The following is a 57,671-nucleotide window of genomic DNA, read 5'->3' as shown; positions in this document are numbered from 1 at the left end:
ATCGGAGAACTGGAATTTGACCGCACCGCGCGGCAGGTCAGCGTAAAGGGACAGGTGCTTGACGTGCCACGCCGAGAAATGGCTGTGCTTGAATGCCTGCTGGAACGGCGCGGCAGAATTGTCCCCAAGGGCCAACTGACTGACTATGTCTATGGCGTGGGTGCGGATGTCGAAGACTCTGCCGTTGAACCTCATGTATCGCGATTGCGCAAACGCCTTCAGAACCTTGGCATTAGGATCAAAACCGCCCGCGGTCTTGGGTATCTGCTTGAGGTGCAGAAGTGATCAGGCATGGTTCGCTCCGGCTTAGGCTGTTCATTCTGATCCTGACACCCTTGGTGTTGCTCGCGATTCTGCTTGGATATTGGCGCTACACGGTTGCCCGGGAAACGGCGCAAGAGCTTTTTGACGACAGCCTGTTATCTGCTGGTCTGGCGATCTCGCGCGATGTGGCGGTGTCAGACGGCGATGCTTTATCGCCCACCACCCGCAGCTTAATCCGCGATGCATCGGGGGGAGAGATTTTTTACCACGTGAACGGACCCGGCGGTATCTACGTAACCGGTTACGCATATCCACCTGCCTCGGCAAACCCGACAGAACAGGACGTTTACCAACCCCAGTTTTTCGAAGCTTTCTATCGTAACGAGCCGGTGCGCGTATTGAAAATGACCGAACGGGTCACACTGGATAACCTGGTAGGAGATGCGACGGTCACCGCATGGCAACGCATCGCGGATCGCAACGCGTTTGCCAACGAATTGTCGATCCGAGCAGCTATACTTATGGGCATCCTAATGGCCACCCTTGGCTTTGTCGTCTGGTTCGGCGTAGCGCGTGGCCTGCGACCGTTGCTGGATTTGCAGGACGCCATTGACCTGCGTTCGCCCGACGACCTCAGCAAGATAAAACGCCCGGTCCCGACCGAAGTCCGTGGCATTGTTCAGACCCTGAACCGGCTGTTTGGGCAGGTCGAAGACAGTATTAACGCCCATCAAGTGTTTATCTCAGAAGCTGCGCATCAACTGCGAAATCCAGCAGCCGCAGTCCAGTCCATGGCCGAGGCGCTGCGAGATGCAAAAACGGATGAAGACAGGGACAAACGCATTGTCGAGCTTGTGGCAGCAGCAAAGAACTCGGCCACTGTGGCGGAACAGCTGTTATCACTGGAACGGCTGCGGCAACCTACGCATCAGGATCAGATGGAAAAGATTGATTTCCGCTTGGTCGTGGAAGAAGCTAGTGCAGAGATGGGCGTACACATTCTGGCAAATGGGATCGATTTTGAGGTCACGATGCCGGAGTCTGCAATCATGGTAACAGGGGATCGGGTATTTTTGACTGAGGCCATCAAAAACCTGCTGGACAATGCAGTTAAGCATGGTGGCGCTAAATTGAGCCGAATTTCAATTGTGCTCTTCTGTGACGGAGGAAATGTCAATCTTACTGTGGCCGATGACGGAACTGGTCTTTCACCCGCCCAAAGCGAAGCAGCATTCAGTCGGTTTTCGCAGCTAGAGTACTCGGAAGGCAGCGGCCTTGGATTGTCAATTGTCTCAGCGGTGGCAAAACGCCACGGAGGAGTGGTTGCAATCAACCAAGTCGAAAAAGGAGCAAGCGTTACACTTGAGCTTCCCATAGCCCTGTAAGTCGTTTCCAGCATTTAGAATGCCCTAAACTCTTCAATATCAAAGGGTACTCTTTGCGGTTGCAGCGAACTGTTGCTTCGTTGCGCATTGCGGTTGTTTCCGGACTATGTTCTGAACGGCTGGCCTCGCAACCATCGGCTAATTTTCCGCGTCATAACAAACCGCCAACGTCGATAAAACCGATGTTGGGTCAAGCGATCTATGGTTGAGTTGTGGCCGTTCGGTGGAACGAGTACGAAAGGCTGCCTGGCGGAACAAAGCTAGCGCTCTTCTGAGACGCCGGTGTTATGCTTTCAGACATAAACCCGTTCCTGACGACCACCAGAGTCTCACACCCGTTTTTTTCATGTATGTCCCCCGTCAGTGCTGATCAATGATGTCGCGCAGGCCGTTCAACGACCACATATAACGCCAGCAAGGTGTTTGATCCTGTACCAGTTGGCCCAACTTATCGAATGTTGTCCGCGATGCGGATACCTGCAAATCTATCTATGTTGCCAGCCGGAGACATTCATTGCCTTTGAGATACGCTGATATCTATCCGTCAGAACCGCTTTTGAACAGCGATGCGATGCAGCGCCCTTCGGCGGCTGGTTTGATGTCAGTGCGGTATTTTCGGGCCGAACCTGATCGGATGCCCGAGGAAGTTTTTGCAGAACATCATGTCCTTCTGAACCTTCAGGAAAATGGGCATCGTGTTCAAAACTGGCGAGATGGGACACTGCGTGATTTCACCTTTTGCAAGGACGAAGTCATTGTGACCCCGGCAGGCATGCGGTCAGGTTGGCGGTGGTACGGACAGTCCGACGTGATCGTGATCACCTTGCATCCGGAAAAAGTCCAGCGCTTTGCACAGTCGGAACTCGGTATGCTGTTGGCGCCGGAGCAGTTTCACGATCAGCCGCAGTTTTACGACCCTGACCTATGTGCTGCAGGCGTCATTTTGCGCGACGCGCTTGAAGCCGACGATATGCCCTCGGCCGTGATGTTCGAAGCCATGAGCCGGGTATTTCTAGCTAAACTGCTGCAGAAATATGGAAAACGCCGCGCTGAAGAGGTCGAGCTGTCCGCGCGCTTTACCTCTCAGCACTATCAACGGGTGCTGGCCTACGTTCAGGACCGTTTGGATCAGACGATCACCGTCGATCAGATGGCGTCCGAGGCGGGCATAAGCCCCTCGCATTTCGCGCGGGTTTTCAAGGAGACGCTGGGCTCGACCCCCATGCAATATGTCATGGCCTACCGGGTTGAACAGGCGATGAAGATGATGGATGACCCGGCGCGCCCTCTGGGGGATATCGCCATGGCCTGCGGGTTCTCAGATCAGGCGCATTTCACGCGCAGTTTCAAACAGGTAGTAGGGCAGACCCCCCGCGCATTCCGCGCGGCGAATGCCGTCTGAAGCAGAATCTTTCAAAAACGCGGCAGTCCGGTGCAAGTATCCCTGCCGTCGACAGCGTATCTCAGGTGTCATCGGGCTTGTGCCCATCCAGACAGATTTTGGGAGATACGCCATGAACACCCTTGAGCCTCCCCAACTGAACGGGTCCACCGTTATGTTTAGGAAACGGAGGACTACGAATGGCAAACAAGCGACCGAGGCCCGAAGAGATTGTCTCGAAGTTACGGCAGGTTGAAGTTCTGATGGGGCAAGGGATGTCCCGTCTTGATGCGATCAGGCAGATCGGCGTTGTTGAACAAACCTACTACCGCTGGCGAAAGAAGTACGGCGGAATGGGTGTGGATCAGTTGAAGGAACTGAAGCGGCTTCAGAAAGAGAACGAGCGGCTGCGACGCGCGGTGTCTGACCTGACGTTGGACAAACTGATCCTCACGGAGGCGGCCAAGGGAAACTATTGAGCCCCGCTCGTCGTCGTGCCTGCATTGATCATGTCCGCAGCCAGCTCAAAGTATCTGAGCGACGCGCCTGCCGCGTGCTTGGACAACACCGGTCCACGCAACGGCGTGTACCACAAGGTCGCGCAGACGAAGACCGGCTGGTGGCCGACATGATCGAGCTGACCCGTCAATACGGCCGATATGGCTATCGCAGGATCGCTGCACTGCTGAGAGAGGCTGGCTGGTCTGTCAGCGATGGGCGGATTGAACGGCTCTGGCGACGAGAGGGGCTGAAAGTACCAGTGAAACAACCAAAGAAAGGACGGCTCTGGCTGAACGATGGGTCGTGTGTTCGGCTGAGGCCGGAGTATCGCAACCACGTGTGGTCCTATGATTTCGTCCATTGCCGAACCGATGATGGCAAAGCTTTCCGGACGCTGAACATCCTTGATGAGTACAGTCGGGAATGTTTGGCGATTAGAGTGAAGCGCAAGCTGAACTCGGTCGACGTGATCGATGCCCTGACAGACCTGTTCATACTTCGCGGCGCGCCCAGTTTCATACGTTCTGACAATGGGCCGGAATTTGTCGCCCAGGCTGTCCGAGACTGGATCACCGCCGTCGGCGCCCAGGCGGCTTACATCGAACCTGGCAGCCCGTGGGAGAACGGATACTGTGAAAGCTTCAATGGCAGGTTCAGGGACGAGTTGCTCAACGGTGAGATCTTCTACAGCCTGCGCGAAGCTCAAATTCTGATCGAACAATGGAGGAGACACTACAACACAAAACGCCCACACAGTGCACTGGGCTATCGCCCGCCAGCACCCGAAACCATCATATCAATGGATCGCAGGCCGACGATGCACTAACAATCAATTTGGACCAGTCAGATGAGGCTGCTCAAAAGCTCTTCTGCTTCGCCGATTTCGCATCAACCCGTCTCTGGCTCAGCCATTAGTCAACATGAGCTAAATAATATGAGAGATGGCTAAGGAGTAAACCCTTTCGGCACACCGAATATCGGCGAGTCTACGCTGCGACCTGTCAACGAATTCAGAAAAGCAATCAGGTTTTCTATTTCTAATCCCGTGAGTTGGATCGGATCGATATCAATTTTCTTGCGTTGACGTTCCATTTCATATTGGTCCTGCCAAACCAGGAAATCCGTTTCTTGCAACCATGGCACCTGGGGTAAGGCAGCCATTTGAGGGGTCCATGTGTCCAGGCTTGCCTGCGGGTCCAAATGATGGCGAATGACGCTTTCAAGATCGGGGAAGGCGCCGTTGTGCCCGTAAGGCGCGGTCAGGGCAACGTTTCGGAGCATCGGGGTGCGGAACCTGTAGGCATCCTCAAGGCGGTCGCTTTCACCCATGCGGCCCACATCACGGACGAAGGGATCCCACTGCCGGGTGCGACCCGGCCCAAAGGGAGGCAAGCCCAGTGCATGGAACTTCTGATCTGACATGAGCGGTCCGCTGTGGCAGGCGGAGCAGCGGGCTTTGTCGTAGAACAGCTTCATCCCCTCGATCTGCGCCGGTGAAAGGGCCTTCGTGTCGCCCGCAAGATAGTGGTCAAACGGGCTGTCGGTGCTGCGCCACTCGATCGCCATGAAAGCGGCCAGAGCGTTGGCGACTTGCGTGATCGTGATGTCCTCGGTCGTCTCGACCTCATCAAAGGCGGCGACCATGGCCGGACCATAGCGCGGATCGGTGCGGACGCGTTTCGCCAGAATAGGCCAGCCCCTGTCGATACGATCATGCACCGCGCCTGTGACTTCATTTTCGGCCACATTGCCCGCCATCTCGAATTGTGAAGTCAGGGGAAACAGAGCCTGTGCCGCCAGCAGGGAATTCAGGCCCTCGGGCAGCCACTCCTGCGCAGGGGAATTGAAGCCGTTGCCGTAGACGTCGGAAATGCTCAGCCTGCCGTCGTGAAAGACGGTGTGTATGTCCTTGGCCCCAAGATTCCATAGGCCCGGAGAGTTGCGAGGGATGCGTTTGCGTATTCTGTCGGCCCCGGTGCCGGGTGTGCGGTCCGGCCCCAGCCCCTTTCCGCCTTCTCCTATGCCCAGCGACAACCCGTCCGAAGTGCCGAAATCCGGGTGGTGACAATGGGCGCAGGCGATGTTGCGGTTGCCTGACAGGATCGGGTCGTAAAACAGTTGATGACCGATGGCGGCCTGTTCCATATCAAAGGGGATAAAGTCATCATCGGTCAGCGGGCGCGGCAAATCCTGTGCCACAGCGGCCCCGACCCAGAAGAAGGCAACCATCCCATGCGCCAGCTTTTTTTTGCCCTTTGCGTATTTGCGTCTCCGGCTCTGGCTGAACTGGAGCAAGCCCGCGACTTGATGGAAGCCGGTCAGTTTGCGGCCGCGCGCGAGGAACTTCTTCCAGCCGCGCGCTCGGGCAACGCCGAGGCAGAAGAACTGATCGGCGTGATGTACGGGCTGGGTTTGGGGGTCGAGCAGGATTACGAACGGGCCTTTGAATGGTATCTGCGCGCCTCGATGAAGGGACATCCGGGGGCGCAATCGGGCGTTGGCTGGTACTATGAATTGGGTCTGGGCATGCCCGCGCCCGATCTGGTGCGCGCGTATATGTGGTACACGCTCAGCGCCATTGGCGGCGACCCCGACGCGGCGATCAGCCTTGAGGAAGTGGTCAAGAAAATGTCGCCGGAGCAGATCGAAAAGGCGCATGTTCTGGTCAACGACTACAAAGGGTGGATGTACCCTTTTCGGTGAGGGCCAGGCCGCAAAGCCCGGCCCAACCGTTCACTTCAGATCCGCATCGCGAGCGGCGTTGACGTCGGCCTCAGCCGCCGCGACCGCCTCGGTCAGTGCAGCAAAAATCTCGTCGCCACGCGCAACGTTGGACTGGAACCAATCATAGACTGGCGTTGCGGCCTCTTTGAACGCAGCCTTCTGATCGGGTGTCAGCACATAGAGGTCTCCGCCACCGGCCACGAAATCCTCATAGGCTTGGATCGACTTGCGCTTGGGGGAGGCGAAAGTGGCCTGTTGCAGGGCATAGAACCCGTCGACCACGACGCGGCGCAGGTCCTCGGGCATCTCCTGGAACTTGGCGTTGTTCATCCACCACAGCGCGCCCATATAGGCGTGGCCGTCCAGCGTGACGTATTGCAGGCCCGCATCCGGGAATTTCATGCCCATGATGTCGGTGATGCCGTTCTTGGATCCTTCAACGACACCGGTCTGGAAGCTGGTGAACAGTTCCGGCCACGGGATCGGGGTGGGCGACGCACCCAGCGCCTTGACCAGTTCCTGCGGCAGGTCGGCGACGACGGTGCGGATTTTCAGACCTTCCATATCCGCAGGCTCGGCAATGCGGCGCTGTGTGTTGGCAAAGTTGCGCCAGCCGCCGGTGTTGCCGATGGTCATCAGACGGATCGCGCCGCCCGAGTCCTCAAGCGCCATGTCGCGCATTGTGCGGGTGAAATCGCCCGACAGGACATGCTCGGCAATGCGGTCATCGGCCATCAGATAGGGCAGGTCCAGAACCTGCACGTAAGGAAAGATGCCTGAGGCCCCGCCCGAGGTCGAGATGTAGATGTCGATGGTTCCGTCTGCCACGCCCTGCAAGCATTCGGCCCCGTTCGAGCAGAGCTGAGTGCCGATGAACAGTTCGACCTCGATCGCGCCGTTCGAGGCAGATTCGACATAGTTCTTGAAGACGATCAGCCCGTCATAATCCTCATCATTTTCGTTCGAATTTGCGGTTGCGCGCAGCGTATAATCGGCAGCTGTCGCAGCCATGGCGGACGCCGCCACCAGCGATGTGGCCACCGCTGCGGTTTTGATGAATTCTCTGAGCATGCGTTTCCTCCCTGTGGAACTCAGTTAGTTGGCAAATCCCGTTATCCTCGGGATCGTCATGGATAGTGCGGGTATGTAAGTGATCAGGAAAATCACGATGATTTCGACCGCCAGGAACGGCAGAATCGCCTTGGCGATGGTTTCAACCCGTTCGCGCGATACGGCGGCGGCCACGAACAGCACCAGGCCCATTGGCGGGGTGGCGAGGCCGACGGTCAGGTTGACGCTCATGATGATGGCGAAATGGATCGGGTCGACGCCCAGGCTGGTGAAAATCGGTCCAAGGATTGGTCCAAGGATGATGATCGCAGGGCCTGCGTCCAGAAACATGCCGACGATGAACAGCAGCAGGTTGATCAGGAACAGCAGGATCAGCGGGTTTTCCGACAGGCTGAGGATCAGCGAGGCCAGTTGTTCCGGCGCATGGCTGAGGCTGACGACCGTCTTGAACGCCATCGCAGCACCAACCAGCAGCAGAACAACGGCTGAAGTCATGCCTGCATTGCTGAGCACCTCGGGGACCTCTTTCCATGTCAATGTCCGCAGGATGAAGAACCCGATGATGAAGGCATAGCCCACGGCGACTGCCGCAGCCTCGGTCGGTGTGAAGATACCACCCAGAATACCGCCCAGAATGATGCCCGGTGTCATCAATGGGAAAAAGGCCTTCAAACTGGCCTGACGCCGCTCGGGCCATGTGTATTTGCGGCTGGCGACGGGGAAGTCATAGCGGTCGGCCATCAGTTTGATCATCAGCATCAGACCGACACCGACCATCACGCCCGGAACGATCCCCGCCAGAAACAACGCGGCCACGCTTTCGCCCATCACATAGGCATAGATGATCATGATGCCCGAGGGCGGAATGATCGGCCCGATCACCGAACTCGCCGCCGTGATCGCGGCGGCGAATTTACGGGTATAGCCCTGTTTCTCCATCGCCGGGATCAGCATCGACCCTAGCGCCGAGGTGTCCGCCACGGCGGACCCCGAGAGGCCCGCGAACAGAATCGAACTCAGCACGTTCACATGCGCCAGACCACCGCGCAGATGACCCATCAGAGCCTGCGAAAACTCGACAAGGCGGATGGTGATGCCGCCTCGGTTCATAAGCTCTCCGGCCAGCATGAAGAAGGGGATCGCCATCAGAGGGAAGCTGTCCATGCCGTTATAGACGTTGCGATAGAGCAGCGTGATGTCGTTTGTCTGGCCGTTCAGCCACAGCAGGATTCCGGGCGCCGCGAGCAAAGCGAAAAAGACCGGCAGGCCGATCAGCAGGAAAATCAGGAAGGTGGGCAGGAACCAGATCAGCATTTATTCGGCCCCCACTGCCGCATCGGGAATTTCGGGCAACAGGTGGCCGCCGCCCAGCAGAATAATGAAGGACCTCAGGATCAGCTCGATATTCACCGAGATCAGCAGGATGATCCCCACCAGCAGCGATGCCATCATCCAACTGCGCGGAATGCGATACCATTCGTCGAACCCGAAAGAGGTGGGTAGATACAGCGCGGCGGTGGCGAATCTGCCGCCAAAGCCGGTAACCTCGGACCAGCCGATGTTGACCGCGACCAGCAGGACGACGAGCGCGATCAAAAGCAGGAACAGATTCAGCGTTTGACCGATGATACGGGGAAGGAAGCGTTCCAGCATGTCTATGGCCACAAAGCCGCCGCGCCGAAAGGCGGTGGGCGCCATAAGACCGGTCATCCACAACATGCAGAACCGCGCGGCCTCATCCGGCCACGGCAGCGCATTGCCCAGAACGTATCGGAAAAACACCTGGATCAGGATTGCGATCACCATGAGCGCAATCGCAACAACACCAACCGCGCGGCCCAGACGCAGCACGGTTTCGTTCACGAATGCAATCGGCGCAAGCACCGATGCCAGTCCGCCCATGCGGATCCTCCCTTGTTCAGCCGCGGGTGTCCCCCACGGTCATCAAATCGCGCTTAGGTTTTCGCGAATTGGCCGAGTTTCCCGGCATAAAAGGTCAGCGCGTCTCCATCCGACATGCTGGCCCTGAGAACCTTTCCAACTACAATAACGTGATCGCCTGCATCGTGATACGCGTGCTGTTCGCATTCGAATCGCGCCAGGCAGTCCGCCAACACCGGTGTCCCGTTCTCACAGCGCTCGTGGCGGATGTCCCGCAGTGCAAAGGCGTCTTTCGAGCAGCCGAAACACAGCTCGGCCTGTTCCGCGGACAGCACGTGGACGCTGAAATGGCGCGCCTTGTGGAAATAGGGGAAGCGGCGCGAGTTGCGGTCTCCGGCCCACATGATCAGCGGTGGGTCGAGCGATAGGGACGAAAAGCTATTCGCGGTGATGCAGACCGGCCCGTCCGCGCTGTCGCAAGTCACGATCGTGACGCCGGTTGCAAAGCGGCCGAAGGCGTCGCGCAGGGTGCGTGTGTCGTCCTTATGCGGAATGAAGGTGCGGGTCATGTCCTTTGAGATTGCGTTCATCATGGTACCTCATGCCCCAGTGCCGCCTCGTACAGGCGGAACCAGCTTTCGCGATCCAGTTTGACTTTCAATGCGTCCGAGGCGCGTTTGATCCGGTCCAGATTGTTGGTGCCCAGAACCGGCAGGATGTTGGCCGGATGGGCCAGCAGGAACGCCACTGCGACGGCCGCGCGATCCACGCCGAACCCGGCTGCGATTTCGTCGGCGACGACCCCAACCGGTGGGTTTCCGGCCATCAACAGGCCTCCACCCAGCGGCGACCATGCCATCACCGGATGGCCATGCTGTTGGTGAAACGCTAGGTCCCCGTTGGTGAAGGGGCTGATCTCACCCAGAGAAATTTCGATCTGGTTGGTGACCAACTGCGTTTTCATCGCCGATTGCAGCAACGACCAATCCCACGGGCGGAAGTTGGACACGCCCACCGCGCCGACCTTGCCGCTGGCGACAACCTCATCCAGGGCGGCTCCGGTTTCATGGTGGTCCATCATCGGATCCGGGCGGTGGATCAACAGCAGATCGATGTGGTCAATCGCCATTTCCGACAGCGACGTTTCGACCGATTTCAGTATGTGGGCGCGCGAGGTGTCGTAGTATTTTACCTTCGCATCCGCGTAACGGCCAACCGGTGCGACGATGTCGCATTTGGTGACGATCTCCATCTTCTGACGCAGGTTTGGATTGGCGCGCAGGGCGGCACCCAGCACGGCCTCGGCCTGGTAGCCGCCATAGATGTCGGCCTGATCGAAGGTGGTGATGCCCTGATCCAGACAGGCCTGAATCTTGGCCTCGACATGGGCCGCGGAGGTGTCACTGTCATCGCCCAACCGCCACATGCCATAGACAAGGCGGCTCATCTCCAGCGAGTCAGATAGTTTCACACGTTGCATCAGCGGCGTTCTCCGTTGCCCAGCGGTGTGGCCGGGGTCGTTTTGGGAACCCTTCCGTAAGCTTCGGGAAGGGAGCAGGTTTTCAGGTTCGGCAACACGCGGGCGCCGAAATGGCGGGCTTCGTCCAGATGCGGGTAGCCCGAGAAGATGAAAGCGCGGATGCCCATCTTCTGGTATTCCTCGATCTTCGACATAACCTGATCCGTCGATCCGACCAGCGCCGCCCCACAGCCCGAACGCGCGCGGCCAACACCGGTCCAGAGACCGGGCTCGACATAGCCGTATTCATCCGCCAGATCGCGGTTCCTGGCCTGATGCGCCACCCCCAGCGAGGTCGAATCCAGCGCCCGTTCGCGGATGGCGCGACCGTATTCGTCGTCCAGCTTCGAAACGATGTAATCCGCGTATTCCTGTGCCTCAGCCTCGGTATCGCGAACGATCATATGGACACGCAACCCGTAATCCAGCGTGCGGTCGTAGTTTTCAGCGACGGCGTGAACGGCCTTCATCCGTTCGGCCAGTTGATCCCTGGTTTCAGGCCACATCAGGTAGACGTCACAATGTTCGCCGCACAGATCCAAAGCAGAGGGAGAATAGCCGCCGAAATAAAGCAGCGGCCCACCGGTCTGATATGGCTTGGCCGGGTCGGTGGTCAGGCCCGAGAAGTTATAGACCTCGCCTGCATGATTGATCTCGTCCTGCGTCCAGGCCTGTTTCAGAATCTCCACCACTTCGCGCGAACGCTGATAACGGAACGCGCTGTCGGCCTTCTCACCTGGAAAGTCGGATGAGATGATGTTGACCGTCAAACGCCCCTTCAGCATGTGGTCCAGCGTTGCGATGGTGCGGGCCAGCATGATCGGTTGCATCTCGCCGCAGCGCACGGCGGCCAGCAGGTTGATCCGGTCGGTGATCGGAGCGCAGCCGGCGACAAAGCTCAACGTGTCTTGACCGACCTGATAGGAGGACGGGCAGAGGATGTTGCGGAATCCCTGCGCTTCGGTCTCTTTCACAATGCTCGAGCAATGCTCCCAACTCGACCGCAGGTCGCCATCAGGGACGCCAAGGAACTGGTAATCATCGGAACACAGCGCAGCGAACCACGAAACTTCGGCCGCATCCAGATCGGGGGATGTGATGGGGACGATGCTCATTTGATTCACGCTCCGTACATCTTTGACTTTCCTCTTGCGTAGCAATCGCTTTGATGTAGATCAATAGTGTATCAATTTTTCCTGCGACCGAGTGAAGCGTCTGCCGTGCCTGCATCCAACCGAAACCCCAATGCCCTGCCGGTATATATTCAGATCGCGGAACTTCTGATCCGTGACATCGCGGCTGGCCGCCTTATTGATGGTGAACGATTGCCGCCCGAGCGCGAGATGGCCGCAGAGCTGAATGTCTCGGTTGGAACGCTGCGAAAATCGCTCTCTGAGCTAGAAAAAAAGGGAATGTTGGAGCGTATCCAAGGCTCGGGCAACTACATCCGCGAGACCGGTACGCAAAACAGCGTCTATGCAATGTTCAGGCTGGAACTGCCCGAAGGGGGTGGCCTGCCTCGTGCGGATATCCTGTCGGTTGACCATCTGAAAAAGCCGGCCGATCTGCCGAAATTCGGTGCTTCTGACGCCGGTTCACGTGTCCGGCGGATGCGCTACCTGAATGACACAATCATCGCTGTCGAAGAAATCTGGCTGGACGAATCAGCGGGCCTGATCGACCAGAGCCTGCTGTCCGACTCGCTCTATCGCTATTATCAGCGCCAGTTGGGCTTTTGGATTGCAAGAGCCGAAGACAGGGTTTCGGTCCGGCCTCTTCCGGACTGGACGCCTTCTGACTTCACCAAACCAGCGGGCCAATCGGTCGGTTACATCGAGCGGTTCAGCTGGTCGGAAAACGCCGAACCCGTCGAATTCTCAAAAACTTGGTTCGACCCGGATCGGGCCAACTACGTACAACGTCTGAAGTAAAAGGAATCGCACATGACCCGGACCATCAATTACGGGCTGATTGGATGCGGAATGATGGGGCAAGAGCACCTGCACAATATCGGATTGCTGGAAGGTACCAGTGTGGCTGCGATCTTTGAACCCGATCAGGAGATGGCAAAAGCCGCCAAGGCAATTGCACCAACTGCAACCATGGTGGGTTCCGTGCAAGAGCTACTGGCAGTAGAGGAACTGGACTGCGTCGTCATTGTCAGCCCGAACCATCTTCATGTGAACCAGATCTGCGAAATCGCTGAGACACGTCCTCTGCCGCTTCTGGTAGAAAAACCATTGTTCACCGACCCGCAGGACGCGCCCCGGCTCGAACAGTTGCAGCGCGACTACCCCTGCCCGATTTGGGTTGCGATGGAATACCGGTACATGCCACCTATCGCTGCTTTGATCGACAAGGCCGAGGCGACAGGTGGGGTGAAAATGCTGTCGATCCGCGAGCATCGTTTTCCCTTCCTCGACAAGGTCGGCCACTGGAACCGGTTCAGCCGAAATACTGGTGGTACTTTCGTCGAGAAATGCTGCCACTTCTTCGACCTGATGCGTCTGATATTGCAATCCGATCCGGTGCGCATCACGGCAAGCGGCGGGCAGGCGGTGAACCATCTGGACGAAAGTTACGACGGTCAAACCCCGGATATTCTGGATCACGGCTATGTTCTGGTCGACTTTGCCTCGGGTGCGCGCGCGATGTTGGAACTTTGCATGTTTGCCGAAGGCGCACGCTATCAAGAAGAAATCTCGGCCGTCGGACCGGACGCCAAGATCGAGGCGTTTGTTCCCGGACCCGGACGATTCTGGCCCGACCATTTGGGAGCCCCGCCGCTGCCGCAGGTGATCCTGAGCCCGCGCAATCCCAAAGGTCCGGTATCAATGGACGTTCCGGTGGACCCCACCCTTTTGGCGGCTGGGGATCACAATGGGTCGACCTACTATCAGCACAAAGGGTTCCTGTCCGTGCTTCGTGGCGAAACAGCAAAACCGGATGTAAGTTTGAAGGATGGCCTCTGGGCTGTCAGGATGGGGCAAGCGGCACAACAGGCAATGGAAACCGGTGAAACGGTTTACTTGGCCGACTGATCGGGGCCGGAGTCCCGGGTGCGTTATGCGATCGCTAAAAGACCCCTTAGACTGTTGTCGGCAATGTCTGTCATCCTATGACTAGGACCACGATCGCTTGATTGGTTTAAGAGGGTCAAGCTCGCTGAAACTTCAATCTGCACTGCGCTGTGCTCATGCAGAACGCGGCGGTTCTGGAATGTCTGGTCTTTGCTTTTCTGTCTGGTCAAGCGCGTCACGGGGTTCTGAGCTTAGTCACTGTCGAAGATTCGCATTCTAAACTAAGTTGAGTTACAGATTATTGTGCCAACTCAAGTGCCGACAGGTAAAAAGGAACACATAAACTAAATAACATCAGTATCTTATGCGCTTAGTAACGAAACTTCTCTCACTGCTTTGTATTCTGGCCATCTTCTTGGTGACCTCAAGACCTTTGCAAGCTTGCTCAGTCTGCGTGACTTTGCCTGAGGCTTCGTCGGCTGATCACATTATTTCCGCGGATATTATCGTTCTGGCCGGTCCCACACCGGACAACCCGTTCCGGTTTTCTCCGGTTCACATTCTGAGAGGGACAGAACAGAAAATCTCAACGCTGCCGGAAATACCGTTTCTGATCGACAGCAAGACCCGCGCAGCTTTCCGGTCCAATCCAGAAAAGACGGTTCTCTTCACCTATGGCGCAACCGACAAGGATGGTGCAGGGCGTAGCATTTCACGAAGCTGGAAGCGCTTATTCATGATGACGCCAGATAGATCTCGGTTTGTTGAGGATTTGACAGCTGTTGGAGGGTCGTGGGCGTACGGCGACAATGACGGCTCGGAGCGTGTTATGTTCTTTGCGGGCTATCTAAGCCACGAAGATCATGTGCTGAGAAACATCGCTATGGTTGAAATCTACCGTGCCCCATATGAATTTGTTCATCCACTTCGGAACACGGTGCCTACTGAGCAGCTCCTGCAAGAATTTCGTAGTCTGAACAGGATCAGTTACATACCCGTCGCGGTGCGTCTGCTTGGCTTGCAATCTGATGAACAGGCAGCCTCTGTTGTGCGTTCGCGATTTGAACAGGTTTTGAAAAGCAATGGTCAAAACCTTTATGAATGGGCTCTCGCAGGTATTGAAATCGACGGCGCCCTTGCAGTCACTGCAATTGAGCGAGCGCTGCAGCGCCCCGGCTGGCTACTGCCCGAAAAGCAATCCCTGATCCGGGCTTTGACCGAAGGCGGCACGGTTTTGCCTGAACTTCGCGCTCAGATTATTGGCATTTTCTCGAGTGAACTCGAAAAGGACCGAAATCTCGCGCCGCGGATCGCAGTTGCCATGCGGAATTGGGGCGAGACCGCCCTGAATCACCAATTTCAAGCGCTTATCGTGAGGGGTGAAATTGATCCCGCGACACAATTTGTTCTCGGAACAATAGTCGGCGCGGGGCAGGTCACCGATTGAAAGTGAGCTGTGCGCTGTTCTTTGGCACAAGTAATACGAGATGGATCTCGACCGCCCGTTTTCAGAGTTTTTTGGCGTTGGTCTCTTTGTAACGGAGGCTCTGGTTCGGTTTACGTTTAAGTCAAAGTGGCAGCGGCTTGGTTCTGAATCCTACGGTTTCTGATTGTTTGCTTCTTGATCTCCACTCTTATGTTCAGGATTTCGGCGCCTCGGCCATGGTAGACGTCGGCGGGTGTCAAGTTGGCTAGGCTCTCGGGGTAACAGTAGTTGTTGTTGTGATCGACAGAGGTGCCGATCTGTCGCTCAAAACCTCCGGGTAAGAAGTAAATTTCCAAGAGAACTCGGTTCTTCAAGGTTTGGTACCAACGCTCGAACTGGTGTGGGGTTTGCGGGTGGTGTGGGGGACCGCCAACGTGATCCGAGACAGTCCACCAGATAGCCCGCGGCGTATGTCGAGCCGTTTTCGCTGAGCAGCCTTGGCTCGTGTGCGACCATGACGTGATCTCAGTCCGAGGCCTCAGGGGCAGTCACCTGCCGAGCCGCGCCGCCCGCAAGACGGGCTCTCCCGGCTTCCGGGAACTCCTTCGACCAGAAGTAATAAAAGCTTTCGGTAATGCCCTCGCGGAGACACAGCGCCGCAATGCTATCCTCATCGCGCAGTCCGGCCGGGACATTACCGACATTCTATTCGGCCCAGTAATGTTTGCGGGTCTTGCGTTTGATGTTCCTGACCAGCTTTTAATCTGCGTCTTTCTAAGTTCCGGATTTCTTGTTCATCTTAGCTTGCTAGTAGGTTCAATGAACTCGAACCCCTCCGCTACACAGATCCCTAAATCTACCCGGTGGGTGCTTAAGTCAGACAGCCAAAATTGGAAGATCCTTCGTCGCAGTTCGAGGCGAAAGATAAGCTTGAGTCGCTGCAATGCACGTTGCGCTTCGCGCCTGATTCAGCCTTGAGTTGGTCGTCGATTTTACTTGTCTGGCCGCACTGTCTACCGTTGAGAAAGAACAGAAGGGAGTTGGCGACATGGTCGAGGGCGGCGGGCCGGACAGAACAACCGAACTGAGAATCGCTGTAACACCATTTTTCAACCTGGCGGCCACGATGTCATTTATCGATCCCTTTCGTGCCGCCAACTATCTCGAGGGAACAACACTATTCCGATGGCAACTTGTGTCCGAGGCGGGCGGAATGGTGACGGCCAGCAATGGCGTTGAAGTCAACACCACCCGGTTCTCAGAGGCTGGAATGAACAAAGCGGACATGCTTTTCGTCTCGTCAAGTTGGGAGCCGGAGCGCCATGTTTCTGCTGCGTTGCGCGCGAACCTCAGAAATGCCGCGAAACGTCAGGCAATCTTGGGCGGGCTAGATACAGGTGCCTTTGTTCTGGCCCATGCCGGGTTGCTGGAAAACTATACGGCAACAGTCCATTACGAACATATTGATGCGTTTCAAGAATTGTTCCCCAAGACGGGCATCAGTGAAGCGCTTTGGGTTATTGATCGCCGTCGTGTGACTTGCAGTGGTGGTGCAGCTTCGCTCGATCTTGCCCTGCATCTGATCCAGCAGTCTCATGGTAGCGCTCTTGCAAATGCCGCTGCACGCTATGTGTTTGCCCCCCCGATACGCGCCCACGGGGCATTGCAGTGCCCCGAGAATACCGAGCCTTTGGGCAACTCTGTTCCAACAAATGTGCGTGCCGCAATTCGTGTCATGGAGGCAAACCTTGAAACGCCACTCTCCATTGCGGAGGTTTGCAGGCATGTCGGGTTATCACATAGGCAACTTGATCGGCTCTTTGCGCAATGCGTGCGAAAAACACCAGCACTTTACTACCGCGATATCCGCCTCGACCGGGCCCGCGGCCTTGTGACTCAAACTGACCTGACCATGTCGGAGATTGCCTTTGCGAGCGGATTTTCAAGCCAGGTCCACTTTAGTCGGGCCTACAAGGACCGCTTCGGTCTCCCGCCGAGCAAGGATCGTGTGCAGGGACGCATTCCATTCGAGTTCCGAGCATGGCCAATGCACCGTGTACCAAAGCCTAAGGCGAAAAAAGTTAAGTAGTCGGCGATTCATGGTAAGTTCTGTGGTTTGATCCGCGAAATGCTGGTGCAGTGAGTTCCTGATTCCAGTCGTGAGGACAGCCATGACGCAGTTTCCAGATCAAAACGCGTTCGAAGCAATAAAGTCTGGCTTCGACCCAGATCCAAATCGTGCGCTTTCGTTGCGTAAAGAGGCTTACATTGACGCAAACTGGTTTGAGGTCGACCGTACGGAGATCCTTGCCAAGTCTTGGCAATGGGTTTGCCACGTCGAAAAGCTGCGTACGCCGGGGTCATACGTCGCCACACATATCGCGGGGCACCCAATCGCTGTCGTCAGGGATAGGGAAGGGGTCTTGCGCGCCTTCTACAACGTCTGCAAACACCGCGCCCATGAGCTGTTGAGTGGCGAAGGTGAGACGACCCGTATCATGTGTCCCTACCATGCTTGGGTCTACAAGCTTGACGGTCAACTTGTCCGCGCACCTGAAACAGATCACCTGGAGGACTTCACGCCACGCGATATCTGCCTGGATGCCGTTCAAGTGGAAGAGTTTGCCGGTTTCGTTTTCGTCAACCTCGACACGCAAGCTGCCTCGCTGTCGGATCAATCCGGCAATCTGGAGACCGAAATCCGCCACTGGGCCCCTGATATCGAACAACTCACTTTCGGGAAAAGACTGACATACGATATCAAGTCGAACTGGAAGAATGTCGTCGACAATTTCCTTGAATGCTACCATTGCCCGACCGCCCACAAGGACTTTTGTGATCTTGTGGACATGGACACGTACAAGGTCACGACCTACGGTATTTATTCCAGCCACATGGCAGAGGCGGGGCAGAACGCCAATTCCGCCTACGACGTCTCCAACGCGACTGTAAAGACCCATGCGGTCTGGTGGCTGTGGCCAACGACTTGTCTGATGCGATACCCGGGCCGGTCCAGCATGATCGTGCTGAATGTCATTCCGGTCGGACCAGATCGCACGTTGGAGACCTATGACTTTTTTCTTGAGACGCCCGAGCCTGATCCGATGGAAATCGACGCGATGCGCTATCTGGATGAAGTGCTTCAGGTTGAAGACATCAATCTGGTCGAAAGTGTACAGCGAGGAATGAAAACGCCGGCCTTTACGCAAGGTCGAATCGTGTCGGACCCTTCAGGATCCGGCAAATCCGAACATGCCGTTCATCACTTCCACGGGCTGGTACTTGATGCTTACGCAAAGGCCGCTCCATGACGCAGCCGAATATTGTTGTGGTGATGGCCGATCAGTTGGCACCACATTTCATTGGTGCTTATGGGCACAAGGGCGCCAAAACCCCGCACATGGACAAACTCGCGGCACGCGGGATGCGATTTGACGCCGCTTATTGCAACTCGCCGCTCTGCGCGCCGTCGCGATTTGCTTTCATGTCCGGGCAATATGTCAGCCGAATTGCGGCTTATGACAACGCGTCGGAATTCCGTGCAAGCGTGCCTACCTTTGCACACTACCTCAAGGCTCTGGGATATCGCACGTGCTTGTCAGGCAAGATGCACTTCGTCGGACCTGACCAGATGCATGGGTTTCAAGATCGGATTACGACCGATATCTATCCCGCCGATTTCGCTTGGACGCCGGACTGGGAAGCCCATGATGAGCGGATCGACAAGTGGTACCACAACATGCAGACCGTCAAGGAAAGCGGTGTGGCAATCGCGACATTCCAAACGGATTACGATGACGAGGTAGAGTTCGCAGCGCGCCGTTGGCTGATTGAGCGCGGACGGGATCACGCAGCCTGCGACGTCTCTCCGTTCTGCTTGGTGGCGAGTTTCATCCATCCTCACGATCCATATGTGGCGAAGCCAGAATTCTGGGACCTCTACGCCGATTATGAAATCGACTTGCCGCAAGGCCTCTCTCTGGATGAGCACGACCCGTTCTCACGCCGTGTGATGGATGGGATCGAAGCCTCCACTGTGCCGCTTTCGGATGAAGAAATCGGCCGCGCACGGCGCGCTTATCTGGCAAATGTGAGCTATTTCGACAGTAAAGTCGGCGCGATCGTCAAGGCGCTGGAAGAAACGGGTCAGATTGACAACACATTGATCATTGTGACAGCGGATCATGGAGACATGCTGGGTGAACGGGGTCTTTGGTACAAGATGACGTTCTTCGAACACTCTGCCCGTGTGCCCTTAATCTTCGCAGGCCCGGATGTGGCCGAAGGCACGGCGCCTCACGCGTGCTCTCTCGTCGACCTGCTTCCGACCTTCCTGGAGGTTGCCGGAGGGACACCCGACATGCTGGGCGAGCCAGTTGACGGTCGGTCCCTGATGCCCTTGACGCGTGGGGAGGATGCACCAGAGGACATTGCCATCGGCGAATACTGCGCAGAGATGACACCTTGGCCTGTCTTCATGATCCGGCGCGGGACACTGAAGTATATTCACTGCGATGTGGATCCACCGCAGCTCTATGACCTGTCTCGGGACCCGGATGAGCGTGTAAACTTGGCGGATGACCCGGCCTACAGTGATGCAGCCGCTGCCTTTGCATGCGAAGTCGCTGAGAGATGGGACAGCGAAAGGCTCCGGGCTGATGTTATGCGCACCCAGAAATCGAGGCGCGCGCTTCATGCCGCGATGGAGGCCGGGGCAAGCGAGCCATGGGATTACAACCCGCCGCGCGACGCCAGTCAGGAGTATGTTCGCAATCACATGGATTGGACTGCGGCAGCCGCGCGCTACCGCTTTCCACCGATGGGGGAAACAAATTGATGGATATTCAAGACGGCAAGGTGGCCCTTGTGACGGGCGGACGGGGCGGCATCGGCCGTGCGATCGTGGATCGGCTGACCCGAGAAGGTGCCGTTGTCTACGCAGCCGATCTCAGTGAAAGCGGATCCGTGTCCAACCCAGCAGGGGCCGATAGCCATTTTCTCCGACTTGATGTCACCTCAGAACCCGAGGCCATTGCAGCTATGGAGAGGATAAAGACTGAGCACGGCAAACTCGATATTCTCGTGAACGCTGCGGGCATCGAGATCGAAAAAACAATTGAGGATACAAGCCTTGAAGAATGGAACCGCTCGTTTGCGGTGAACGTGACAGGCACATTCCTGACGTCCAAATATGCGCTACCTTTGATGCGCAAGGCGGCAAAGAGCGGCAGTTCTGCCTCTGTCATTAACTTCGGATCATATGACGGTTTCATCGCAGATCCGGGACTGGCGGCATATTGTGCAACGAAAGGTGCGGTTCATGCCCTGACCCGCGCGATGGCCTGCGATCACGGGCCCGAAGGCATCCGGGTCAACGCGATTTGCCCTGGCTACATCGACACACCAATGCTTCAAAGCTTTTTCACCGGCGACGGCTCGGGTGGCGGCGGCAAGACGATTGACCAGCTTCAGCAAGCTGTGCGCGATGTGCACCCGATGCGCACTTATGGAACGCCAGACGATATCGCAAACCTTGTGAACTGGCTCGCCAGCGATGAGGCCCGATATGCAAGCGGACAGCTTTGGGTGCTGGATGGAGGCCTTAGCGCTCAAGTCCAGCAGATGCGGCTATGAAATGCGCCGTCAACCCCAGGAAGGTCGCCGACAAGGGTGCTTTACGGCCACGCTATGCGCTTGGTGAAACCCCCGAGGTTCACCTGATCTACCGACCCAAAGAGGTGCGTTACCATTTGCGCCGTGTTGTTTCGCAGGAGGCCCCGGAATGCCAAAATCCGTAATCATCACATGCGCACCGACCGGGGGCATCCACACCCCGACAATGAGCCCTCATCTGCCCATTACGCCAACCGAAATCGCAACGGCCAGTATAGAAGCCGCCGAGGCCGGTGCCTCCATTATCCATTTGCATGCCCGCCATCCCGAGACCGGCAAACCCGATCCCAGGCCAGAATTGTTCCAGCAATTTATGCCTGTCATCAAACAATCCACAGATGCCGTGATCAACGTTTCAACCGGCGGTGGGCTTGGCATGTCCATGGACGAACGCATGTTGGCGGCCACGACAACAAGCCCCGAAATGGCATCCCTCAATGTGGGGTCGCTGAATTTCGGAATCTTCCCGATGCTTCAGAAATACACCGAGTTTCAGCATGATTGGGAACGCCCTTTCCTCGAAATGACCGAGGATTTCATCTTTCCCAACACGTTCGGGACAATTCGCTACGCCATCGAAAAGCTTGGGGGTGAACATGGCACACGGTTCGAATTCGAGTGCTACGATCTTGGTCATCTCTACAATGTAAAATGGTTCGTTGATCAGGGTCTGATCAAGCCACCGTTTTTTATTCAGATGGTGTTCGGAATCCTGGGCGGTGTGGGCGCTGATCTCGACAACCTGATGCATATGCACACCATAGCCGACCGGCTGTTCGGGCCGGAGAATTACGAATGGTCGGTGCTGGCTGCGGGGCGCCATCAGATGCCATTTGCGACTCAGGCGGCCCTGTTGGGGGGCAACCTTCGTGTGGGGCTCGAAGACAGCCTGTTCATCGGCAAGGGCGAACTGGCGACATCCAATGCCCAGCAGGTCCGGAAAATTCGAGACATCGTGGAAAACCTCGGGCTTGAGGTTGCAACACCTGCTGAAGCCAGAGAGCGGCTCGCGCTCAAGGGCGCGGACCGGGTGAATTTCTGATAGAAGGGAACGGGCATGCAAGGCAAATTGCTTATCAATGGGGAGATGGTGGAAGGGGAGGGTGAGGCCCTGGCCATTTTGAATCCCGCGACTGGAGAGAAGATTGGTCAGGTCGCAGAGGCCAGTTCGGACCAGGTAGAGGCCGCAGTAAGGTCATCTGAAGAGGCGTTCGAAACCTTCCGACATGTCCCGCCGGCCGAACGGGCCGCGCTGCTGATGCAAATCGCCGATATTATCGAAGCCAATCAGGATGAGTTGGCGGAGCTTGAAAGCCTTGATGTCGGCAAACCCTGGCCATCGGCACGCGATGATGAGTTCCCTCTTACCATCGACACATTCCGCTTCTTTGCAGGGGCGGCCCGGACCATGACGGGATCGGCCGCGGGCGAGTATGTCGCAGGCCACACAAGCATGATCCGCCGCGACCCGGTTGGCCCCGTGGCGGCGATTGCCCCTTGGAATTATCCGTTGATGATGGCCGCCTGGAAACTTGCAGCCCCTCTTGCAGCCGGCTGTACAGTTGTTCTGAAGCCTTCCGAGATCACACCTTTGTCCACGCTGCGCCTTGCTGAACTTTTGCAGGACGTCTTGCCCAAAGGGGTGCTGAATGTGATTCACGGGCGTGGTCCCACGATTGGGGATCAATTGATCAACAGCCCTCAAATGGAAGCAATCACTGTCACGGGGTCCCCGGCCACTGGCATGGCCGCTATGCGCGCCGCCAGCGAGCAAATCCGCCATGTGCATCTGGAACTGGGTGGCAAGGCCCCCGTCATTGTTTTTGATGATGCCGACCTGGACGCTGTGGCTGAAACGATCCGCTATGGGAGCTTTTTCAATGCCGGGCAGGATTGTGCGCAACCGTGCCGGATCCTGGTCCAGGACAGTGTGTATGAAAAATTCGCGGCCATGGTCGAAGCGCAAGTAAAAGAAATAAAAGTTGGCGCGCCCAAGGCTGAAGGCACCGAAATGGGTCCGATGGTTTCCGCAGCTCAGCGCGACCGCGTTTCCGCCTTTGTCGACCGCGCACGTCCTGGATGCGAGATCGTCACAGGTGGCGCAAGCGGAGATGGAAACGGGTTCTTCTATCAACCGACGGTGTTAGCAAACGTCGATAATTCAGCAGAGATCGCAACGGATGAGGTCTTTGGGCCCGTTGTGACGCTTTCCCGTTTCTCGGACGCGGATCATGCCGTAAAGGTGGCGAATGCAGGTCGATACGGACTGGCATCCTCGGTCTGGACGACCGACGTGGGACGGGCAATGTCGATTACATCTCGCCTGCGCTACGGGTTCACATGGGTCAATACGCATGGTGTCGGCACACCTGAAATGCCTTGGGCCGCGATGAAAGGCTCCGGCACGGGCTGTGATATGAGCATCTATGCGCTCGACGCCTATACGTCGATCCGTCATGTGATGGTGGCGCACTGATGCGGCTTGCAGGAAAAAAAGCGTTTGTTACTGGCGGGCGCCAGGGAATTGGACGCGCCATCGTCGGTGCTTTCCTGAAGGAAGGCGCCGAGGTGGTGACCTGCGGGCGGGGTGGAGCCCCTGACGGCCTGCCCTGTGAATGGCACGATCTGGACGTCAGTGATCCGGTGAACGTCCAAATGGTAGCCGAGGCTGTGGGTGCGTTGGACATTCTCGTCAACAATGCCGGGGTCCAGGTGGAAAAGTCAGTGACGGAAAGCACCGACGCGGATTGGGATCTAGTGATCGGCGCCAACTGTCGAGGGGTGTTCAACTGCTGCCGTGCCTTTATTCCGACTATGAAATCCGGCGGGAGCATCATCAATATCGGCTCAATCTCTGGCAAGGTCGCGGACCCTTCGATGGCTCTCTACAATGCGTCCAAAGCTTTCGTGCATGGGCTCACGCGATCTATCGCCGTGGATCATGGCCCAAGCCTGCGGTGCAATGCGATTTGTCCGGGATGGATCAATACCGGCATGCTTGAGGCCGCGTTCGAACTTGCAAAGGATCCTGTCGCGGCAAGGCAAGACGCACTGGCCCGTCATCCCGTTCGTCGGTTTGGCGAGCCGGATGACATTGCATCCATGGCTGTCTGGCTCGCCTCTGACGAGGCAAGCTTCGCAACGGGTCAGTTCTTTACCGTCGACGGCGGCATGACGGCCGCGTCGCCACTCAACCCCGGAGTGTTCTGATGTCGGATATCTCACATACTGCAATTCTTGGTGCCGGCGTTATTGGTGCAAGCTGGGCTGCGCTGTTTCTCGCGGCTGGTCGATCAGTTACTGTTTACGACCCGGCACCAAACTCTGAAGAGCAAACCCGCGCTTTCATTGAAACAGCTTGGCCCACGCTTGAAGAACTCGGCCTGACCGACAGAGCCACTCCGAACGCATTGGCGTTTGCAGAAACAGCAGCATCTGCGGTCGATGGTGCAGACTTCGTGCAGGAGAATGTTCCAGAAAGAGAAGCGATCAAACACGCACTCTATTCTGAAGTCGAACCAGCCCTGAGCGAGGATGCGATCGTTTCCAGTTCCACATCAGGCATGACGCTGGAGGCTTTACAAGCTGGCTGGCAAGATCCTGCGCCTTTCATCCTCGGACACCCGTTCAACCCGCCACATCTTATCCCGTTGGTGGAGCTCACTGCAAACGCGCAAACAGGTGATGGCGTTCTCGAACGAGCCGAAGCGTTTTATCACGACATAGGCAAGGTCACGATCCGCATCAGGAAAGGCTTGCCTGGCCATGTGGCGAACCGCCTTCAGGCAGCCGTCTGGCGCGAAGCGGTCCATATGGCTGTCGAGGGCGTTGCTTCGGTCGAAGACATTGACAAGGCCATGTGGGCGGGCCCCGGTCTGCGATGGGCGGCCATGGGGCCGACGATGTTGTTCAATCTAGGCGCGGGAGAGGGCGGTCTGCGCGCCTTTTGCGAACACTTCCGGGATACGTTTAACGGATGGTGGGACGGGTTGGGTCAGCCACACTTGAACGACGACGTTATCGAAACTTTGGTTCAGGGCATAAACGAAGAAGCAAACGGTCGATCCCCGCAGACACTCGCGGCCGAGCGAGATGCGCTTATTGTTGCCATGCAAAAATCCCTCAAAAGCATTCGACTAGAATCGAACACTTGAACGCTGAGCGTTCGTGATAACGCATTGAGGAGGCACCACCGGCCGAATTTCGGAGCCCTGGCTGCGCAGTGTGTCGACAATCCGTTCCGCCGTGGCCGCGCCAAAGCCCTGTTGTAGCCTTGTGATGAGGTTACTGTCGCGGGCGGCAAAGGGTTGGAACATCGAATGTACGACAAAGTCGGTGCTTTTGATTGTCTGGGTCTCTTCCTCGGTCGCGACGTGCTAATTCTTCTATCCGTCGCCTCCGGCATATTGTTTTCAGCTTGGGCATGCGCGGCATGACCCTAGTAAACGCCACTGCCTTTTCTGCGATCTTGCGCGAGACCCTGTAGAATTTCTACCGTTCCTAAAGCCTGGTTGCGCCCAAGAAAGCTGCGGTTACTAGGGGCTAGAAGATATCAGGGTCCCCTGCTGTGGTAGATTTCTGCCGGTTGGGATGAACTGAGCAAAAACAACCCGCGAAACGTTGCGGAAATCGTTGCGTGAAATACACTGAAAGCAAAAAAGCGCCCTTGGGCGCCTTGTTTTATTGGTCGGAGTGAGAGGATTCGAACCTCCGACCCCTGCCTCCCGAAGATCGGTGCAGGTGGCCAAGTTATTGATTTTTAGTCAAAGGAGCCCTGTTTTCCAGGCGTTGTCGCCAATCAAACCAGCCAAGTTCAGGTTCGGCAGGTTCATTGAACCTGAGAGCACTGTCTACATGCGCGTTAATCCTGCAGTTCCTGTAACAGCCGCTGCGTTTTCGGCATGCGGTCCAGGCTGGCCTCAATCCTAGAACGCCACTTGGGGCCACGAGAGAGTGCATCTTCGTAGGCGTCATTCAATTCATCCGGCCGATCCTGAGCAAGCACCTCGACTAGAAACGCGGCCTGTCGTCTGTCCTTTTCTGCTTTGAGGGCATTTTCGCCGGGACGGCGACGGTCCGCGACGATCAACTTGTGGATGGCATAGCGTTCTGGCTGCGGGATTTGCACCAAAACGCCACTCCGGTAGGTTACAGCAGCGTTGATTGGCTCCGCGATTAGGTAGTTCAGATGGTGCAATCCTTGCGCATCCACTCCCAAAGCGGGCAGTTCGCGCACATCCTCATCCTCACCGAATGATGGAGTGAGGAATTCTATCAGCGTGTCGCCTCGTGTCTGTTTCCAACGCCAGGTGCGCCCGGCCGTGAGACTGGGCTGCGCCATGAAGTCGAAATCGCGGAACACATTTTTCAGCGATGGTGATGCAGTGTCCTCCAGCACCAGCGACAACCTGGAAAAGCTGGCGATGTCGATGTCATCCGTGTGAGCGGTCATATCCATGTCGAAACGCACACCCAATTCACCTTCGTAAAGGCGGAAGGCGTGCGTCCCCACTATGGTGCCGCCTAGACGAAATACGCCGGACGTTGCCATCGCAGAGAGCAGGCTGCCTGTGGCAGCGTCCAGACCCAGGAAACCTTCAGCTCTTAGGAGCCGCACGAGGCGCGCACGGTTGCGGCGGCGGTCTTCCTGTTGGGCTTTCAAAGTTTTGTGCTGTTCCAGCCTGCCGCGCAGTTCCTTACAATCCTCTCCCAAGTAGTGCTTTTTGACATCGGAACCGACCCGGTAGGTGTCATACCAGTAGGTCCTGTCGTTGCGTTCGACTCGTGTGGGGGTGCCCCGGATGTCCGAAACAGAATCGTCCCGCAGTGAACGCAGGAGATCGTGATAAGCGGCATGTGCTATGGATGAATGGCGCGTGAACATCTTGGCTTCCACTGTGCTCAACGGATTTCAATTTTGTTGAACATGGCACATGTTCAACAAAAAATAAAGATGTTGAACACCACGCTTTTAGCCCTGTAACTCGTGAATACACACAGATGGGCATATATTTCTCGCGATGTCGCAGAGATGCGCGTGATGAGTCAGGTAGATCACCTGGCCGCTTTTGCTCATCTCAGCTAGCAGGCCGAAGGCCTCGGCGGTGCGGTCGTCGTCGAAGCTTTCCATGATGTCATCGGCAATGAACGGCACTGGGCCGTTGTTGCGAGCAAACTCGTGGTAGCCTGCGATGCGTAGCGCAAGGTAGAGCTGAGCCCGGGTGCCGTCTGAGAGTTGGTCAGCCTGTTTCGAGCCACCCCCAGCGGCCAGCGCCACCAATACTTCGCGGGAACCATCCGGCTGTGCGGCGAGGCCAGAATATCGGTCTCGCGACATGATGCGGAAGGCTTCTGATGCGCGTTCGAGCATACCGCTGCGGTGAGTGTCACGATAGCTCCTGAGAGCATCTTCGACTGCCAAGAGCCCCAAACGCTGCCGTAGGTGGCGCCGGGCGCCGTCCTCGATCTCAAGCAACAATGTCTGGCGTTGTTCTTCCAGACGGGCAACCGCGTCATCGCCACCGACCGCTTCGACGGCATCTTCCGCCTTGCGGAAGTCGTCCTGTGCTTCTTCCTGTGCTGTGCGCAGGGTTTTCAAATCGGTCCGCAGGCTGTCGGCGCGTGCGACGAGCGCATCGGCATCTAGATCACGCAGTTGCGCACGTGCTTTTTCGACTGTATCGCATCGCATCCCTGCACAGAGGTCTTCGGTCAGTTCGCGCAGAGTTTCACGCAGTTTCGACAGTTCCCCTGCTCGCGTGAGCGCATCGCGGGCTTCGGCCCAAACTTCGACTTCAAAGTGACGGGAAAATTCGACGGTCCGATTGCGATGAATCTCGGCTTCCTCTTCCAACTCCGAGAGGGCTTGTTTGGCCGTCGTCAAACGATCTGAGAGGTTGGCTCGCTGATCTTCGCGGCTCTCCGCTGCGCGCTGTCGCCGGGTGATGTCACGCCACAGATCAGTCGCTGGCAGATCTGAAGGCATTTCGATGCGAACCGCCAAATCGCGAGCCTCTTTTTCAAACCTTTCGCGGTTGGATTGCATGGTCGTTATCCGGTGGGTCAGTTCACCGATGCGGTCCTGATGTTCACGTAGTTGGTCGAGCTCTTCGAGGATCGCACGCATCTCGTCGACAGCGGGCGGCGCGTCAGCCATCCAAGTGTCGGCACAGGCGGCTTCCCACTCCACCTGCCATGCGGCGCGCGCGTCGTCTGCCTTTAGTTTGTTGCGCTCACGTCTGGTCAGGTTCTGGCGGGCCTCGGCTTCGGTCTCGCTCAAAGCCTCAACCTTAGACACCTGGTCCAAGAGAGATTGAGCGGTTTCAAGGGCTAGGGTCAGGCTCGTATCTTTGGGTATTGCGCGGCCCGCCTGTGCGAAAGCGTTCGAAATATCCAAACGAGCCTGGGCAACGACCTGCACGCGCCGGGCAAGATCGCGCGCCTTGTCATCGTGCTTGACCAGAGCATCCTGTGCTATGTCGAGCTTGTCGAGCCAAGCGCGGAAAGTTGGCAGGTCGATGTCGGTGGGGAGTGCGGGGGAGACCTTGGCAGCGATTCCGGCAAGCCGTTTCGCCAGGTTTTTGCGCCGCTCCCTGGCCTCGGCCGATTTCACTTTGGCAGCGTCAACTTGTTGTTGGGCTTCGACCAACGCACGCTCGGCCTCGGCTGTCTTTTCGGCATGGGCGCGCTGATCCGCAAGGGTGGCAGTCACCTGGTCGTCGAGGCGCATCGCAACCTCAAAGCACTCTGCTGTTTTGTCCGTCAGATCCGCACGGTGGCGGGACCATTCTAATTCCCGACGTGTTCGCACTTGAGCTGCTTCTTCCAGAGTAACTACGGCAGTTGTTCCGACTGCATCGCGTCGAGCGAGAGCTTGGGTCACAGCCTGTTCTAGTTGCTCCAGCCAATCATCCGCCCGATCGATCGCCCTATCAGCCTCGGCAATTTCCGCGTCCAATTGCTCAAGAGCGGCGGCGTCTGGCGGAGTCAAACTCGCCAGTTCATCGTTGTTTCCCGTCCAGGGCGAAAGCGTAGACAGGGCCGATTTCAAACGCGCTTCCTTCTCTTCAAGCTCGGTGCTTACACGGTCGTGTGCGCCGACAGGATCGTCGCGGCGAAGGTTTTGCACCAAACCGGCCAGCCCACCCAAATTTGACACGCTGCCTCCAGCCTTACTTAAACGCCGCTCAGCGCGATCGAGGTCATCTTTAGCAAGCTGCAATTCTTTAGTCGCAGAATCGCACGCGGTTTCCACACCTGAACTTTGCTCGATCAATGCGCGCAGGCGCCCAAGGGTTCTTGCTTCTGGCAGTAGCGTGGTTGGATCCGCCCCGACTTGCCCCAGTCGAGACAGACAATCGTTGACTGCTTTTGTCTTGGCTTCCAGCTCTCCGCGCCGCTTGGGCAAGTCCTCCAGCGCCGAGTCATGGGCCGATTTCAACAGATCCGCCGCTTTGATGTCGTCGCTTGCATTCAGAACAGGCTCGTCGGTTGGGAGGTCGTTAAATTCGGCTACCAACCCTGCCACAGTCTTTCTCGCGGCCTCAAGCCGGGTGGCAATGGCGGTCTCCGTGCGGTCAAGTTCGGGAAGTTCGGCAAGCCATCCCTCTGGAGGTTCTGGTAGCGAACCGTAACTGGCGATCTCCGCCTCTAGACGGTCCAGCCGCGGCAAAAGCGGTAGTGCTGCGATGTGGCGTTCGGTCTCGATTACATCGGTCTGTGCAGCTTCTGCCGCCTCGCGCGCCTTGTGCCAGGCATCTTTGGTCCGATCGCATTCAGTCGATAGGCGAGCATACTCGGAAGCAGCAGTGTCTAATTCCTTAATCTGCCTTCCCAAGTCGTCGTAGGCGGCACAAAGATCGCGCAACGCACCCTTGCGTCCGGTCCTGTTCAGGAACCCCTCCGACTCTGCATTCAATTCGTGCAACTGCGCCGCCAAATCGGTCATCCCCGCGCTTGCCTGAAACAGCAACTCACCGAGATCCCCCTTGCTGGCGAGGATGCCTTCGCCTCCTTCGTCCAGGGTCTGTCGATTGAGCGAGAACATCGCCGCATAGGATGTGCGGTCGAGTCCTCGCAGACCGCCATGCAGCAGAGCTTCACCCAGCGGTTCACCGCTGTCGTCGAGCAGAGAATTGTCACGTTTCTTGACCCGAAGCAGTTCATGCGTCTGCCCGTCGATTTCTAGCACGGCCCCCAACTGCATTGACTGATAGGGGTGAATGAATCCCATGCTGCTTCGCACGGGGATCTGGAACAGCATGTCCAGCCAACCTTCGAGCAGGGTGGATTTCCCAGCTTCGTTTGCACCGTAGATCACGTGCAGGTCGGGGTTACCAAGTGTTTGGACGGGAAACGACAGGCTCAGATCAGTGAACTTGCCAAAACGGGTGAGGTCGAGCCGGTTCAATCGCATCGCTCAACCATCGGTCTCTTCGAGGCGCGCAAGAACCTCCATTGCGCCCTGCTGCATCGCATGGACAATAGTCGCGGCAGTTTCTTCCTCGCTATCACCCAGGAGCCCTCGCAACTCGCGCGGAAGATATTTTAGCAGTCGTTCCACGTCTTCCAAAACAGCCGGATCATTCGGGGGAAGACTTCGCTGAGCGATGATCTGAGCCAGTTCTTCTACCGCGCCTCCAGTGGACGCATTGCTGACGGCGGACAACGCAAGCTCGATCTTGTCGATCCAAAGCGTGCCGATCTGCTCGGCGACGTTCTGCGCCTCGGCGTGTAGCAGGTCAAGGTCACGACCCGCTCTCCAGGCCAATGGAGTTTCTCCGGTCAGCACCGGTCGGACGATCAGGTGCTCACCAGCGTGGTCACGCCGCGCTGTGTGCAGAGCATGCTTCAGCGCCTGAATTAGGTCGGGCCAGTCAGACAATAGGTGGCATTCCACCGAGAGCCGTTCGAACTGCGCCATCGCGAGGTGCCGTTCCTCTACTGCGATCAAACCGTCGTCGGCCACCGAAACCAGCGAAACCGACTTGTTCCCTGCCTCGCCGATGTCGCGACCCTGCGGTATTCCGGGCATGACTACAGTTGTCGTGCCGGTGTGAATGGTCCGCCGGTGGATGTGCCCCAGCGCCCAATAGTCGAACCCGGTCGCTTGAAGTTCGGCCAGCGTGCAAGGTGCATATGGATCATGCCCCTGTGCTCCGCCGAGGGACGTGTGTAGCATTCCTATATTGAAAGCCCCCATCACTGGTGGCCCAAAACGGTTCAACAGAGTGTCGGGTGCATGGGGGTCACGAAATGAAACACCGTGAACAGCAACTGAATGATCGTTCCAGTCAGTCTCGACGACCTGTGCTTTGCCCGGGAACACCGTCACGTTTTCCGGCAAGACTAGCTCACGCGTGATCTTGGATGCCGCATCGTGGTTGCCGCGGATAATGAAAACCGGAATGCCCGCTGCGTCTAGGCGCTCCATCTCTAGAGTGAGGAAACGAGCAGTTTTCATTGATGTTTGATTGCCGTCATACAGGTCGCCGGCAATCAGCAGCGCCTGGACATCTTCAGACACGCACAGATCGACCATCCGCCTGAATGTGGTTCGGGTCGCGTTCCCAACTACTTCGGCCAGTGCTTCGTCGCGCATGGCTAGAGACTTTAGCGGTGAGTCCAAATGAATATCTGCAGTGTGAACGAACCGGAAGGCCAACATATTTCCCCAATAAGCACTAAACCTATGAGAGAAATTGAAACTACGACGTCGTGACCGTCAAGGCGGAAGTATTGAGCTCGCTTTCCATTAACGAGAATATGGAAACACAAACGGCGTATCATTTCCCTCGGAATCCCCAATCACCCCTTCGCTATATCGAAGACATGCAGCGCTTGCTGCGTCAGATCTGAGAGGATAGCGATGACAAAGAAACCGCACTTAGACACCCGGATGGCGATGTATGTCGAACGCCGGGTGCTCGAACTGAAGCCGACCAAGAGCCAGGCGGAGATCGCGGCGCAGGCCGGTTATGTGAACCAGAACATGATCACGATGATCAAGCAGGGGCGCTCCAAGGTGGCCTTGGATCGCGTCCCGGCCCTGGCGCACGCTCTGGAAGCAGATCCGGCCTTCGTGATGCGGCTCGCCCTGGAGCAGGCGATCGGCCGGACGGCAGCCGAGGCCGTTGTGGAGGTGTTCGGTGAACCGGTCACTGCGAACGAGGTCGGCTGGCTGCAGGCGATCCGCGAGGCTTCCAGCAACACCGACCCCAGGCTGACCAGCAGGTCACAGGCCGCTATCAACGCGATTTTCGGGAGATAAGATCCATGTGTGATAAGAATTACGATCTGACACCTAACGAACGCGCCTGGCTGCGCTTCCTGCGCGATGTTAGCAATGACAGCGACCCCGGCATTACCCTGCGCCGGGTGCAACTATTGCGGCGCCTATGCGAGCTTTGGAGAGCTTGATGGAATTGCGTAGTAGGAAGGCGGGGAGGAATGGTTGAAGTGCTGAGCCTCGCTGGATCCCTCTGGAAACATAATAATTGTGGGTGATGTTCTAGTTAACGGCCACAAACACGAGTTCTGGCAAAACCACCTCCCATGCATCGCGGCGGAGCGTATGGTGGAAGGCTTCACCTGAGTCCTCTTTTCTCCAATTAAGGATGGCTGCGATTTCACCCCTCTCAAACCGGGTATTTGGCGGCGGCGCGAATGATTTGGACATGCGGCTCAGCACTTGCCCTTTTTCGTTGTGCAGCAACCAACGGTCGCCGTCCTTTACCAATAACACTGCATCGCCGACGCGTGCCGCATTAACAGCACTCAGAGAAGAATGGCCTGGATGCAGGCGTCCAGCAAAGGAAAGATCGACCATCCGCGCCTCAGCTGCTTGAAAAAAACGGCGGGGACCGGGCAACGCCTTCATGTCAGGCGTCACGCGACGGGTCAGAACTGAAGGAGCTCCTGTTGGCAGGTATTCATGGTTGTCATTGCTCATTACAGCAAGGCTGCGACGGGCTCGTGTCATAGCAACGTAGAACAATCGGCGAGGTGCGTCCTGATCCTCGGACCGCGAAGGACGCTCCCATCCGCCATCAAGGATAACTACATCGTTAAATTCCAACCCTTTTGCGCGGTGAGCTGTCAGAAGTTTTAGCCCTCTTTGCTCATCCCAGCTATCACGCGCCCATTCCGCGAACCATTCGATAATGTCGGGGACGGGCAGGCTACGTGAGCCAACCTCGCGTGCCAGGAGGCCCAGGCCTTCACCAATACGATCAGTCCAGCGCGAATGAGAAAGTGCGTTCAGCACTTCGGTCAATCGTTCCAGCGAATAAAGCTCTGTGGGGGTCTCGCGTAGGGCTTTGACAAATGCCTGCATCTCGCGCATGCGCCAGAGGCTAGGCATGTTTTCGTTGGCCATTTCGACCGGTATTTCGAGGCTTTCAGCAAAATCACGCACCGGTAACAGTTTGCGCCAATCGCGCGAGATAATCGCGGCGCGTGACCATTTCCAATCGGGATCTAGACGAGAGAGGCGGATCAACTCGTCTAGCGCGGCCATAGCCTGCTCGTCATTACCTGCAGGGCACTCAAGGATCTGCACACGGCCCTGAGCGACTGGATCCAATTTGGCCAGAGATCCACCGGCGTCAGCCTTTGTCCGGGCCTGATCTACGGCAATATCATGGCCAAGTTTCATACGCGCGGCGGCCCCTGCGATCACGGCGTTGGCGGTGGCGACGATATGACCGGTAGAGCGGTAGTTCTCGGTTAAGAAAACCGGTTTTGCGGCGTAGTCCTGTTCAAACTGGCGGATGTAGCGGATCGATGCACCGGAGAAGGCATAAATGTTCTGGTCGTCATCACCCACGGCAAAGAGACTGAGTCGCAGATCGGGATCATCCAGAGTTCTTCCTGCCACAGCAGCGATCAGCGCGTATTCATCTGGACCGATATCCTGATATTCATCCACTAAAATCCAGCGATACCCCTGTATCAGTGTTTCACGCAGCGCCTCAGCCTCTTGCTTGCTTAGACCATCACCTCGCAGTAGGGCTGCGGCCTTCTGCAATAGACCTTTGAAATCGGGGGCTTCGACTGTTTGAGTTCCAGCAAAACTAGCACCGACCAATCGCATAGCCAGTGAATGCACCGTTGAGACGGTTACTAAGTTTGAGTCATCTCCTACTAACCGGCGCAAGCGTTCACGTATTTCAGCAGCTGCGTGACGGTTGTAGGCCAGCACGAGGATACCGCGGGGATCCTCGCGTTTGATGCGTAGCAGATAAGCGATGCGATGAACCAGGACTCGTGTTTTGCCCGAGCCTGGTCCTGCCAGCACAAGGACGTTGGTTTGTTCCCGGTTGTCACGCACAATTTTTTGCTGCATCGGATTGCCCAAGTCGTCGACAATTGCCTTATAGGTGGCACCAGTGGCCTGACGTCGGAATTCGGTTCCGCGCCCCGGCATCCATCGGCGCATGAAGGCGTCTTGCTCCAGCACGAAATAATCGTCGGACAAGCGCTGCGCTGTCTCAATGTTTTCCAGTCCTTTTTCTGCGTAGGCTGCCATCACATGGGTTTGGATGGTCTGTTCGTCATAGTGTTCCTCGAGTGGTGCAAAATGCTGGACGGTGAAACCACCGCCTTTGGAGCCAAGATGCACCGTCATGGCCGGGCGAAAAATTGACAGCCCGCGACCCAGCGTAACCACCTGCTGTTCATGCAGCCATAAAAGTGCCCGGTCCATCAGCCGGTTTGGGTCTTTGATGCTGCTGCGCAAAAGGGTGTCGCCGGTAATTGTGGATAGCATCGCTCCCAGAGTGGTCTCGACCTGAACGTCCTTGCCGTGTGTGCCTTTCGGCACAAGGGATAGAAGATGCGCCAGTAGGCGTTGTGCACCCTGACGGCGCAACTCTGCGGTTTGAACGACATAGCGCCACGACCGTTGAAGTCGCACAAGTATGCTACCGCGAGCCGTTTTCCGTAAGGATAGATTACCGCGCCCACCCTCCATGTCACGCCCATCCTGCGCCATGCCACGCAGCAGGGATTCGACCAGATCCGGTCGCACCTCGCCATGGCCGCGCTGTCTCAATTCCTGGCAGGCAATAGAGAGGTTGAATGGAATCGGTTCATCCTGATCAGCATCGGGAGCCATTTCTCGCATAACGGCGATTAGGTCCTCTTCAAGCCGGGCGGCCTGATCCAGCCGTGCTTGCGACGCGTCGGCCACGCCAGAGTGCACGAAGATGGTTATGTTGGTGTCATCACTGGCAATTCCCATCGCCTCTAGATCGGTCAGCGCCTTGCGCAACGAAGCAGAGGAAAGTCCGCTAGCTCCAGCTAATTCGTCGGTGGAAACACCTTCTCCCACAGGGGTGTTTACTATATGACGCACGATTGCCAGCAGTTGTTTGCGCCGAGCGCCCGTGATGTCTGCCTTATCCAACAAGGTGGCGGCGGTATCCACGTCACGCACGAGTAGGGATGCGGGGAAGACCTGCACGCTGTTTTCTTCGCGCCGCAACAGACTCGCTTCCTCCAGCCAAGCAACGGCGGTCTTTACGCGCGTGTCTTCAGTGTTGTTGTCACGCTGGAATTCAAAGTCTTTTTCTTCTCTCACGATCTCGCCCGGAGTGGCGACGATCTTACCTTCGTCTCGAGTGCGCACATCCAATCGACGTAGCGCTTTAAGGATGGCACCTATTTCATGCCGCGCAAGGCGGGAACGGGCCGAAAGGCTGAATTGGCGTTCTACGTCCTCAGTGTTGAACAATAGCACACAGCTAGCGGGGTCACGGTCACGTCCTGCACGTCCTGCCTCTTGCAAGTAGTTCTCCAACGAGCCAGGCACGTCGCCGTGGACTACGAGACGGATGTCAGGTTTGTCGATGCCCATGCCAAAGGCGTTGGTCGCAGCAATTACGCGCAATTCGCCCGTCCGGAAATGCTCCTGGATCTCATGCTTTTCTTCTGGAGGTAGACCAGCGTGGAAACGTTCGGCGCTCACACCCTGCTGTTTTAGGAATTCGGCCACGCGTTCTGTCGCACCTCGGGTCGCGCAATAAACCACGGCTCCGGAGACGCCAGAGGCGGGCAAGCCCTGTTCGATCGCGTTCAGAATATCTGCGAGTTTCGTCGCGCGCTGGGTTTCACGCACCGAAAAGGAAAGGTTCGTGCGCGAGGCACCACCGTCAAGCAGGATCAGATCCTGATCCAGTCGTGTTTTGAAATGCTCTCTTATATCGCGCACTACCTCGGGTTTGGCAGTGGCGGTAAGGCAAAGTATCGGAGCGGGGGCGTCGCCGGAGTTTTCTTTGATGAACCGGCTGACGTAGCGGTAGTCGGGCCTGAAATCATGGCCCCATTTTGAGATGCAATGTGCTTCGTCCAGCACCCAAAGGCCAATTTCGCGTTGTGCCAGAGCGCTGCGAACTGACTTGTTGCGAAGCTGTTCGGGTGAAATCATCAAGATCGCAGCATCGCCCATGCGCACTTTGTCCAGAGCATCGTGACGTTCAGGCAGCGACAGAAGACCATTGATCGTGACGGCCGAGGATATCCCGGCTCTCGCCAGGCCCTGCACCTGATCGGCCATGAGTGCGACAAGCGGTGAGATAACGACGGTCAACGCACCGGTCTTGTCGAACCGCGAAAGGGCTGGAATCTGATAGCAGACCGACTTGCCGGTTCCGGTCGGAAGGATGCCCAGAACGCATTTGCCTGCCATTGCCTCGGCCACAATGCGTTCCTGTAGGGGTCGACCAAATTCGTCCATGGGTTCGGGTCTGAAGGACGGAAAGCCGAACCAGCGGTCTAGCGCCCGTTTGGGATCGTTTTGTTCGACGCACCATTGACAAGAGTCATCATTGCAAGCGGCCTCTCGCAAGTGACGCACAATCAGTGAGGCCTCGCGGAATTGCATGCGAACCCAAGGTGGCATGACACTGTCGCCGCCAGCCACAGAAATCCACGACAAGGCGTAGGCCAAAGGCCAGGCAAGGTTCGGGTTTTCCATCCGGCTAAGAGTCTGTTCGAGCCGATGCAAGCAGACTTGTCCAGCCAAAAGGCGGCGAACAGCGTCAAAAGCTTCTTGTTTATTGGGTCTGCTAGTGCCTCGCACAGCAGTAAAAAGTGCGTCAAACCCTTCGCTGCGTGGGGGGCGTGTGGCAAGGAAATGATAGGCTTTCAGCGCATCTGGGGTCGTGGTGTTTAGCTTGGCGAACGCCTCGATCTGGTTTTGCAGAACCTCGAAGACCAGACGTGCATCCTTTTCGGGATCGTTGACATGACCCGATTGCAACCGTCCGTCGTGATAGTGTTTGACTAAATGGTGATAGGGGTTGCGCGGGAAGGCCAAAGGATTGAGCCAGAGTGTGTCGATTGGTGCCTCTGCCAAGGCGGCAAAGCGGGGCGCAGCAGCGGCCAGGTGGGGCAGGTCGTGGTGCAAGATGTTGTGGCCGATGATACTGTCGAAACCTCTACAATATGTGTCGAGTTGCGACAGTGCTGAGGCGGAGCTGCTTTTTTCAACTAGAGCCGGTCGGGAGTCAGCGTGCGTTGTGGCCGCGAATGCAAATATTCTGGCGGAACTGGGGTCCACCTCTAGGTCAATCGAAACGCAGCGCTCAAGAAAGCGCGAAATGTCCGCCTGACCGTTCGTTATCATTGCTCGCCATATTCTTTTTTCTATTCTTTCTGATAGCTACCGGATTGCAGAAAAAAAAGAAGATGCGTTCCAGATTGCTCTGCGTAATGTGGATTTCGCGCAACCTCAGAGGTTGTATAAAGTTGACAAAGGTTTACATCGCGACGGCCGGGATGGACGGAATGTAAACCTTTCACCCCTCAAAACAGCCGATTTCGGGCCAAAAGGTTTACACTAAGTTTACATTAAGTTGACAAATCCGGACCGAAATCAGGTTTTTTCCAGAAAAATGTAAACCTTTGATCGAAACAAACCCAATAAAACATGGCTCTCCGGAAACTACATATCCGAACTAAGGCCAGAAAAGCGCACACAGCGACAAAACACAGGCCAGTCGACACCAGACACAGAAACAAACACGGACGCAACTCAGACCAGAGCACAGCGCTCCTGAGAGAGAACCACATCGAGAGCGTAAGCACAGGTCTATGCCAGGCAGTGTTTCGAACTACTCCGGTGAGAAGAAACCGACGATTGCTAATAATGGGGAATAGTCGTGAATAGTGAGCTGCGCCGTATTGAGGCTGACTGCGCCAAGGTATGCAAAGTAGTGCTAGGTCAGCCCCAAAAGTTGGTTGTCTAATAGAGAGGTTGGTGATGGGGAGATTGTAGGGAGGAGTTCTCAGAACCGAAAACTGTTCCCGAGCTCTAGTTCACAGGTGTGATGGATGCTCCGCAAACAGAATTGATCTGGATCAGCTCAACCTGAATGAATGTGAATTTGGGCATGATTTAGATCCGATCTATCGCGTATCACGTCAAAAGAGGCTTTTTCGAAGGGTGATAACTTGGACAAACTGTCAGTCATGCAAGCTTTTCGCCGTATCGTTGAACGCGGCAGCTTTGCCCGTGCGGCCGAAGACCTTGGTGTTTCTCCTGCGCTTCTCAGCAGAGAAATCAAGCTTCTGGAAGAAAGTCTGGGAACCATTCTTCTCACCAGAACGACTCGGTCCATGTCGCTGACAGCCACCGGCAAACTTTACTATCAGGACGCAATCGGAATTCTCGACGCGGTTGAAAAAACGGAACAAACTATCCGCGATGGTTCAAAGGCAGTGCGTGGGCATCTTCGGGTGAATGCGTCAAGCTCCTTCGGTCAAACCGTTATCGCACCGATGCTTCCTGAGTTCTTGGAGACCTATCCAGATCTGCGATTTACTCTTTCGATGGACGACAAGGTGATCGATATGGTCGAGGGCGGGTTCGATCTGTCGATACGTATCCGCGCTGTGATGCCAGATTCGGCACTTGTCGCACGACGGATCGGCGTGATGCGGCAGCGGATATTTGCGTCTCCTGACTATTTGGAGCGATGCGGGACACCGACCCAGCCGGCAGATCTGAAAAACCACGCGATCATTGGCTTTTTGCTTGCTGATCATTTGACGAGCTGGAAGCTCTCGGCCGCCGAAGGTGTCACAACATTAGAGCTTGATCCGCGTGTGCGCGTCGGCAACAGCCTCGTTTTGCGCGATCTGCTGATAGCGGGGCAAGGCATCGGAACACTGCCCGAGTTCGTCTCTGATGCTCCCGAAGCCAGCGGGGCCTTGGTGCGAGTTCTTCCTGACCACGAACTGCCTGCGCCAGAAGTATTTGCCGTTACAGCATCTCGCTTGGGAATGGACGCAAAGGTTACAGCCTTTCTTGATCATCTGCGCCTGGCTCTCAGGTCCTGACATTATTCAATACAGGTAAAGAGTGATGTCAAAGAGCGCGCCTTAATTGGCGGCGCAACAAATTCCATTCTCTCAGGGAACAAGTCGCAGCCCTGTGAGGTATCCTATGTCACGTATTCTCGTTCTCTACTATTCAAGCTATGGCCACGTCCGCACATTGGCCGATGCCGAAGCTGAAGGCGCCAGAAGTGTTCCCGGCACTGAAGTTGACGTTCGACGTGTGCCCGAAACCGTCCCTGAAGAGGTCCGTCAGCAGGCTGGCTATGTCGTAGATGATACACCAAACGCCTTGCCGACAGATCTGGAAAACTATGATGCAATCATCATTGGAACACCGACCCGATTTGGCATGATGGCTGGACAAATGAAGTCCTTCCTTGACCAGGCCGGAGGGCTTTGGGCCAGGAACGCACTGGTTGGTAAAGTCGGGGCGGTTTTTGCATCAACAGGTTCGCAACATGGCGGGCACGAGGCGACCCTTCTGACAACGCAAGTCCCGCTTCAACACTTTGGGATGCTGATCGCAGGAATGCCTTATACATTTTCAGGTCAGACTACATCCGAAGAAATCATTGGTGGTGCCCCCTATGGAGCCGGAACGATTGCTGGCGCTGATGGTTCCCGCACGCCTACCGAAACTGACCTAGCCGGAGCGCGGTTCCAGGGCGCTCATGTTGCAAGGATTGTAGCGTGTCTCGCTGGATCAAACCTGCAAGCGGAAGCAGCTTAATCCGCGCGCCTCTGACGTCTCACTCAAATTCTCAAACGCCTCATCCGGGAGACATACTATGTCACGCTCAACCGATATTCTCCTCACATCACTCGCCCCAGCGGTATGGGGAAGCACTTATCTGGTAACTACCGAAGCGCTCCCGGCTGGCTATCCGATTACCCTTGCTGCGTTACGAGCTCTGCCAGCCGGCTTGTTGTTGCTTGCAGTGACGCGCTGCGTTCCACCACGCGAATGGCTTGGTCGAACTTTCGTCTTAGGCAGCCTCAATTTCGCTCTGTTCTGGGTGCTCCTCTTCGTTGCTGCATATAGGTTACCTGGTGGTGTGGCCGCCACCCTAGGATCGTTGCAAGCAATGATCGTGGTTTTGATGGCGTGGGGATGGCTGGGAACCCCAATCCGACTTGGTGCACTTGGCGCCGCCGCGACTGGCGTAATGGGTGTGTCTCTGCTGCTGATCGGGCCAGAAGCACAACTTGATTGGATCGGTATAGCAGCGGGTTTGGGAGGAGCCGCGTCAATGGCTGCTGGCACTGTTCTAAGCCGGAAATGGCAGCCTCCGGTCTCGGCGCTGAGTTTCACAGCGTGGCAATTAACAGCCGGTGGTTTGATACTGCTGCCAATCGCACTGTTCCTTGAGCCGCCTCTACCTGCGCTCAGCGCGACAAATGTCGCCGGCCTTACTTGGCTTGGCTTGATCGGTGCTGCAGCTACTTATGCTCTTTGGTTTCGTGGCCTTGCGCGCCTGGAGCCCAGTGCAGTCTCGATGCTTGGCATGATGAGTCCTGTAACAGCTGTCGTGCTCGGCTGGGTATACTTGGGACAAACGCTTAGCCTCACCCAGTCCATAGGAGCAGTCATAGTTATTGGTTCTGTTGTGGTTGGCCAGAGCGTGAGTCTAAGGGACAATTCGGGTTTGAAAAAATGGAGACCAGCAACAGCCTGATCTTCTTGATGGGTTTGAGTCGCGAACAATGGGCCCGATCACGCAAGTGGGCGAGGAATGGCTCAGCGCCTCGCTCAAGCCCGTTCGCCAGATCCCTAGAATATCGAAGTCCTAGGTTTCTCCACGCATGATTAAGGGGATGGGTTCTGGCTCCGCAGCATCCGGGTGTTCCAAACCTCCTCTAGCTTCAGGGACACTTTCAGCGAGCAAACCAGACGTGCAAATCTGTTGTTCAGGGTCTCATTCGTAATCTTCAGCATAGCCGTGCTTCAGGGGCCTATGCTGATTTGAACTTCTAATCAGGAACCAAATTTGCTTGTCCGAGTTATAGTGTGCTTCGAGAATCCCGTTCCATCGAAGCACACTTCCTTGTGGAAATGTTTGTCCCTAGTGTCACAGAGCGAGGGTTATGCTGCCTTAGGTGATACCTTCCTGCCGAGTATTTCCGGATGGCATTCGCGCAAATGCCTAACGGCCCGAGACGCCTTAGCATTCAAAAAGTGCCAATGAGACAGGCCTTGGGGCTGACCCTCTTCGGGGATAGACTTAATGCTAAGCATGTCCAATTCGTGAAGCGCTTCGAACACTGCTATCGGGAATTGTCTGTCCTTCTTTTCACCTACGATACGCCAAGGTTCTCGCACATACTCAGGGCTGTTGACTAGTATCTCACGCACGTGGTTTTCACCGGCAATCGGTGTCCCAATCAGCAAGCCCATCCCAAGCGTGCGGCGAGCTCGCGAACTGTCCGTTAGGCGAACAATCTCACTCAAGATCGACGAGGTTAGCTGTTTTAGCTCCATGCTGCATCTAGAGTCTGCCTCATTCCATGAAGCCGTTTGGACATCCTCTACGATCCACTGCAATGGAGGGGCGCGTTCAATTAGAGGCAACCAAATTGGACAGTTTATCGTTTTATCGTAGACCTTTTGCTCTCCTGCACCATAGATGCGGTATCGCCAACCGGCGAAAATAGAAAAAGAAAGATATACGACGCCTTGGCGCTCGCGTGCGCGGTTTGCCAAAAAGTGGGCGATCGAACCGAACTCCGATGTTGGATCGCCTGCAATACCTAATGTTCCCGTTACGACTACATCATTAGATTCTATAACTTTTGCGCCCGGGATGAAATCAGTTGCAACATGTTCAACTTTTGGCTTGAAATTTGCATTGGCCTCAATGCGATAGATGACTTCTTCAATGCCACGTTTTACAAGTGCGGAGTTCATGGGATGGAATTTGGATGCAATCCGTTGGACAAGCTCGTCACGCTCCTCGTCAAATTGCGAAAGCCTGAATGGGACGAACCCGGTTCCAATTACAATGTGCTCCGCCAGAGTATATACCAAGTCTGAGTGGATACCCCAGTTGTTGGTTTCTTTTTCCGTAAGTTCGCGCAGCCTGTTGGTGAAGCTACCAGCATCAAAAGTGCCGTAACCATAGAACTTGTTGGCATCAATGCCGACTTTTAACGCCGCATCTGATTTGTATCCGAACCCGGCAGCTATCGCTTGCGAGATATGACTGCTTTTAAAACCACTGTTTGTGGTTCTAAGTTGATTGCGTAACAAGCTTCGTTTAATGCCTGCGACGGACTCATGAGAGCATGGTAGGATGAACATTACCAATCTCCTAGTAAATCGGGAATTGTTCGTCGATTACACGCACCCGGACAGGAAATGGGATGTGCTCATTTTGATATAGAAACCAACTGTTTGAGTCGACGATAACTCAAGCCGTGTGCGCTCTGTTTCCATCGATATCGTGGCGTCAACGACGATGTCAAGGTCAGGGCTTTCAAAAGGTTAGGTTGCACACGCAAAAGAACGATCGTAACTAAGGCTAGCGCAAAGTAACTTCCTTGAGAAATGTTCGTATTGTGGCTGAGCAAACCAAGCGCTGAGAGGGCCCAGGGCGTGCGTTATGACCACAGTGCTGTGTTGTGTCGAAAATTGCGTTGGACGCGGCCAGAGAGCGCCCTAGCCAGTCTCGTGATCTTCCTAGGAGAGAAGCGGAACCGACATCAGCTCCTAGCGCTGGTATCTCCGAGCATACGATTAGCTCCTGAGCACACCAATTTGACATCAATTTATCGGATTGACGAGTGACAAGGTCCTGATCCTACGAGGGATGAAAGCACTGAATGTTCAGTAAACGCTTACTTTTAGGCGTTCCGCCGCTCATCGCCGCGCCTGCGACCGCGCATCGCCTTAATAACTAGGGGAACCCTTCTTCTTATACACCATACCTACACATCACTCACCAAGCATACTCCTTAACTTGCATCACGCAGAAGAAAGATGCGCAGGCGTCGAGGTCGCGGCGCCGGAACAATAGGTCGAACTTGATCACTCGGCCCCTATTTCGCTCCTCGCGCCGCGCCTATTTCCACGAGAAGCCGGTCCATCGACGCTGCAGTTCATCAAGCGCCTTTCCGACCACATCGTTCATCTCCTTCCAGCTAACCAGTCCCCTGCCTTCCAGGTCGTTCTTGCGGCCCATTTTCTGGCCGTCGCGTCGCCGCTCCTCACGTTCCTCAAGTGCTCGTGCGCGGTTCCTCAACTCTATCCCATAGACGCCGCGTGTCCGCATCTGGATTTGTGCGTCGTCAAGTAAGTGTTGAAAGGGTTCAATCTCAGCGAGCTTGAACGAAAGGAAGGGCATGGCCAACTTCCGGAACGACACAGACGCCAGGTCGATTACGTTGTCTAGACCTTCCTTTCGAAGTGTATCACCTCCGGAAATCGTAACTTCAATCCGTGCACGGCGTTCTTGATCTTGCAGGTCTTCCTTAGTTTGCTTTCCAGGGTTTCGACGGTTGGCTATCTTGTGCTGGATACTGACCTGGTATGCTGAGTTTTCGGCGCCCTTCCAGATTGTCGAGTTCAGGTAAAGATCTCGTCCGGGACGGGTGGTCAACAAGCGCTTTCGAACATCCGGATCGTCGAGGTCGTGATCAGAGCCGGATATCGTTTGCTTATCCTTCGCGAAGAAAAAGTCTGTCTTCGCATTATTGTTGGCCTCCAGATAGAACTGCCTGGCATCCGCATTACGCGGAACAGAAAAACCGTGGCCATGAAAGAGGCTGTGCTTTGCCCAATGATGGCGCTGTAGCAGACCAACCATCTTTTCTCGGAACAGAATTGTCTCTTGAGGCAATCCGCGAGTGCGCGGATAGAAATCGACAGTGACCTCAATAAGATGAAAATTGACATCACCATCGATCCCATGGGTGCCTCGGATCACGCCGAGGATGGAGGGGAGCAATTCCGGGGTGGGGTCTTGGATCAAGATCGCGAAATGATGACCAAGGGGCTTCGTGGAATCTAGTTGCGGAAGGGACGCGCGCCAGTCTCGCCTGTTGATTTGCTTCTTTAAATCGTGGGCGAAAATCCTTGAGCCCGTCGCATTGAAAATTTTGCTGTTGAGAAAACTAGGAGCCGTCGGGGCCGATGTCTTAACCAGGAGCACCAACCGGTCGATTAGTGCCTCGGTTTTGTAAGTGCCTCGAATGGAAATCTCTGGGGTGATCGTAACCTTACCCCTCCGGATTTGCTGAAGTTCCCCTGTCTTGGATGTCGAGGCGGCGGAGATGAGTTTGTAACGTAGTTTGGTGTCCGGCAAAGACGCTCCAGCTATTTTCCGGTATTCCATTTCTTGCTCAGCATTAGAGTATCCCAATTCGATATCAAATTGCTCTTCCGCGGCCAGGATAGGAGAATGGGTGGAAGTTAAACTGGAGATATTTTTGGTCTGTTGTGCGGAAAGATCTTCGGTGATTGCCTTAACGACGCTTTCCACCTCTGGCGACTTATTGATGCGCTTCCCTGCGAGTATCACTTGCCCAGATCGCAGATGCGCCAGATAAACCGGTAATACTCTTCGCATTGATCTCAAACGTGCATCGAAGGCGGCGGGCTTTACTTCTTCTCCAAAGAGCCGCGACCAGCGGATCGCGAGATCATGCTTAGTAATTGATTGCTTCCTACTGCCACGCCCAGCAACTGCAAAGTTGTGTTTCATCATTTTGGGGCGAAATAAAAGCTCCAACATGCAAACTGCGACACACTTCATAATCGTGCGAGGGTCGAATTGCCGACCGCCCTGGCGCTTCATTCCGGGGCAGCCATCAAGAAACCAACTCCCAAGTGCGATTAGTTCCGCACGCCGGTCTAACTCACCTTTTGACGAGATGGCATCTGAGAGGTCTTTTGGAATGTTCTTTTCAGCGGTGTTGTTCCGCCGATATACGATGGTATTGAGCCTAAGAACGAAACTCTGATCGGAAAGGTGTTCCGATAGAGTTCCGTCTTCGAACAATTCAGATGCTTTAACAAGGCGTTGAGCACGGGTTGTAAACACGGCGCTTACGGCTGAAACGCTTACGTTGGGCATTTGGTAGTTCCAGAGTCGAAGCTAAAAAAACACAGAGATCAGTTCATTCGCCCTCAGTGACTCCCACGTCTTCTTCAATCACATCCTGCAAACCGACATTGTGTCCTGCGCACAGCTTGACCATAACTTGATGCACAAGTGCGGCTCTGGAAATCAAAAAGTTATCAAAGTCATCCGAACGTAGAGCTTCCGCGGGAATGCAATGTGACCGCAGTCGCCTATCGACCTCTTCTCTTGGAAGCCCCACTTCATCTGCACGCTCGGCAATATACTTTGAAGGTGGCTTTGCCCCGATCGCACGGTTCGTGCGCCAACTGATGAGGGCACAATTCAAGGCACAGAAAATCTGCCGCCTAGGCCGTTCTTCTTCTTCCAGTCGAGCCTTTGGATAAAGGTGGTGATACTCTCGCCCCTCTTGGCTTGCAGAAGAAAAACGTTGCTCGTCCGCAAAATCATATCCACCGGTGCGTAGTGAAGCCGCGAGGATTGCCCTGCCCAGTCGATCCTTGTTTTTTGGCCACCCACCAGTGCGAAGTGCAGCAGCTTCTGGGAGCGGGTTTTCCTCATCGTTAAGAAGCACAGGCAATGGACCACCCTTGTCGCGGTAAGTAATCAACTCGCGGTAATCTTGCGCCGTTCTGGTTGCAGAAGTTTTTTGGTAACGTTCGCTGAATGCACCACGCCACAGCGCCCGTCGAGCAAGCCTACGCGCAGTTCCTTCGGCATCCTTGCCTTCAGGTGCATCTGCCCAATACGCGCCCATAAGCGTTACCAGCGGGTCGGAAGGGAGAATGGACTGGTTCACGATGGTCTCGTCAGCCAAAAAAGCCACTGCGCGCTTTAAGCCAATTTCGACTCGGTCCCAGGCATTGATCAATTCTGTGCCGAACTTAGGGCGTAAATATGTTGCTCGATTAGGCGGACGCCCGTTTAACACAGCGCCAACGGCCATCGCAATTTCATGAGGGTCACCGTATCGCGTAAGGGTCGGCACAAGAGCCTTAAGGCCTTCCACGCGCTCATGGAGAGATGTCCCAGTGTCCGCCTCTACCTGGGCTACAACAATATCGAATGCAGTCAGAGCGGTGCCTTGTGTATTCATGCGAATGAACACGTCCAAGGCGGTCTCACGACTTGTGGAGGCAGGCAATGATAGGAAAGGCAGAGAGTAGTTGCTGACGCGGGATCGCAACTCAGTGATTGCCTCGTTCAGCGCCATCACTCGCTCAACATCGCCTTGAGCCGCATCTTTGATCCAAGCCTTGGCTAGATCCGCTGCAATTTGGCCGGGACGCAGCAGTGTAACGGGCACAAGATTACGAGAGGCGACTTCGGTAACAATATCGCACCAAACAGGATACTGTGTTCCGCTCTTTTCATAACGCCTATGGGTAACCACATCAGGCTGATCCAAATTGCCAAGATCGACAAAAAACGAAAAGCTATCGTAGTCCCCGGAAAGGCTTCGCCACAGGGCAGTCATTCGTTGTTGACCGTCGAGTAAGTGGTATGAAGGTTTGTCCCCTTCTGGAGCACCCACGATTGAGCGAGCTAAGAATGGTGGCTCATCACCCACTTCCAACATTAGAAGGGCACCCACGGGCAGCGAAGGACGGCGTAGCACGCTTTCGAGCAATCCTTCGACTTGCCACCATCCCCAGGCTTCGTAGCGTTGGAAACGCGGCAGGACGACTGCACCGTCACTAATCCATTGAAACCATTCTTCGATCTTTCGATTTCTAGCCTCCAAAAACCTCTCCCTTCCAAAATCAGCTGATGAAACGCTAGAGCCCCGCCCGCATTCGCGTTTCAACGAGTTATTCAGTCTCTATTCTTCGAATCTTCTCGCCTATTTGGTGCAAGAGCAAACAGAACTTCAACCAACTATTGGGCGATAGAAAAACTCTCCTTATCTGGCTACAGCGTTGATGTAGCTTGGCTTATGACTGGTTGCATGTAGGGCAATGGTTGGTAAGTTGTTGAAAAAGGTAATTATTCGCCTCCAGAAGATGGGGAATGTCAGTGCGCATCGTTGATAACGTCACAAACCTGCTTGGAGATGACATCCGGGACGAGATCTCCGGAGCCAGCAAAGTTCGAATGGCTGCGGCTTGCTTCTCAATCTATGCTTTTGAGGCACTACGATCAGAACTGGGAAAAATTGAGGAGTTCGAGTTCCTTTTTACCGCTCCGACATTTGTTCCGAACGGTGCAGTCGATCGAATGCGTAAAGAACGTCGAGAGTTCTTCATTCCAAAGCAACTACGCGAAACCGCTGTTTATGGCGGTGAATTTGAGATTATTCTTCGCAACAAGATGACACAAAGGGCTGTAGCCCGTGAATGTGCCGAATGGATTCGTAAAAGGGCGCGTTTCAAGTCAAATAATACCAGCGCTCCCATGCAGCAGTTCGCTCATATCAAAAAAGGCGACAAACAAACGGTGTTTTCCCCTCTTTCGGGGTTCACTGCTGTCGACCTCGGGTATCAAAAAGGCGACGCAATCTCGAGTCTGACCCAAGTTTTTGATGAGATGCAGTTTACCCAAACCTACCTCAACATCTTTCAACAGATTTGGAATGATGAAGAGAAAGTTCGGGACGTAACTTCCGAAGTGTTGGAGCACATCGAGTCTGTCTATCAAGAGAATTCTGCTGAACGCATTTACTTCATTATCCTCTACAATCTGTTCAGAGATTTCCTGAGTGATGTCGATGAAGATGTGCTTCCCAAGGATCGCACCGGTTACCAAGATAGTCTTGTCTGGCAGAAGCTCTTTAATTATCAAAAAGACGCAGCTGTAGGGATCATAAATAAGCTTGAAACTTATAACGGCTGTATCCTCGCGGACAGCGTCGGCCTCGGCAAAACTTTTACCGCGTTGGCGGTAATCAAATACTATGAACTCAGAAACAAGGATGTCTTGGTTCTTTGCCCAAAGAAGCTCGCTGAGAATTGGCGGAACTACAACGCAAACTTGACCACCAATATCTTTGCGAAGGACCGTTTCAACTATGATGTTCTTTGCCACACGGACCTGTCTCGAACCTCCGGAGAGTCGCTCGGTATTCCCTTGGATCGAGTTAATTGGGGTAACTACGACCTAATAGTGATCGACGAGTCGCATAATTTCAGGAACAACGATGTCTACAAAGATAGGGAAACTCGCTATCAGAAGCTCATGAACAAGGTCATCAAGGCGGGCGTGAAGACCAAAGTTCTAATGCTCTCAGCTACGCCAGTTAACAACCGGTTCACTGATCTAAGAAACCAACTTGCGCTGGCTTACGAAGGTCACTCTGACGAGTTAAGCAAGAATCTGAAGACCAAGACCAGCGTTGAGGAAATTTTTCGAAGGGCGCAGGCGGCATTCAATGCCTGGTCAAGCCTCCCGCCAGATCAAAGAACGGCGGCTTCGATTCTCAGGGCGTTGGACTTCGATTTTTTTGAGCTTCTAGACGCGGTTACCATCGCCAGGTCACGAAAACACATCGAAACCTTCTACGACACTGCTGACATCGGAAAATTCCCGGAAAGGTTGCCACCTTTATCACATCATCTACCGATTACAGACCGAGGCGACGTGATTGGGTTCAACGACATCTTTGCGCGGTTAAGCGAACTCAAAATGGCGGTCTATGCCCCCGTCAACTACATCCATTCTAGTAGGTTGAGAAAATACGAAGAACTCTACGACACTAAAACAGAGGGTGGGAAAGGAACGCTTCGCCAAGCGGATCGGGAACGTAGTCTGCAAGCACTAATGACTACGAACCTTCTTAAGCGGCTCGAAAGTTCAGTGCATGCATTTCGAATGACGCTCGGCGCTCTTGCAGCGAATATCACCCGAACACTTGAGGCTATCGAAAGGTTTGAGTCATCTGGTGGTTCAGACACGATCAGTGAGTTGGAAGTTGACTATGACCGTTTCGGAGCCGAAGACGATGACTTCAGCGGGTTCGACGAGTTCACTGTCGGAAAGAAGATCCAGATAAGTTTGGCCGACATGGATATCCAGTCCTGGAAGCAAGAGCTTGTCGCTGACCGGATTATAATCAATGGCTTGATTGAAGAGATGGCTGCGGTAACACCAGAGCACGACGCAAAGCTCCAGCATCTGATCAACGAAATCACTTCCAAGATGGCGGCACCACTCAATGGGCAGAATCACAAGGTGATTGTGTTCACAGCTTTTGCTGACACCGCGCAATATCTGTTTGAACAGCTTGCCCCGCATTTTGCCTCGGAACGCTCGGTCCATTCCGGTTTGGTCACAGGGTCCGGCAACCCGAAGACGACTTTGAAAAAGTTTTTTGACTTCCAGTCTGTTCTGACTCTGTTTTCCCCGATTGCAAAAGAGAAAGACAAGGTCATGCCAGAGGAGCAGGCTGAACTGGACGTCTTGATTGCAACCGACTGTATTTCGGAAGGACAGAACCTTCAGGATTGCGATTACCTGATCAACTACGACATTCACTGGAACCCGGTCCGGATCGTTCAACGCTTTGGTCGGATCGACAGGATCGGCTCTCCGAATGAGCGTATCCAACTCTCTAACTACTGGCCGGACATTACCTTGGATGAATATATCAACCTCAAGGAGCGGGTGGAAAACCGGATGCACATCGTGGATGTGACAGGGACCGGCGAGGATAACGTTCTCACAGCCAAGAGCTCGGACGTCGCCTATCGAAAAGAACAGCTCAAACGCCTGCAGAATGAGGTGATCGAACTCGAAGACGTGAAAACAGGAATCTCGATCACAGATCTTGGGTTGAACGATTTCCGGATGGATCTGCTCAATTACATCAAGGCCAATGGTGACCTGGCCGGCGTGCCCAACGGTCTTCACGCGGTTGTGCCAGAAGACGCCTCAAAAGGGCTGGTTCCCGGGGTCATTTTTGCGCTCCGCAATATCCATGACACGGTCAATATCAATCAGCAGAATCGCCTCCACCCCTATTACCTCATTTACATCTCCGACGATGCGCAGGTGATCGTTGATCACACCGAAGTCAAACGCCTGCTGGACCTGGTTCGTGCGAGTTGCAAAGGTCACAGCACTCCGTTCAAAGATCTCTGCGCGGCCTTCAATCATGAAACGAGCGACGGCAAGCATATGGACAAATACTCCGAGTTGCTGAACGACGCGATCCGCTCAATGATCGAGGTGAAGGAAGAACGCGACCTAGATAGCTTATTCTCGGGGGGGCACACGACTGCGCTGACACATACTATTGCAGGACTAGATGACTTCGAACTCATCGCCTTCATCGTGGTAAGGGCGAATGTATGATGACCCTCTACCACTACCCTGATCAGGCTAAGCTAAAGCGAGTTGTTCCGAAAAGCCGCATCTACGACGCGGTGGGCGCCAATACGGCACTCAAGGAGCGGTTCGTGCAGGAGGTTGACCAGATCATCTGGTCTTACAAACTGGCCCCTGAGACCGTCAATTTGCCAGCGACGAAAGCTGTGCCAGAGTTGCAGGTGTTTCGTCTCACTCTCAAATTTCTAGACCTTAGCAATGAGATTTTGCGCGCGATCGACCGCGCAATCCCGTTCCCATTGATTTTCGAGCTGGAGCATGAAGGCGGTATCCAAGTCGCAGCAGCGCGTAAGCGCCCTTCAGAGGCTGATAGCGGCAAGTGGGTGGTGTCTGAGCATCTGAGGTCGGAATGGGCCTCCAGCGAGTCCTCACGCGTTCCGTTGCCTGTGGCGCTAAACCTCGGGGCGCTCTATGAACAGATTCTGACAGCGCTCATGCCGATCGAGGCTGCACCCTCTGAGGATATGGACGCCCGGATGGAGCGGTTGGAAGCGGTGAAGGCGAAAGAGCGTGAGATCAAGCAGCTGAAAACGAAGTTGAAACGCGAGACGCAATTCAACATCAAAGTAGCATTGCACGGCCAGCTTCAGGAAGCGCAGGCTGAATTCGAACATTTGAAGAAGCCCGAATAAACGGGATGGAGAAACGAGCATGACTGAAGAGATCGAAAAGCTGAAAATGCACAGCCCGGATTTGACGCAGGATAACATCGACAAGATCCGGGCACTCTTCCCCGGCTGCGTGACCGAGGCGTCTGATGAAAACGGCAAACTGCGACTGGCAGTGGACTTTGATCAGCTGCGTCAGGAACTGTCGGACAGCATCGTCGAGGGGCCACAGGAACGCTATCACCTGAACTGGCCGGGTAAGCGCGAGGCTCTGATCACCGCCAACGCCCCCATTGCCAAAACTCTGCGCCCTGTGCGCGAGGAAAGCGTGGATTTTGACACCACCCAGAACTTGCTCATTGAGGGCGACAACCTAGAGGCTTTGAAACTGCTGCAAGAGACCTATCTGGGCAAGGTCAAGATGATCTACATCGACCCCCCGTATAACACCGGGAATGACTTCATCTATGATGACGACTTCAGCGGTGATCTTTCTGAGTATTTTTTGAATTCCAACCAGGAAAGCCAAGATGGGGATAAGCTGGTAGCTAATTTTGAAACCAATGGTCGGTTTCATTCTGATTGGCTGAGCATGATGTATTCACGCTTGAAATTAGCACGCAATATTTTGCGCGATGACGGCGTGGTTTTCATTTCTATAAGCGATGTCGAACAGGCAAACCTCAAAAAGGTTTGTGATGACATTTTTGGTGCCCAAAACTTCCTGGGTTGCGCTGCTAGAGTGACAAAAAAAGCGAATAATCAAGGAGACTATTGGTCGCCCAACTTTGATTACGTGCTTACGTATGCAAAGAGTGAGCAGGACTGCGACGTTTTCTTCGGAGGCGTCAACCTAGACGCATATGACCAGATCGAAGACTCCGGTCCACGAAAGGGTGAAAAATACCAACTGGTCCGCCTCTATATGACCAGCCTTGATCCGATGAGAGGTTGCACCAACCAAAGGTATTTCATCCAAGCACCAGACGGAACTCTATTAATTCCACCGGGTAACGTTTTCCCGGAAAACAAAGTCGACGGTGCACAAATTCCTCCAGAAACTGGAGAGGATAAAGTGTGGCGATGGAGCAAAGACAGTTATGAAAGCCGCCGCAAGGAAATTGTGATCAAGAAAGTCAGATCGTCCAATCTTGTTGACGACCAAGGCGGCAACGTGAAATGGAATGTCTACACTAAGACGTATCTTAACGATGTAATTGAAAAATCCAGCGCAAAACCCAACAGCCTAATTGAAGATCACATCAACCAAAAATCATCACATGAGCTAAACGATATTGGCATTCCCTTTAGTTTTGCGAAACCATCTTCGTTGATTGAGTATTTGTGTGAAGTATCACGCGTAAAGTCATCTGATATCGTGATGGATTTTTTTGCAGGCTCCGGTTCTACCGCACAAGGTGTCTTGAAGTTCAACGCCAAACACAGCCTTGATGCACGATTTGTCTTGGTTCAGCTTGATGAAGAGTTGGACTTTGATGATAGAAACCAAAAGTCAGGTTTTATCTTCTGTAAAAAACACGGTTTCCCTACAATTATTCCCTCGATCACCAAAGAGCGCATCCGTCGCGCAGGCAAGAAAATTCTCGAACGGGACTGTCACCCCGGTTGGAGCAAGGATATCGGCTTCCGCGTCCTCAAGATCGACAGCTCCAACATGGCAGATGTGTTCTACTCACCGGATCAGACCTCTCAGGCTGACCTCCTCGGCCACGTGGACAATATCAAATCGGACCGCACCGCCGAGGACTTACTTTTCCAAGTCCTCCTGGACTGGGGCGTTGACCTGACACTGCCCTTCCGCCGCGAAACCATGCAGGGCAAAACCGTCTTCTTCGTCCAAGATACGGCTCTCGCTGCCTGCTTCGAAGATGGTGTGGATGAGGCGTTTGTCAAAGAACTCGCCAAACGCCAGCCTATGCGTGTGGTGTTCAAAGACACCGGCTTCAAAGATGACGCCACGAAGATCAATGTAAGGCAAATCTTTAAATCACTCTCGCCCGATACTGAAGTGAAGGCGATCTGAGATGAAGATAAAATTCAAGTCTCAGGCCTATCAGAATGCTGCTGTTGATGCGGTTGTCGACTGCTTCAAGGGCCAGCCTAAGCAGGACAACCTGAAATACATGGTCGATCCCGGTGCAGGGCAACAATCGCGTATGGATGTGGAAGGTTTCGGCAATGCCGAGGTCAAGCTGCCTGACGATGTTCTGTTGGAGAATGTCCATACCGTTCAACGCAATGCGCTGCTACCGCAATCACGAAGCCTTACGCATTTCACCGACGACAAAGGCAAGAAAAAACCTAACGCCTATCAGCCGGGAGCCAAGTTGAATCTCGACGTTGAGATGGAGACTGGGACAGGCAAGACCTACGTCTACATCAAGACGATGTTCGAACTGCACAAGCAGTATGGCTGGTCGAAGTTCATTATCATGGTGCCCAGCATCGCGATCCGCGAAGGCGTCGCCAAATCTCTAGAGATGACGGCTGAGCACTTCCAACAGGAATATGGCAAGAAGATCCGTGCGTTCACCTACAACTCGAAGCGTCTCCACGAGCTAGAAAGCTTTTCGTCGGATGCCGGGATCAATGTAATGGTGATTAATGTCCAGGCATTTAACGCGACAGGAGCGGATAACCGACGGATTTACGACGAATTGGATGACTTCCAGTCCCGTAAACCCATTGATGTGATTGCCAAGAACCGACCCGTTCTGATCATTGACGAACCTCAAAAGATGGAAGGCCCGGCAACGCAAAAGGCGTTACCGAAGTTCAACCCTCTTTTCATCCTGCGCTATTCAGCAACGCACAAGACTATCCATAACAAGGTCCATCGCCTAGATGCAGTGGATGCGTTTAACCAAAAGCTCGTCAAAAAGATTGAAGTGCGCGGGATTGAGACCAGGGGTCTGACCGGCACGAACGCCTATCTTTATCTCGAAGGGATCGACATCTCGAAGTCGGCCCCGGTCGCTCGGTTGGAGCTAGAAATCAAAACCCAAAGTGGGATTAAGCGAAAGCCGCGTAAGATCGGGAAAGGCCGCGATCTGTATGACTTGTCTGGCGGTCTGGACCAGTATCGTGGGTTCACGGTCAGCGAGATTGACGCGCGCGACGATACGGTCCATTTCACCAATGGCGAAGTGCTGAGCGCTGGTCAAGCCACGGGCGATGTTACAGAACGCGACATCCGTCGCATTCAGATCCGGGAGACGATCGCAGCGCACTTGAAACGCGAGCAACAGCTTTTCGCGCGTGGGATCAAAGTGCTGTCGTTGTTCTTCATCGATGAGGTCGTCAAATATCGCGACTACGAACAGGCCGATAAGAAAGGCGAGTATGCGCGCGTGTTCGAGGAAGAATACGAAGATGCCAAAGCCGGTTTTCTAGATGAGCTTCCACTCGAACACGACGCGTTCCGCAAGCACTTGGGTGGGATTGAAGTCGGAAAAACTCATAGAGGTTACTTTTCCATCGATAAGAAGGGCCGGATGACAGATCCGAAAGCGGCTGCGCGTGGTGAGCTCACTGGACAATCGACCGAGGCAAGTGACTACGATTTGATCCTTAGAGACAAGGAAAGGCTGCTGTCGTTTGAAGAACCCACTCGGTTCATTTTCTCACACTCTGCACTGCGGGAAGGCTGGGACAATCCAAACGTCTTCGTGATGTGTATGCTGAAACACAACGAGAGCCAGAACACGATTTCACGGCGCCAGGAGGTCGGTCGGGGTCTTCGGATTTCTGTGAACCGGAATGGGGAACGTATGGACCATCCGGCCACAGTTCACGACGTCAACGTTCTCACGGTGGTAGCGAACGAAAGCTACAAAGGCTTTGTAACGGGGCTCCAAAAAGAAATCGTCGAAAACCTGTCTGCAAGACCGCGTCAGGCCGATGCCGACTATTTTGTATCGAAGACACTCAAGACAGATGAAACCGAACTGGTTCTAGACAAAGTTCTAGCAAAGAAACTGGAGCGTTTCCTGATCAAAAACGACTACGTCGACGAAGATGGTCTAATCTCTGACGTGTATCATCAAGCTAAGACGGACGATGTTCTTGCGGAGTTGCCAGAGGAACTAGAGGCGCACCGGGAAGCTGTGTTCGCGCTCGTGGACACAGTTTTCAACGGCAGAGCGGTAGAGGATATGATCGGCGACGGCCGAGTGCCAAAAAAGAACCCACTGAACGACAACTTTCACAAGAAAGAGTTCCAAGAACTCTGGCGTCGCATCAACCGAAAAGCTGTGTATCAAGTAGAGTTTGACAGTAACGACCTTATAAAAAGTTGCGTTGCCCGGTTAGAGCGGGATCTAAGGGTATCTCCACTTCAATACTTGGTTACAGAAGGTGAACTGTCGGATCAATTAACAGACGAAGCGCTCAGGGTTGGGAACGCTTTCCAAAAGGGACAAACTCGTCCAGAAAATAGAAAGAGCGTTCATTCACGAGTTACCTACGATCTGGTCGGCAAGATCTCAGAGAATGTAGAATTGACTCGTAAGACAGTTGGTCTGGTTCTTTCCAAGATTCAGCCATCTGTATTCGAGGAGTTTCAAAAGAACCCAGAGCAGTTCATCGCCGAAGCGTCACGCTTGATCAAGGAAGAGAAAGCTACTGCGATTATTGAGAAGCTCACGTATGATGGGGTAGCTGAACGCTATGATTCCGAGATTTTCACTGCCGCAGAAACGGGCAATGATTTCAAGAAGGCTACTGAAAGGCTTTCAAACCATGTCTTCAACTACGCGATTGTAGACTCGAAAGTAGAGCGGGAGTTCGTCAGAGATTTGGACAAAAGTGCGGAGGTTGTTGTTTATTCAAAACTTCCAAGAGGCTTCCTAATTCCTACACCTGTTGGTGACTATAATCCGGATTGGGCTATCGCTTTCAAAGAGGGGGGGATCAAACACCTATACTTCGTAGCTGAAACCAAGGGTGACCAACCCTCCATGAAAATGCGAGAGTTGGAGGCCACAAAGATCAAATGTGCGAGAAAGTTCTTTGACGAAATTGGAAGGCAAATCAACGAAGACAAGGTGAAGTATGATGTTGTTACAGACTATGCTTCCCTGATGGCGGTAGTAAAAGAGGTGGCTTGATTGATGTAGTAGTCATTTTTTCATGATGCAAAGCGTAAAGGGACGTGAGGGCGCTTCAATATAGGGGTGGAAAGTGAGAATTTGTTGCTTGGGTTGGGGGTCTTTGATCTGGGATCCCCGCGAGTTGCCGGTGTGTTCTGAATGGCAGGTGGATGGTCCGCTCCTCCCTGTGGAATTTGCGCGGCAATCAGCGGATGATCGCATAACGCTGGTGATAACCCCTAATGTCCGCTCTGTTCCTGTTCTTTGGGCGGAGATAGACGTTGACTGCGTTCATTCGGCACGTTCTGCACTCGCAGAAAGAGAAGGAATTTCTGGCAAGTTTTTGGAAAGATCCGTGGGCTTTTGGCGGCGCGACGGCGAAACATCCAAGCATGAGCACGCTGAGCTGATTGGAGATTGGGCTTTGAGCAAAGAGATTGATGGATTGGTTTGGACGGAGTTGAAACCAAAGATAGGTAACAGTTATCGAACACCGTCGACAAATGAAGTAATTTCACACCTTACCTGCCTAGAAGGACTCTCGCGTTCCAATGCGAAGGAATATATTTTGAATGCTCCAGCACAAATCGAAACAGTGAATAGATCGGCGATCAGGGAACAGCTAGGCTGGAACTAACCCGGTTACTTCTTGGGTCTCATTTGTGGCCTAGCCGCCTCAGCTGTTTTGCTGGCTTCTCTGAAGTCATGGACTAGCAACTCCAACGCGTCAAGATCGGACTGAAACTCGATAGGTGTGCGAACGGGAACAGTGTCGGCTGCCGGATTATCATGACTATGGGTGTTAGCAAGCGTCATCCCTTCGTGAAATCGAATTGCTAGGTCGTCAGGGAGTGTTACATACCTTAGGAGTTGAGTTTGAATCGCGTCAGATCCTCGGCGCACGATGTCACAAAACACGACCTCTTCAATAACGCGCTCATAGGTGTCGCGTAATCTACCATAGAGGTTTTTCACTCGATATTCGTATTCAGAGGGGCTGGTAGCAAGTAGCTTGGGTAAGGGGGCAAAATCATTCTTTATCCGACCAATGCGTCTCTTAACATTTAGCCCTTTCCAAACCATGCCAGCTGCATCGACTTTTCCTGCTGCATCCATATCACTGAAAAGTGCGACAGTAGCTGGCTCAATTCCTCTGTCTTCCGCTGCCTTACATAGTTCGTTGAAGAAAACCATGTCATGGGTGAACACTACTACTTGGCGTTCCAAGGCTTCTTCAGACAGCCGGTCGGCAACTTTAGCGCTTCTATCCCTGTCAAGTGATGAGACAGGGTCATCCACGATGATTGGGCCAGCCCCATCAGTTAAAGCCACTTCAGTTAAGAAACCCGCCAAAGCTAAAGCACGC

The 57,671-nt window shown here is 54.7% G+C and carries 41 protein-coding genes and 1 pseudogene (2 of these 42 cut by a window edge); 26 read left to right on the top strand and 16 right to left on the bottom strand.

Annotated elements, in window-relative coordinates; all coding sequences use genetic code 11:
* The 4 genes from GS612_RS01445 to GS612_RS01430 all read left to right on the top strand — a co-directional run.
* Positions 1-285, top strand: the final stretch of a protein-coding gene (locus tag GS612_RS01445) for a response regulator transcription factor (RefSeq protein WP_171638856.1). 384 nt of this gene lie to the left of the window's left edge; only the last 285 of its 669 coding nucleotides appear in the window; its start codon lies beyond the left edge, outside the window; the stop codon is at positions 283-285.
* On the top strand, positions 282-1,649 hold the full coding sequence (locus GS612_RS01440) for a sensor histidine kinase (protein WP_371809257.1): 1,368 nt from the start codon (positions 282-284) through the stop codon (positions 1,647-1,649). The genes GS612_RS01445 and GS612_RS01440 overlap by 4 nt, the downstream gene beginning before the upstream one ends.
* A gap of 514 nt (positions 1,650-2,163) precedes the next feature.
* Positions 2,164-3,051: an AraC family transcriptional regulator gene (locus tag GS612_RS01435; RefSeq protein ID WP_171638855.1), complete on the top strand. Its 888-nt coding sequence runs from the start codon at positions 2,164-2,166 to the stop codon at positions 3,049-3,051.
* 179 nt (positions 3,052-3,230) lie between these two features.
* Positions 3,231-4,357, top strand: a protein-coding gene (locus tag GS612_RS01430; RefSeq protein ID WP_171638854.1) for an IS3 family transposase whose coding sequence is annotated in 2 segments (ribosomal slippage) — positions 3,231-3,495 and positions 3,495-4,357 — 1,128 coding nt in all. Because the reading frame shifts where the segments join, the coding sequence is not laid out codon by codon here.
* A gap of 119 nt (positions 4,358-4,476) precedes the next feature.
* Here GS612_RS01430 and GS612_RS01425 read toward each other — a convergent pair.
* Entirely contained in the window at positions 4,477-5,760 is a 1,284-nt protein-coding gene (locus GS612_RS01425) for a cytochrome-c peroxidase (protein ID WP_171638853.1), read from the bottom strand.
* Positions 5,761-5,763: 3 nt separating this feature from the next.
* Here GS612_RS01425 and GS612_RS01420 point away from each other — a divergent pair, with 3 nt between their 5' ends.
* Positions 5,764-6,234: a tetratricopeptide repeat protein gene (locus GS612_RS01420; RefSeq protein ID WP_171638852.1), complete on the top strand. Its 471-nt coding sequence runs from the start codon at positions 5,764-5,766 to the stop codon at positions 6,232-6,234.
* 30 nt (positions 6,235-6,264) lie between these two features.
* Here the strand turns inward: GS612_RS01420 and dctP are convergent, their stop codons facing one another.
* Genes dctP through GS612_RS01390 form a run of 6 tightly spaced genes read right to left on the bottom strand, consistent with a single transcriptional unit; the run spans position 6,265 to position 11,841 of the window.
* A complete protein-coding gene (gene dctP / locus GS612_RS01415; RefSeq protein ID WP_152460164.1) occupies positions 6,265-7,326 on the bottom strand; it encodes a TRAP transporter substrate-binding protein DctP in 1,062 nt (353 codons plus the stop codon).
* A gap of 24 nt (positions 7,327-7,350) precedes the next feature.
* The gene (locus tag GS612_RS01410; protein ID WP_171638851.1) at positions 7,351-8,640 is read right to left on the bottom strand and encodes a TRAP transporter large permease; all 1,290 of its coding nucleotides are present in this window, start codon (positions 8,638-8,640) and stop codon (positions 7,351-7,353) included.
* On the bottom strand, positions 8,641-9,228 hold the full coding sequence (locus GS612_RS01405; protein WP_171638850.1) for a TRAP transporter small permease: 588 nt from the start codon (positions 9,226-9,228) through the stop codon (positions 8,641-8,643).
* A gap of 53 nt (positions 9,229-9,281) precedes the next feature.
* Positions 9,282-9,797 carry a flavin reductase family protein gene (locus GS612_RS01400; protein ID WP_371809256.1) on the bottom strand — a complete coding sequence of 172 codons (516 nt, stop codon included), beginning with the start codon at positions 9,795-9,797 and terminating at the stop codon, positions 9,282-9,284.
* Entirely contained in the window at positions 9,797-10,687 is an 891-nt protein-coding gene (locus tag GS612_RS01395; protein ID WP_171638849.1) for an aldo/keto reductase family oxidoreductase, read from the bottom strand. The genes GS612_RS01400 and GS612_RS01395 overlap by 1 nt, the downstream gene beginning before the upstream one ends.
* Positions 10,687-11,841: an LLM class flavin-dependent oxidoreductase gene (locus GS612_RS01390; RefSeq protein ID WP_171638848.1), complete on the bottom strand. Its 1,155-nt coding sequence runs from the start codon at positions 11,839-11,841 to the stop codon at positions 10,687-10,689. Before GS612_RS01390 ends, GS612_RS01395 begins: the two co-directional genes overlap by 1 nt.
* A 105-nt stretch (positions 11,842-11,946) precedes the next feature.
* Between GS612_RS01390 and GS612_RS01385 the strand changes: the two genes are divergently transcribed.
* The 3 genes from GS612_RS01385 (at position 11,947) to GS612_RS01375 (ending at position 15,193) form a co-directional block, all read left to right on the top strand.
* Positions 11,947-12,657 (top strand): UTRA domain-containing protein, encoded by a 711-nt coding sequence (locus GS612_RS01385; protein WP_171638847.1) that lies wholly within the window; start codon positions 11,947-11,949, stop codon positions 12,655-12,657.
* A gap of 12 nt (positions 12,658-12,669) precedes the next feature.
* Entirely contained in the window at positions 12,670-13,767 is a 1,098-nt protein-coding gene (locus tag GS612_RS01380; protein ID WP_171638846.1) for a Gfo/Idh/MocA family protein, read from the top strand.
* Between the two features lie 343 nt (positions 13,768-14,110).
* Positions 14,111-15,193 (top strand): hypothetical protein, encoded by a 1,083-nt coding sequence (locus tag GS612_RS01375; protein WP_216603495.1) that lies wholly within the window; start codon positions 14,111-14,113, stop codon positions 15,191-15,193.
* A gap of 116 nt (positions 15,194-15,309) precedes the next feature.
* Here GS612_RS01375 and GS612_RS01370 read toward each other — a convergent pair.
* Positions 15,310-15,928 (bottom strand): annotated as a pseudogene (locus tag GS612_RS01370) (hypothetical protein).
* Between the two features lie 292 nt (positions 15,929-16,220).
* On the opposite strand from GS612_RS01370, the gene GS612_RS01365 reads away from it, so the two are divergent.
* From GS612_RS01365 to GS612_RS01330, 8 genes are all read left to right on the top strand, one after another.
* Entirely contained in the window at positions 16,221-17,261 is a 1,041-nt protein-coding gene (locus GS612_RS01365; RefSeq protein ID WP_171639900.1) for a GlxA family transcriptional regulator, read from the top strand.
* 82 nt (positions 17,262-17,343) lie between these two features.
* Positions 17,344-18,483 (top strand): SRPBCC family protein, encoded by a 1,140-nt coding sequence (locus GS612_RS01360; RefSeq protein ID WP_171331077.1) that lies wholly within the window; start codon positions 17,344-17,346, stop codon positions 18,481-18,483.
* Positions 18,480-20,009: a choline-sulfatase gene (gene betC / locus GS612_RS01355; RefSeq protein ID WP_171638844.1), complete on the top strand. Its 1,530-nt coding sequence runs from the start codon at positions 18,480-18,482 to the stop codon at positions 20,007-20,009. The genes GS612_RS01360 and betC overlap by 4 nt, the downstream gene beginning before the upstream one ends.
* Positions 20,009-20,806: an SDR family NAD(P)-dependent oxidoreductase gene (locus GS612_RS01350; RefSeq protein ID WP_152460175.1), complete on the top strand. Its 798-nt coding sequence runs from the start codon at positions 20,009-20,011 to the stop codon at positions 20,804-20,806. Before betC ends, GS612_RS01350 begins: the two co-directional genes overlap by 1 nt.
* A 148-nt stretch (positions 20,807-20,954) precedes the next feature.
* Positions 20,955-21,887, top strand: coding sequence for a 3-keto-5-aminohexanoate cleavage protein (locus GS612_RS01345; RefSeq protein WP_171205052.1), 933 nt, complete (start codon positions 20,955-20,957; stop codon positions 21,885-21,887).
* Between the two features lie 15 nt (positions 21,888-21,902).
* Positions 21,903-23,321, top strand: a complete 1,419-nt coding sequence (locus GS612_RS01340) for an aminobutyraldehyde dehydrogenase (RefSeq protein ID WP_171638843.1) — start codon at positions 21,903-21,905, stop codon at positions 23,319-23,321.
* Entirely contained in the window at positions 23,321-24,055 is a 735-nt protein-coding gene (locus GS612_RS01335) for an SDR family NAD(P)-dependent oxidoreductase (protein ID WP_152460178.1), read from the top strand. The genes GS612_RS01340 and GS612_RS01335 overlap by 1 nt, the downstream gene beginning before the upstream one ends.
* Positions 24,055-24,999, top strand: a complete 945-nt coding sequence (locus GS612_RS01330) for a 3-hydroxyacyl-CoA dehydrogenase NAD-binding domain-containing protein (protein WP_152460179.1) — start codon at positions 24,055-24,057, stop codon at positions 24,997-24,999. Before GS612_RS01335 ends, GS612_RS01330 begins: the two co-directional genes overlap by 1 nt.
* A 707-nt stretch (positions 25,000-25,706) precedes the next feature.
* On the opposite strand, the gene GS612_RS01325 is transcribed toward GS612_RS01330, so the two are convergent.
* From GS612_RS01325 to GS612_RS01315, 3 genes are all read right to left on the bottom strand, one after another.
* A complete protein-coding gene (locus GS612_RS01325; RefSeq protein WP_171639898.1) occupies positions 25,707-26,729 on the bottom strand; it encodes a GSU2403 family nucleotidyltransferase fold protein in 1,023 nt (340 codons plus the stop codon).
* 87 nt (positions 26,730-26,816) lie between these two features.
* The gene (locus GS612_RS01320; protein WP_216603494.1) at positions 26,817-30,254 is read right to left on the bottom strand and encodes an AAA family ATPase; all 3,438 of its coding nucleotides are present in this window, start codon (positions 30,252-30,254) and stop codon (positions 26,817-26,819) included.
* A 9-nt stretch (positions 30,255-30,263) separates the two neighbouring features.
* Positions 30,264-31,511, bottom strand: coding sequence for a DNA repair exonuclease (locus GS612_RS01315; RefSeq protein WP_256367741.1), 1,248 nt, complete (start codon positions 31,509-31,511; stop codon positions 30,264-30,266).
* Positions 31,512-31,712: 201 nt separating this feature from the next.
* On the opposite strand from GS612_RS01315, the gene GS612_RS01310 reads away from it, so the two are divergent.
* Positions 31,713-32,114, top strand: a complete 402-nt coding sequence (locus tag GS612_RS01310) for a helix-turn-helix transcriptional regulator (RefSeq protein WP_171638841.1) — start codon at positions 31,713-31,715, stop codon at positions 32,112-32,114.
* 5 nt (positions 32,115-32,119) lie between these two features.
* Positions 32,120-32,263: a hypothetical protein gene (locus tag GS612_RS01305; protein WP_171638840.1), complete on the top strand. Its 144-nt coding sequence runs from the start codon at positions 32,120-32,122 to the stop codon at positions 32,261-32,263.
* Between the two features lie 91 nt (positions 32,264-32,354).
* On the opposite strand, the gene GS612_RS01300 is transcribed toward GS612_RS01305, so the two are convergent.
* Entirely contained in the window at positions 32,355-37,472 is a 5,118-nt protein-coding gene (locus GS612_RS01300; protein WP_171638839.1) for a RecQ family ATP-dependent DNA helicase, read from the bottom strand.
* A gap of 845 nt (positions 37,473-38,317) precedes the next feature.
* Between GS612_RS01300 and GS612_RS01295 the strand changes: the two genes are divergently transcribed.
* The 3 genes from GS612_RS01295 (at position 38,318) to GS612_RS01285 (ending at position 40,863) form a co-directional block, all read left to right on the top strand.
* The gene (locus GS612_RS01295) at positions 38,318-39,187 is read left to right on the top strand and encodes a LysR family transcriptional regulator (protein ID WP_253286123.1); all 870 of its coding nucleotides are present in this window, start codon (positions 38,318-38,320) and stop codon (positions 39,185-39,187) included.
* Positions 39,188-39,293: 106 nt separating this feature from the next.
* Positions 39,294-39,917, top strand: a complete 624-nt coding sequence (gene wrbA / locus GS612_RS01290) for an NAD(P)H:quinone oxidoreductase (protein ID WP_171638837.1) — start codon at positions 39,294-39,296, stop codon at positions 39,915-39,917.
* A 58-nt stretch (positions 39,918-39,975) separates the two neighbouring features.
* Positions 39,976-40,863, top strand: a complete 888-nt coding sequence (locus GS612_RS01285; RefSeq protein WP_171638836.1) for an EamA family transporter — start codon at positions 39,976-39,978, stop codon at positions 40,861-40,863.
* Between the two features lie 407 nt (positions 40,864-41,270).
* On the opposite strand, the gene GS612_RS01280 is transcribed toward GS612_RS01285, so the two are convergent.
* The 3 genes from GS612_RS01280 to GS612_RS01270 form a co-directional block, all read right to left on the bottom strand.
* Entirely contained in the window at positions 41,271-42,485 is a 1,215-nt protein-coding gene (locus GS612_RS01280; protein ID WP_171638835.1) for a hypothetical protein, read from the bottom strand.
* A 760-nt stretch (positions 42,486-43,245) separates the two neighbouring features.
* On the bottom strand, positions 43,246-45,258 hold the full coding sequence (locus tag GS612_RS01275) for a hypothetical protein (RefSeq protein ID WP_171638834.1): 2,013 nt from the start codon (positions 45,256-45,258) through the stop codon (positions 43,246-43,248).
* Between the two features lie 43 nt (positions 45,259-45,301).
* The gene (locus tag GS612_RS01270) at positions 45,302-47,008 is read right to left on the bottom strand and encodes a DUF262 domain-containing protein (protein WP_171638833.1); all 1,707 of its coding nucleotides are present in this window, start codon (positions 47,006-47,008) and stop codon (positions 45,302-45,304) included.
* 266 nt (positions 47,009-47,274) lie between these two features.
* Between GS612_RS01270 and GS612_RS01265 the strand changes: the two genes are divergently transcribed.
* The 5 genes from GS612_RS01265 (at position 47,275) to GS612_RS01245 (ending at position 56,942) form a co-directional block, all read left to right on the top strand.
* On the top strand, positions 47,275-50,553 hold the full coding sequence (locus GS612_RS01265) for a helicase-related protein (RefSeq protein WP_216603493.1): 3,279 nt from the start codon (positions 47,275-47,277) through the stop codon (positions 50,551-50,553).
* Positions 50,550-51,218 carry a DUF4391 domain-containing protein gene (locus GS612_RS01260; RefSeq protein ID WP_216603492.1) on the top strand — a complete coding sequence of 223 codons (669 nt, stop codon included), beginning with the start codon at positions 50,550-50,552 and terminating at the stop codon, positions 51,216-51,218. The genes GS612_RS01265 and GS612_RS01260 overlap by 4 nt, the downstream gene beginning before the upstream one ends.
* Positions 51,219-51,237: 19 nt before the next feature.
* Positions 51,238-53,238 carry a site-specific DNA-methyltransferase gene (locus tag GS612_RS01255; protein WP_216603491.1) on the top strand — a complete coding sequence of 667 codons (2,001 nt, stop codon included), beginning with the start codon at positions 51,238-51,240 and terminating at the stop codon, positions 53,236-53,238.
* Position 53,239: 1 nt separating this feature from the next.
* Positions 53,240-56,323 (top strand): type III restriction-modification system endonuclease, encoded by a 3,084-nt coding sequence (locus GS612_RS01250; protein WP_171638831.1) that lies wholly within the window; start codon positions 53,240-53,242, stop codon positions 56,321-56,323.
* A 103-nt stretch (positions 56,324-56,426) separates the two neighbouring features.
* Positions 56,427-56,942, top strand: a complete 516-nt coding sequence (locus GS612_RS01245) for a hypothetical protein (protein WP_171638830.1) — start codon at positions 56,427-56,429, stop codon at positions 56,940-56,942.
* Between the two features lie 5 nt (positions 56,943-56,947).
* On the opposite strand, the gene GS612_RS01240 is transcribed toward GS612_RS01245, so the two are convergent.
* Positions 56,948-57,671 carry the 3' end of an AAA family ATPase gene (locus GS612_RS01240; RefSeq protein ID WP_171638829.1) on the bottom strand. Its footprint extends 1,922 nt past the window's final position, so the window shows 724 of its 2,646 coding nt (coding positions 1,923-2,646); its start codon lies beyond the right edge, outside the window — the gene reads right to left on this strand; its stop codon occupies positions 56,948-56,950.

Origin of the sequence: Ruegeria sp. HKCCD6157 (genome assembly GCF_013110685.1) — a bacterium.
Lineage (GTDB): Bacteria > Pseudomonadota > Alphaproteobacteria > Rhodobacterales > Rhodobacteraceae > Ruegeria.
Note: the sequence above shows the minus strand (reverse complement) of the source record. Positions and strands in the feature narration are given on the sequence as shown.

Coding starts and splice junctions, on each gene's coding strand:
- GS612_RS01425 (WP_171638853.1), bottom strand. CDS start 5,760: ATGGTTGCCTTCTTCTGGGTCGGGGCCGCTGTGGCACAGGATTTGCCG.
- GS612_RS01420 (WP_171638852.1), top strand. CDS start 5,764: ATGCGCCAGCTTTTTTTTGCCCTTTGCGTATTTGCGTCTCCGGCTCTG.
- dctP (WP_152460164.1), bottom strand. CDS start 7,326: ATGCTCAGAGAATTCATCAAAACCGCAGCGGTGGCCACATCGCTGGTG.
- GS612_RS01410 (WP_171638851.1), bottom strand. CDS start 8,640: ATGCTGATCTGGTTCCTGCCCACCTTCCTGATTTTCCTGCTGATCGGC.
- GS612_RS01405 (WP_171638850.1), bottom strand. CDS start 9,228: ATGGGCGGACTGGCATCGGTGCTTGCGCCGATTGCATTCGTGAACGAA.
- GS612_RS01400 (WP_371809256.1), bottom strand. CDS start 9,797: ATGAACGCAATCTCAAAGGACATGACCCGCACCTTCATTCCGCATAAG.
- GS612_RS01395 (WP_171638849.1), bottom strand. CDS start 10,687: ATGCAACGTGTGAAACTATCTGACTCGCTGGAGATGAGCCGCCTTGTC.
- GS612_RS01390 (WP_171638848.1), bottom strand. CDS start 11,841: ATGAGCATCGTCCCCATCACATCCCCCGATCTGGATGCGGCCGAAGTT.
- GS612_RS01380 (WP_171638846.1), top strand. CDS start 12,670: ATGACCCGGACCATCAATTACGGGCTGATTGGATGCGGAATGATGGGG.
- GS612_RS01375 (WP_216603495.1), top strand. CDS start 14,111: ATGCGCTTAGTAACGAAACTTCTCTCACTGCTTTGTATTCTGGCCATC.
- GS612_RS01365 (WP_171639900.1), top strand. CDS start 16,221: ATGGTCGAGGGCGGCGGGCCGGACAGAACAACCGAACTGAGAATCGCT.
- GS612_RS01360 (WP_171331077.1), top strand. CDS start 17,344: ATGACGCAGTTTCCAGATCAAAACGCGTTCGAAGCAATAAAGTCTGGC.
- betC (WP_171638844.1), top strand. CDS start 18,480: ATGACGCAGCCGAATATTGTTGTGGTGATGGCCGATCAGTTGGCACCA.
- GS612_RS01350 (WP_152460175.1), top strand. CDS start 20,009: ATGGATATTCAAGACGGCAAGGTGGCCCTTGTGACGGGCGGACGGGGC.
- GS612_RS01345 (WP_171205052.1), top strand. CDS start 20,955: ATGCCAAAATCCGTAATCATCACATGCGCACCGACCGGGGGCATCCAC.
- GS612_RS01340 (WP_171638843.1), top strand. CDS start 21,903: ATGCAAGGCAAATTGCTTATCAATGGGGAGATGGTGGAAGGGGAGGGT.
- GS612_RS01335 (WP_152460178.1), top strand. CDS start 23,321: ATGCGGCTTGCAGGAAAAAAAGCGTTTGTTACTGGCGGGCGCCAGGGA.
- GS612_RS01330 (WP_152460179.1), top strand. CDS start 24,055: ATGTCGGATATCTCACATACTGCAATTCTTGGTGCCGGCGTTATTGGT.
- GS612_RS01325 (WP_171639898.1), bottom strand. CDS start 26,729: ATGTTCACGCGCCATTCATCCATAGCACATGCCGCTTATCACGATCTC.
- GS612_RS01315 (WP_256367741.1), bottom strand. CDS start 31,511: ATGTTGGCCTTCCGGTTCGTTCACACTGCAGATATTCATTTGGACTCA.
- GS612_RS01310 (WP_171638841.1), top strand. CDS start 31,713: ATGACAAAGAAACCGCACTTAGACACCCGGATGGCGATGTATGTCGAA.
- GS612_RS01305 (WP_171638840.1), top strand. CDS start 32,120: ATGTGTGATAAGAATTACGATCTGACACCTAACGAACGCGCCTGGCTG.
- GS612_RS01300 (WP_171638839.1), bottom strand. CDS start 37,472: ATGATAACGAACGGTCAGGCGGACATTTCGCGCTTTCTTGAGCGCTGC.
- GS612_RS01295 (WP_253286123.1), top strand. CDS start 38,318: ATGCAAGCTTTTCGCCGTATCGTTGAACGCGGCAGCTTTGCCCGTGCG.
- wrbA (WP_171638837.1), top strand. CDS start 39,294: ATGTCACGTATTCTCGTTCTCTACTATTCAAGCTATGGCCACGTCCGC.
- GS612_RS01285 (WP_171638836.1), top strand. CDS start 39,976: ATGTCACGCTCAACCGATATTCTCCTCACATCACTCGCCCCAGCGGTA.
- GS612_RS01280 (WP_171638835.1), bottom strand. CDS start 42,485: ATGTTCATCCTACCATGCTCTCATGAGTCCGTCGCAGGCATTAAACGA.
- GS612_RS01275 (WP_171638834.1), bottom strand. CDS start 45,258: ATGCCCAACGTAAGCGTTTCAGCCGTAAGCGCCGTGTTTACAACCCGT.
- GS612_RS01265 (WP_216603493.1), top strand. CDS start 47,275: ATGTCAGTGCGCATCGTTGATAACGTCACAAACCTGCTTGGAGATGAC.
- GS612_RS01260 (WP_216603492.1), top strand. CDS start 50,550: ATGATGACCCTCTACCACTACCCTGATCAGGCTAAGCTAAAGCGAGTT.
- GS612_RS01255 (WP_216603491.1), top strand. CDS start 51,238: ATGACTGAAGAGATCGAAAAGCTGAAAATGCACAGCCCGGATTTGACG.
- GS612_RS01250 (WP_171638831.1), top strand. CDS start 53,240: ATGAAGATAAAATTCAAGTCTCAGGCCTATCAGAATGCTGCTGTTGAT.